Origin of the sequence: Paraburkholderia solitsugae (assembly GCF_013177695.1) — a bacterium.
Lineage (GTDB): Bacteria > Pseudomonadota > Gammaproteobacteria > Burkholderiales > Burkholderiaceae > Paraburkholderia > Paraburkholderia solitsugae.
This window is the reverse complement of sequence record NZ_WOEY01000108.1, coordinates 1-50838: the sequence shown is the minus strand read 5'-3', so window position 1 is coordinate 50838 and position 50838 is coordinate 1. Positions and strand designations below refer to the sequence as shown.

The window sequence follows — 50838 nt, the reverse complement described above, 5'->3', positions numbered from 1 at the left end:
GAGGTACTCAATGCACTGAACGTGAAAAAACCGGTCGCCCCGCAGCAGCTCGCGCTGTTGTAGTGGCAATTTTTAAAATCGACATCAATAAAATCAGGTGCTTGCGCGATTAACTGTCGAACTCAGGAGCAAACGGACCGTCGCCTGTCTCAGGTCGAACAGCTGCTGTCCACGCGATGCGCTGCGCCGGTCGGCGACGCTGCTCATTCAGTTTGCCGAGCCTTCTGATCTGGCACGAAGGGAATCAAACGTTTCGAAAAAGCTATCTGCTGCAATTCCATAGGGGCCCGTCGAATGTCAATTATTAGACCATTGACCTGCAGCAGCCACACCGCAGGATTTTCAGCAAGTCGGCTAGGTAATGTCCATTCGTGCGACATTGGCCCAATTTTCAATATATCCCGGATTTCCTTGGATTTGCGCTGTCCGGTGCTCTCTGCAATTCCGAAGAATTCATAGATGATCTTCGGCTTACAGTGCGGCGTTTGCGAAGGGTCATCAAGAAAATTGACTCGTCCAACAGCATGGACGGCAGCAGCGGCCCAAACATTCTCCTCGCCCCGTAGCAAAGGCGACGGTCGCTTTCTAGCAAGCGTGCCGATGACACGGTGGATCACTACACGATATTCGTCATTGAGGTGCTTTTCGCAAAACGCGTCAGTGTGAGCGGTAATGGCGGAAAACTTCTCCGCCATGGACTTAGGAATTTTCTCAGTGGTGGACATGGTGGTTACCAAAAGACAACACCACGATTTTACAGATCGGCGGACTGAAGCCAAACGTTCCTTGGAAGTATTGGGCGCAACACGAGCGTCCGCTTGTGGCCGCACCCGGGCGAATCGGCTCGACCGGTTATCTGGATCTGACGGATGGACACAATATGTCTGTAAGGCCGATTAAACCCAGTTTCCCGCGCGTGATTGCTGAACTTGCGCGAACTTGCAGGAAAATTAAGCCCTAATCGCTGCAATGTACCGGCAGACGGGTTTAATTGGCCATAAGTCAAGACGTGATGGCCGCCGGCCGCGGCGACTTCCAGGGCGCGGCGCGCGCCGCGCTGGCCGATCACATCGGTCATGTCGGGGACGGCGGCGGGTGCGGTCTCGCTGAGGTCAGGTGCCGCGACAGGGTGGAGCCGGGCGTTGGGCGCTCCGGCCAGATGGGCGCACAACGATGGCAGATCGGTGGCGCCGTACACATCGACACCGGGGACGAGCGCCGCCTCGGCCGCGCTTGCAGCGGGCAGGTAGAGCTGTGGGGTGGATTGAGCGGACGTTTCGGGCGTCGCCGGTTCACCTGAAGTCATGCGAGCAGACGCCGAAGCAGGCACGCCGCCGAGTTCGCCGTGACAAGTACCGCTGCGGGCCGTGCCACAGGCCATCGCGAAAGCCCCGCGCATCGGCCGCAGCGCGCCGGTCAGTGACAGCTCACCGGCGAATTCACGGTGCAGGAGGGACTCGGCCGGAATCTGCCCGCTCGCTGCCAGAATGCCTAAGGCGATCGGCAGATCGAAGCGGCCGGACTCCTTCGGCAAATCGGCTGGCGCGAGATCCATAATGCGCCGCACGGGGAAATCGAAGCTGCAGTTCTGTAGCGCCGCGCGCACGCGCTCGCGGCTTTCGCGCACTTCCAGATCGGGAAGGCCGACGATGGAAAAAGAGGGTAATCCGTTCGCGAGGTGAACCTCGACGGTTACTTCGGGCGCGCGGCCAGAGGCCGGCGCGCGACTGCGCACCACGGCAAGCGACATGTTTTCTCCCGTCGGACGGCGCGCCGAGGGCGCGCGCGAATCCCCTAAAACGCTGATGACGTCACGGCTCGCTTGCCAGTGATGTGCAGCACTGCGCAGCTAAAGCGCCGCGCGCAAAGTCTTAGGACGTTTGCGTTGTGACCGGCAGCTTCTGCTCCAGCTCGGCAACGCGGCGCTCCAGTTCTTCGAGGCGCGCACGGGTGCGCACCAGCACCTGGGTTTGCGTATCGAATTCCTCACGCGTGACCAGGTCGAGCTTGGAGAAGCCCTGCGACAGCATGGCTTTCACGTTGCGTTCGACATCTTTGGCCGGCGAGTTCTTGAACAGCTCGCTCATGCGGGCCTGAAAATCGTTAAAGACATCGTTCGGTTGTTTCATGGCGTTCCCTTTGGTGCACAAAAAATGTGCATGTTTCGTTGCGTCTGTGCTTTGTCACGTGTAATGAGCCGTCTTGGTGCATGACCGGTTGACTGCCGCTGTCGCATGAGCCCGTTTGGTGCGCGCTCAAATGTTAAAAGCCTTCGAACACTCTAGCAACGATCCATGCGCCGCGCCAGCATGCCCCGCCAACGTTGGCCATCCAGCCAGGGCCGCCTGCGCCCCTTTTGCAGCGTGCCTGGAGGCGAAGTCTGACACAACTGGCACGCGAGTTGCTGTTACTGCCCGGCGCGCACTGCCGGCACCTTTTTACCGGCAGCGGGACGAGACCACGCGAGCGGGTTACGGGTACGCAAACAGGTTACGCAACGGGTTACGCAACTAAGCGAGGGATGTCATGAAACTCATTACCGCAATCATCAAGCCGTTCAAGCTCGATGAGGCGCGCGAAGCCTTGTCGGCCATCGGCGTCTCCGGCATCACGGTGACGGAAGTCAAAGGCTTCGGTCGTCAGAAGGGCCACACGGAACTGTATCGGGGCGCGGAATACGTCGTCGATTTCCTGCCGAAGGTGAAGATCGAGGCGGCTGTCTCGGACGACATCGTCGATCAGGCGATCGAGGCGCTCGAACGCGCGGCACGCACCGGCAAGATCGGCGACGGCAAGATTTTTGTCACGCCGATCGAACAAGTGATTCGGATTCGCACCGGGGAGACCGGCGCGGACGCTCTGTAATACCAAAACTCTGTAATACCAAAAGATAGCGACACAGATAGCGACAAGAGGAAACGAAGATGCGCAAATTATTGATGTCCATGCTGATGGCCGGTTCGCTGCTCGCGGGCGGTATCGGCGCCGCCCTCGCGGACGACGCTTCCGCCCCTGCAGCCGCCTCGGCCGCTGCTTCCGATACGACGGCGAGCGCGCCGGCGCCTGACGCTTCGGCCGCCCCTGCAGCCGCCGCGGCTTCGGCACCGGCCGCGGACGCGTCCGCCGCACCGGCTGCCAGCGCCGCAGCCGCACCTGATGCATCGGCCGCAGCCGCTGCCGCCGCACCGGCAGCGCCGACCGCGCCGTTCTCGGTCGATTCGTCGAAGATCAATTCGGGCGACACCGCCTGGATGCTGACCTCCACCGCGCTCGTGCTGTTCATGACGATCCCGGGTCTGGCGCTGTTCTACGGCGGCATGGTCCGCAAGAAGAGCGTGCTCGCGATCCTGATGCAAAGCTTCGCGATCACCTGCCTGGTGTCGATCGTCTGGGTCATTGTGGGCTACAGCCTCGCCTTCACGCCGGGCAACTCGTTCATCGGCGGCTTCTCGCGCTTCTTCATGGCGGGCATGAACTACATCCACGGCGACAAGGCCACGACGCTGACGGTCAGCCACCTCGCCCCGACGATCCCGGAAACGGTCTACGTCGTCTATCAGATGACATTCGCGATCATTACCCCGGCACTGATTACGGGTGCGTTTGCCGATCGCATGAAGTTCTCGGCGATGCTGGTGTTCATGACGCTGTGGTCGATCATCGTCTATTCGCCGATCGCGCACATGGTCTGGGAACCGACCGGCTGGCTGGCTAGCGCGGGCATCCTCGACTTCGCGGGCGGCACGGTGGTGCACATCAACGCCGGTATCGCGGCGCTGGTCTGCGCGCTGGTGCTCGGCAAGCGTGTCGGCTACGGCAAGGAATCGATGGCGCCGCATAACCTGACGCTCACGCTGATCGGTGGCGCCATGCTGTGGGTAGGCTGGTTCGGCTTCAACGCGGGTTCGGCGGTGGCGGCAGACGGCCGTGCCGGTTTCGCCATGTTCGCAACGCAAGTGGCAACCGCAGCAGCAGCACTCGCATGGATGTTCGCCGAATGGGCAACCAAGGGTAAGCCGTCGGTGCTCGGTATCGTGTCGGGTGCCGTGGCAGGTCTGGTGGCGATTACGCCGGCTTCGGGCTTCGTCGGTATGACGGGTTCGCTCGTGATCGGTATCGCGGCAGGCGTGATCTGCTACTGGTCGGCAACGTGGCTCAAGCACAAGCTCGGTTACGACGACTCGCTCGACGCGTTCGGCGTGCACTGCATCGGCGGTATCGTGGGTGCGCTGCTGACCGGCGTGTTCGCGGTCAAGGACATCGGCGGCTCGGACGGCAGCGTGATCCTGCAAGCCAAGGGCGTGCTGACGACGCTGATCTACAGCGGCGTGGTGAGCTTCGTCCTGTTGAAGGTCATCGACATGGTGATGGGCCTGCGCGTGACGGAAGAAGAGGAGCGCGAAGGTCTGGACGTGAGCCTGCACGGCGAACACGTCGAATAAGGATTCCCCTGCAAGTTCCAAGGCTTGCGGATCAGAATCAAGCGCAGCGACTTTGGCCCGCCTTTATGGCGGGCTTTTTTCTAGCCGCGCATCTTGTGAGCAGTAGTTTTCCGCGCCTATCATTGCGATAGCGAGAATGCATCCGCATCGGCTTGCGAATGGAGAAAGCGTCCCCAAATGGACAAAGCATTTGCTCTACAATCTTTTTTCTCCAGTCTGCGAGTGATCAATGGTTCCGCACCTAGTTACGGCGTTAAACGGCCCGCTGCTCGACCTCGAGCGGAAGATCCTCGACGCTACCCCCGCCATCGAACGCTGGTTCCGGCTCGAATGGCAGGAGCACACGCCGCCGTTCTACTGTTCAGTCGACCTGCGTAACGCGGGGTTCAAGCTTGCGCCAGTCGACACCAATCTGTTCCCCGGCGCATTCAACAATTTGCCGCAGGAAGTGCTGCCGCTTGCCGTGCAGGCCGCGATGGCGTCGATCGAGAAGATCTGCCCGGACGCGAAAAATCTGCTGGTGATTCCGGAGCGCCATACGCGCAACGCGTTTTATCTCGAGAATGTCGCCCGTCTGGCCGCGATCATGCGCCAGGCCGGCTTGAACGTGCGTTTCGGCACGCTCGACGAAAGCATCGTCGGGCCTGTCACGATTGCACTGTCCGACGGCCAGAAGCTCGTGCTCGAACCGCTCGAACGCACGCCGCGGCGCCTCGGCCTGAAGAATTTCGACCCGTGCTCGATTCTGCTGAACAATGATCTGTCCGGCGGTATTCCGCCCATACTGGAAAATCTGCACGAGCAGTATCTGCTGCCGCCGCTGCACGCAGGCTGGGCCGTTCGCCGCAAATCGACGCACTTCTCCTGTTATGACGACGTCGCGAAGAAGTTCGCAAAGATGGTCGAAATCGATCCGTGGATGATCAATCCGTACTTCGCGCATGTCGAAGGGGTGGATTTCCAGGAACGCACGGGTGAAGAAGCGCTGGCGGATGCGATCGACGGCGTGCTCAAGAAGATCGCCAAGAAGTACCGCGAGTACGGCATCTCCGAGAAACCGTATGTCGTCATCAAGTCGGATGCGGGCACGTATGGCATGGGTGTGATGACCGTGCACGACGCGTCGGAAGTGGCCGCGCTTACCAAGCGCGAACGCGCCAAGATGGCGGCCACCAAAGACGGTCTCGAAGTGCACGACGTGATCGTGCAGGAAGGCGTGTACACCTTCGAGCGGATCGGCGAGGAAGTCGCCGAGCCGGTCGTGTACATGATCGACCGATACGTGGTGGGCGGCTTCTACCGCGTGCACGGCAGCCGTGAGCGCGACCAGAATCTGAACGCACCCGGCATGCACTTCGTGCCGCTCGGCTTCGAACATACGGCCCTGCCGGATGCGCACGCCAAGCCTGGCGCGGCGGTGCCGAACCGCTTCTATATGTACGGCGTGGTGGCGCGACTCGGGTTGCTGGCCGCATCGGTCGAGCTGGAAAAGACCGATCCGGAAGCCATTCAGGTTTAAGCCACGCGAGGTGGACGATGGCGGCATGCGTGCCGCCATCGTCATTCTCAGCGACTATATTGACGATCAATGCCAAGCCCTAAGGGCGCACCGGAATCCCCATGGACATTCTTTTCATTGCCGATCCGCTCACGCAGTTCAAGATCTACAAAGATTCGACCTACGCAATGATGGCCGAAGCCGCGCGCCGCGGTCACACGCTCTACACGTGCGAGCCGAAGCATCTGGCGTGGACGGGCGGCGACGTCGAGGCGAACGTGCAGCGCTTTGCGATCGTCGGCGACGTGACGGATCTGCATCGCGACACCTGGTACGCCGCTGAAGCGGCCGCGCCAAAATCGCTGAAGCGTTTCAGCGCGGTGGTGATGCGCAAAGACCCGCCGTTCGATATGGAATACGTGACGTCGACGTGGCTTCTGGAAATGGCCGAACGCAGCGGCGCGCGCATTTTCAACAAGCCGCAGGCGATTCGCGATCACTCGGAAAAGCTGGCGATCGGCGAGTTCGCGCAGTTCGTCGCGCCGACTTTGGTGACGCGCGACGCAACCCGTTTGCGCGCCTTCCATGAAGAACACGGCGACGTGATCCTAAAGCCGCTCGACGGCATGGGCGGCATGGGCGTGTTCCGCGTGAAGGCCGACGGCATGAATCTCGGCTCGATCATCGAGATGCTGAGCCACGACGGCGCGCGCTCGGTGATGGCGCAAAAGTTCATCCCCGAGATCAAGGACGGCGATAAGCGCATTCTCCTGATCGGCGGCGAAGCGGTGCCGTTTTCGCTCGCGCGGATTCCTCAGGGCAATGAAGTGCGCGGCAACCTCGCGGCGGGTGGACTGGGCGTGGCGCGACCGCTCACCGAACACGACCGCAAGATCGCCGACACGCTCGCGCCGGTGCTCGCCGCGCGCGGTCTGTTGCTGGTCGGGTTGGACGCGATCGGCGACTGGCTCACCGAGGTCAACGTGACGAGCCCGACGTGTTTTCGCGAGATCATGGATCAGACCGGTTTCGACGTCGCAGCGATGTTCATCGACGCACTGGAGCGCGCGGCGGCTTGAAGCGCAACCCTTGAATGGCTGCCATGCCCCCCAAACTGTGTAGTAAATCCGCATCAAGCGAAACACCGGCTTTGGCGCGAAAATGGGCCTGATACAATGCCCGCTCTCCCGCGCCAAGCCGAATCGATGGCGTCTGCCGGACGCTCGAGGCATGGATTGCGGACTGTAAGCGAGCTGTTTTTCCGCACGCGCCGTCGCGACATCAGGCGCCGCGGGCCGCTCGTTAGATGATGCGTTCCGGCCCTCACGACCTACGGCCGGTCGAGGGCGCTTACGAACCGGGCTTCGTCCCGGTCCACGGTTCGGGGCCGTTCTTTTGCAGTAAGGCTGATATGGCAGGCATTCTGATCATTGCGCACGCTCCGTTCGCCACCGCGTTGCGCGATTGTATTTCGCACATCTATGGTGGCTTGCCGGCTCGTATCGGTGTGATCGACGTATCGCCGGATTGCGATCCCGCACAGCAGGTCGCGTTCGCGTATTCGGAAATCGAGCGGCTCAAGGAAGAAAACGGCGCACTCGTGCTCACCGACATGTTCGGCGCCACACCGGCGAATATCGCCGGGCGGCTCGCTTCGGTGCCGAACGTCCGCGTGCTGTGTGGCGTCAATCTGCCGATGCTGGTGCGCGCGGTCTGTTATCGCGCGACACCGCTCGACACGCGGGTCGACAAAGCGCTCGCCGGGGCTACCAAGGGCGTGCACGCAATCGGGCCTGCCACGCCGGCGCCGATGGCGCCAGCCGCGGGGTGCAGCGACTGTTTGCCGGCCTTGCCGCCTGAGGCCGCTTCCAGCGACTGTTTGTCCGCCTTGCCACCCGGCGCCGACCTGACTCAGAAAGGCGGCTCGACCGGGGTGTAAGCGGATCGCACGGCTTTAAACGATTGCGATCGGGGTGTCACCCGTTTGCAACTGGTTTGCAGTTTCACCTTTCACCACAACACTTACCCGCGCTTCGGACCATCACATGCTGCAACAGGAAACGACTATTGTGAACAAACTGGGGCTGCACGCGCGCGCGTCGGCCAAGTTGACGCAACTCGCGGGCAACTACCAGGCGGAAATCTGGATGAGCCGCAATGGCCGCCGTATCAATGCAAAGAGCATCATGGGTGTGATGATGCTGGCCGCGGGTATAGGCAGCACGGTGCTGATCGAAACGGAAGGCACCGACGAAAAAGAAGCCATGGACGCATTGTTGAAACTGATTGCCGATAAATTCGGCGAGGGTCAGTGAATTCGCGCATTCCCCTTGCCTGACGCAAAATGCCGCGGTTGTCCGCGGCATTTTTTTTAGCGCGTGACAATCGACACATGCATGAGCGGGGTGAGGGCGTACGAGCCGGTCGTGCTGGCGGCGCGTGGAGGGCGTTGCCGGAACGCAAGGCGGATGAAGGCACGTTGTCGTGGCCGGTTACGGTTTTTCGTGCTGCACTGCACACAGCCCTAACGTACTTGCAAAGGGCGCGGAATTTATAATGACAAAGAGAGTCTGAGAGCATTGCAGCGGTTTGCCGCGGCATCACACAACTAGAGGAGGTGCGCGTGTCCTTCACGCTGCATGGAATTCCCGTGTCACGCGGTATCGCCATCGGGCGGGCTTATCTGATCGCCCCGGCTGCACTTGACGTAGACCACTATCTGATCGAACCCGCCCAGATCGAGGGCGAGATCGAGCGCTTTCGCACGGCTCAGCAACATGTGCATTACGAGCTCGACACGTTGCGCGCCGATCTCGCGGCAGACGCGCCGAGCGAAATGGGCGCGTTCATCAACGTTCATTCAATGATCCTGAACGATGCCATGCTCGTGCAGGAAACCATCGACCTGATCCGCACCCGCCGCTACAACGTCGAGTGGGCGCTGACCGAACAACTCGAGCGCCTGTCGCGCCATTTCGACGATATCGAAGACGAATACCTGCGCGAGCGCAAAGCCGACATCCAACAGGTGGTCGAGCGCGTACTGAAGGCGCTCGCCGGCGCATCGGTGGCGCTGGTGGACGGTGTGCACGGTACCTGCGACGAGATGATCGTGGTCGCGCACGACATCGCGCCGGCCGACATGATGCAATTCAAAACGCAAACGTTTCAGGGTTTCGTCACCGATCTCGGCGGACGTACTTCACATACGGCGATCGTCGCGCGCAGCCTCGGCATTCCGGCCGCGGTTGGCGTGCAGCATGCGAGCCAACTGATCCGCCAGGACGACCTGATCATTGTCGACGGTGACCATGGCATTGTGATTGTCGATCCCGCACCGATCGTGCTGGAGGAGTATTCATACCGCCAAAGCGAAAAGGCGTTGGAGCAGCGCAAGCTGCAGCGGCTGAAGTTTTCGCCAACGCAAACACTCTGCGGCACACGCATCGAACTCTGCGCAAACATCGAACTGCCGGAAGATGCGCGCGCCGCGGTCGATTCGGGCGCGACCGGTGTGGGCCTGTTCCGCACCGAGTTCCTGTTCATGAATCACAAGCATCATTTGCCGGAAGAGGAAGAGCAATTTGCTGCCTATCGTCGTGCGGTTGAGTTGATGAACGGTTTGCCGGTGACGATCCGTACGATCGACGTTGGCGCCGACAAGCCGCTCGATTCGATGGCTGGCGGCGACGGCTACGAAACCGCACCGAACCCCGCCTTGGGGCTGAGAGCGATTCGCTGGAGCCTCTCTGAGCCGCAAATGTTCCTGACGCAACTGCGCGCGATTCTCCGCGCGTCGGCGTTCGGCAAGGTGAAGATTCTGATTCCGATGCTCGCGCACGCGCAGGAGATCGATCAGACGCTCGATCTGATTCGCGAAGCCAAGCGTCAGTTGGACGATGCCGGCATCACCTACGATCCGAACGTGCAGGTCGGCGCGATGATCGAGATTCCGGCCGCCGCGATTGCGTTGCCGCTGTTTCTCAAGCGGCTCGATTTCCTGTCGATCGGCACGAACGATCTGATCCAGTACACGTTGGCGATCGATCGCGCGGATAACTCGGTCGCGCATCTGTACGACCCGTTGCATCCGGCGGTGCTGCACCTGATCGCCTTCACGCTGCGCGAGGCGAAGCGGGCGGGTGTGCCGGTGTCGGTGTGCGGCGAGATGGCGGGCGATCCGGCGTTGACGCGTCTGTTGCTCGGCATGGGCCTCACCGAGTTTTCGATGCATCCGAGCCAGTTGCTGGTGGTCAAGCAGGAAGTCCTGCGCTCGCATCTGAAGACGCTCGAGAAGCCGGTGGCCGACGTGCTGGCTTCGTTCGAGCCGGAAGAAGTCCAGGCCGCGCTCAAGCGCGTCGTGCTGGCCTGAAACTGAAAACCGGTTGGGTTGAAATGGAAAACGCCGCACGTGTGCGGCGTTTTTCGTTCAATGTCTTGCCTGGGCTCAGGCCTGATGCGGTTGCCCGCATACTGGGCAATCCGACTGGCGCGCAATGCGCATCGTGTTCCATTCCATTCGCAGCGAATCGAGCATCGTGAGGCGGCCCACCAGCGGCGTGCCGATTTCGCCGATTACCTTTAGCGCTTCAGCCGCTTGCATCGAACCGATGATGCCAACCGTGGGCGCGAACACACCCATGGTCGAGCACGCGACCTCCTCGAACGGCTGATCCTCCGGGAACACGCACGCGTAGCAGGGCGACGCGGCGTCGCGGAAATCGAAGGTGCTGATCTGGCCGTCGAAGCGCAGTGCCGCGCCCGACACCAGTGGCACGCCATGTTTCACGCACGCCCGATTGATCGCGTGGCGCGTGGCGAAGTTATCGGTGCAATCGAGCACGACGGTGGCGTGCGGCACTTCGCGATCGAGCCACGCATCGTCGACGCGTTCGGCGACCGCGTTGACCACGACCTCAGGATTGATCTGGGCGATTGCCTCGCGTCCGGACTCCACCTTCTTGCGCCCGACCGACGCGGTCACATGCAGAATCTGCCGCTGCAGATTGGTCAGGTCGACCGTATCGGCATCGACCAGCGTCAAGCGGCCGACACCTGCCGCCGCCAGATACATTGCTGCAGGCGACCCCAAGCCACCCGCGCCAACGATGATCGCGTGCGCGTCGATAAAGCGCTGCTGCGCCTCGATGCCGATTTCGTCGACGAGGATGTGGCGGGAATAGCGGAGGAGTTGATCGTCATTCATGGCGGGGCGCGTGGAGTGTCGCGCAATGAAATGCAGGACCGGTGGCCTGCCGTGCGCGGTTTGGTTATTTTAATCGCGCGGGGAGCGAGTGCTCGTGCTGGTGCCGGGTATTGCAATGGGGACTGCCGCGTGTACCACTCCGTGCCTTCGCAGCATGTTCGACTGCGAAGGCACGTTGGGTTTGCTGCTTAGTTGCTTTGCGTGGCGGACGCCGGGGCCGGAATCGCTGCACCCGGCACCGGTTGCGTCGGCTTCACCGCGACCGGCGCGGACGCCGATGCTGCCGGCTTGTTCTGCGCCAGACGCCGCTCGGTCAGCGACTTCGATTCCAGCACCGGCTTGCCTTCCAGCTTGTTCAGCGCCTGTTGCAGCATGAAGTCGTCGGTCGAACCGAACTCGACCGGCTTGCGCTCACGATCCTTCTGACGCTGTTCCGGCGTCTTCTTGTCGTTCTGCTCTTCAAGCTGGCGCAGTTGGTCCATGCGCTCCTGTTCGCGCTGATCCGCTTCTTTCTTCTCGTTCGGATCCTGCGTGTTCGCAAGGTGGTTCGAGTAGTCGACTTCGCGGGTCACCAATGCGTCGTCCGGATCGCCTTCCGCGTACTGATCGACCGCGATGTCAGGACGGATGCCCTTGTTCTGGATCGAACGGCCGCTCGGCGTGTAGTAGTACGCCGTGGTCAGGCGCAGTGCCGTGTCGGCCGTCATCGGCCGGACGGTTTGCACCGAGCCCTTGCCGAAGGTGGTCTTGCCGACGATCAGCGCACGATGCTGATCCTGCAGCGCGCCCGCGACGATTTCCGAAGCCGACGCCGAGTAGGCGTTGGTCAGCACGATCATCGGCACAGTCTTGAAGATCGGCGCTTCGTCTTTCAGCGGATCGCTGTCGAACGATTGCAGCCGGTAGTTATCGTACGTGTCGCGATAGACCTGCTTCGAATCCGGAATCTGGCCATTGGTGGACACCACCACCGAATCCGACGGCAGGAACGCGCCGGCCACGCCGACCGCGCTTTGCAGCAGGCCGCCGCCGTTATTGCGCAGGTCGAGCACGAGACCCTTCAGGTTCGGCTGTTGACGGGCGATGTCTTGCAGCTTGGCAGCCAGATCAGGCGTGGTGCGCTCCTGGAAGCTGGTGACGCGGATATACGCGTAGCCCGGTGCCAGGATCTTCATCTTGACCGACTGGACCTTGATGATCGCGCGCGTCACCGTGAGCGGGAACGTACGGTCGTCCGTCTTGCGGAAGATGGTCAGCGTGACCTTGGTGCCCGGATCGCCGCGCATCTGCTTGACGGCCTGGTCGAGCGTCATGCCGCGCACGGGTTTGTCGTTGATGCGGGTGATCAGGTCGCCCGGACGGATGCCGGCGCGGAATGCTGGCGTGTCTTCAATCGGCGAGATCACCTTGATCAGGCCGTCTTCGGACGAAATTTCGATGCCGAGACCCGCGAAGCGACCCTTGGTCTGCTCCTGCAGTTCTTCGTAATCGGTCTTGTCGAGATACGACGAGTGCGGGTCGAGGCTCGACACCATGCCCTTGATCGCGGCGGTGAGGAGCTTCTTATCGTCGACCGGTTCGACGTACTCATGCTTGATTTGCCCGAAGACTTCGGCAAAGAGCCTGAGTTGGTCCAGCGGCAACGGCGCAACGGCGCTCGAGGCGGCGCTGGCGGGTTGCTGGGCCGAGGCGGAGAGTTGCAGGGTGGCGAATACGCCAGTAGCAAGGCCCGCGGCAATCAGGCCGATATTTTTCAGGTTCTTTCGCATAGAGTCTGTTGCGGTCGGAAGCGCGTGGCAGCGTCGATAGAGGTGGGGACGGACAAGTATAACTGCACACCCGCCCAGTCAGGGCGCAGCACAGGCAATCGTAATTCGACAGCATGGGCCGGACCTGGTTCGGGGGATCGGCGCTGCGGTGGTGAAGTAATGTGCGGTAACAGTCGAAGGCCTGCCGCCAGGGCGCGCTCGGGAGAGGCGGGCCACGCCGGCCCGACCGTCTTGCCGGCTGGCGCGGCCCGTTTGCCGCAACCCTGGTGCATTTTTCATCATAGGGCTGCGGCTAACGGACGGGTTTAGCCCGCCTTGCCTTGCTGGGCAACAGCGGCTTGCGCCTTCGCAATCGCGTCCTGGTCGCCCAGATAATAGCTTTTGATCGGCTTCAGGTTTTCGTCGAGTTCATAGACCAGCGGCACGCCGTTCGGGATATTCAGGCCGACGATGTCGTCGTCCGAAATATTGTCGAGGTACTTCACCATGGCGCGGATCGAGTTGCCGTGCGCCGCAATCACGACCTTGCGACCCGATTTGATGGCCGGCGCAATCGACTCGTTCCACAACGGCAGAACGCGCTCGACGGTGTCTTTCAGGCACTCGGTGAGCGGCAATTGTTCGCGCGGCACCTTGGCGTAGCGCGGATCGGTGTAGGGTGCACGGTCGTCCGACGGATCGAGCGCCGGCGGCGGCGTGTCGTAGCTGCGGCGCCAGACCAGCACCTGTTCGTCGCCGAATTTCGCGGCGGTTTCCGCCTTGTTCAGGCCCGACAGCGCGCCGTAGTGGCGTTCGTTCAGACGCCACGAATGCACGACCGGCAGATACATCAGATCCATCTGGTCCTGCACGTGCCACAAGGTGCGGATCGCACGCTTGAGCACCGACGTGTAGGCGATATCGAAGGTGTAGCCCGATTCCTTCAGCAGCACGCCCGCTTGTTGCGCTTCACGATTGCCCTTCTCGGTCAGGTCGACGTCGACCCAGCCTGTGAAGCGGTTTTCCTTGTTCCACGTCGATTCGCCGTGGCGGATAAGAACGAGTTTGTACATGAGATTGCCGGTCGGTAGTAAGGAAGCGGTAAAGCGTTGCGAGGGTCCTCTAAAGGAGCGTCGCCATCGCGTCAGACGGTTATTTTATAATGGGTGGATTGCCCTTTTCGATTTCTCTCTTTTTCGGCGGATTTTCCGTGAAGTTTTTCACTGATTACACAAACCTTGTACTGATCGCAATCGTCCTCATCTCCGGTGGGTTGCTGCTGTGGCCGACGATCAGCCGGCGTGGCCGCGGGGGCCTGTCGGCCGCTGAGGCGACCCAACTGATCAACCGGCGCAATGCAACGGTCATCGATCTGCGTCCGTCCGCTGATTTTGCCAAGGGCCATCTGCCCGCGGCGCGGCAGCTTGAATTTGCCGATTTGCAGGCGAAAGTCGCGCAACTCGTGAAGAACAAGAGCAACCCGGTGCTGCTGGTGTGCCAGACCGGCCAGCAGTCGAACAAGGCAGCGCGTATCGTGCAAGATGCCGGATACGCCGAAGTCCATGTTCTCGAAGGCGGTGTCGACGCCTGGCAGAGGGCCGGCATGCCGGTTGTGAAACAAGGAGCAGCCAAGTGAACAAAGTGATCATGTACAGCACGCAGGTGTGCCCGTATTGCCAGATGGCCGAACGTCTTTTAAAGTCGCGCGGCGTCGACCACGTTGAAAAGGTACTGATCGACAAGGACCCGGCCCGGCGTGAAGAAATGATGACCCGGACCGGTCGCCGTACGGTGCCGCAGGTGTTCATCGGCGAGACGCATGTCGGCGGGTACGATGACCTGTCCGCGCTCGATCGCGCGGGCGGTTTGACGCCTCTGCTCGAAGCTGCCTGAACAAAGCTGCCTGAACAAAGCTGCCTGAATTCATGCGCCAGCCGGCGCGTGAATGGGGCGGATGAAATACAAGCCGGTGCGCTCCCGCTTTTTCAGGGCGGGCAGTGCGCCGCAACGATCTGGCGGTCCGTGAAATCATGGGCCGCCGCCATGTATACCTATCAGGGAATCACTCAATCATGTCCGACGAGAATAACCAGCCGTTCTTCAATATCCAGCGCATCTACCTGAAGGACATGTCGCTCGAGCAGCCGAATTCGCCGGGCATCTTCCTTGAGCAGGAAATGCCGTCGGTCGAAGTCGAAGTCGACGTGAAGGCCGAGCGCCTCGCCGACACCGTGTTCGAAATCCTCGTGACGGGCACCGTCACGGCCAAGGTGTCGGACAAGGTTGCGTTCCTGATCGAAGCCAAGCAAGCCGGTATTTTCGACATCCGCAATATTCCGGCTGAGCAGATCGATCCGCTGGTCGGCATTGCCTGCCCGACGATCCTGTTCCCGTACCTGCGCTCGAACATCGCTGACGCGATCACCCGTGCAGGCTTCCCGCCGATCCACCTCGCCGAGATCAACTTCCAGGCGCTGTACGAGCAACGTCTCGCGCAAATGGGCGGCCAGGACGGCGCGGCGCAAAACGGCGTCACGCATTAACGCGTCCGTTCGGTGCCGGCTATGAAGGTCTCTGTCCTCGGCGCCGGTGCATGGGGCACAGCCCTCGCCGGCCACCTGGCCGCGCGGCACGACACGGTGCTGTGGGCGCGTGAACCCGCGCTCATTGCCGAACTCTCCGCTTCGCACGAAAACGCCCGCTATCTGGCGGGCGTGGCGTTGCCGCCGTCCCTTCGCTATGAAGCCGATCTGAACGCAGCGCTCGACCATGCGCTCGCCGACGACGCGTTATGCGTCGTGGCGACGCCCGTCGCCGGTCTGCGGGGTCTGTTCCGGGCGATGCACGACGCAGGCAAAGTGCCGGCGCATGTGGTGTGGTTGTGCAAAGGTTTCGAAGCCGACTCGCAGTTGCTGCCGCATCAGGTGGTCGCGGCTGAGCTGCCGGGGCATGGCAGTAACGGTGTGCTGTCGGGCCCGAGCTTCGCGCGCGAAGTCGGGCAGGGCCTGCCGGTCGCGTTGACGATCGCGAGTACGTCTTTGGCGTGTCGCGAGCGCACGGTTGCCGCGTTTCATCATGGCGCCATGCGCATCTATACCGGCGACGATATCGTCGGCGTGGAAGTGGGCGGCGCGGTGAAGAACGTGCTGGCGATTGCCACCGGTATTGCCGATGGCCTCGGCCTCGGTCTCAATGCGCGCGCGGCGCTGATCACGCGTGGTCTGGCGGAAATGTCGCGCCTCGGCGTAACGCTCGGCGGCCGGGCGGAGACGTTCACCGGTTTGACCGGCCTCGGCGATCTGATCCTGACCGCCACGGGCGATCTGTCGCGCAATCGCACGGTCGGCCTGCAACTCGCCGCGGGCCGTACGCTCGACGATATTCTCGGCGGCCTCGGTCACGTGGCCGAAGGCGTGCGTTGTGCGCAAGCCGTACTGGCGATCGCTCGCGCTCATGCGATCGAGATGCCGATCACGCAGGCAGTCTGCGCCGTGCTGTTCGACGGTGTGGCGCCCCGCGACGCCGTCAGCGCCCTGCTGCGGCGCGATTCGAAAGCAGAATAAGTCTCGTCTTTCAGCCGTTTGGCGCGGAAACGCGCTGAACGGCTGCCTGCCATCGCTGTCCCACGTCTTATCGACGCTTCGGACCAGCGAGGTTTCCCATGCTCAGTTTCGACAATTGCACGTTAGAAGCGCACGCGGTCGACATCACGACGCTCGCGGTGGACGCGATCGTCAACGCCGCGAATACTTCGTTGTTAGGCGGGGGCGGCGTGGATGGCGCGATTCACCGCGCGGCCGGCAGGGAATTGGTGCATGAGTGCGAGGCGCTCGGCGGCTGCGCGACCGGCGACGCGAAGATCACCGGTGGCTACCGCTTGCCGGCCAAACATGTGATTCACGCGGTTGGCCCGGTATGGCGGGGCGGTGCGCATGGCGAAGCCGATCTTCTCGCCTCCTGCTATCAGCGCTCGCTCGAGGTGGCGCATCAGGCGCATTGCACGAGCATTGCGTTTCCCGCGATTAGTTGCGGCATCTACCATTTTCCCGCCGACGAGGCCGTGCGGATTGCCGTCGGCACCGTACTCGAAACCTTGCCGCGTACGCCGAAGATCGCGCGTGTGGTGTTCGCGTGTTTCGACAATGCCATGCTCGCGCTTTACGAAGCCGAATTGAAACGCCGTCAGGCGCCGCCGTCGAAGCCGGTCTGACGCCACGCTTCGAACACCACCACGGCGACCGTATTCGACAGATTCAGGCTGCGGTTGCCCGGCCGCATCGGCAGACGCACGCGTTGTTCATTGGCGAATTGATCGAGCACCGTGTCAGGCAGGCCGCGCGTTTCGGCGCCGAACACGAACCAGTCGCCGGATTGAAACGCATGCTCGTGAAACCGGCCTGAGCCACGGGTGGTGAAGGCGAACATCCGCGCTGGATCGGGCGCTTCCTTCGCGACGAACGCTGCCCAATCGGCGTGCACGTTCATCTGCGCGTACTCGTGATAGTCGAGTCCGGCGCGGCGCAACTTGGCGTCGTCGAGTGGAAAGCCGAGCGGCTCGATCAGATGCAGTCGCGCGCCGGTGTTGGCGCACAGGCGGATGACGTTGCCGGTGTTCGGCGGGATTTCTGGTTCGACGAGAACGACATTGAACATGATGAGACCAGGTAGAGACTAGTTTTTCGGCGTGCGCAGGGCGACGAAGTTGGTGACGCGCCGCGCGCCGGCGGCTTTGAGCGTACGTGCCAGCGCTTCGAGCGTCGCACCGGTCGTCATGACGTCGTCGACAATGCCGATGTGCAGACCGTGCACCGGTTTGGCGACTTTGAATGCGCGGCCCACGTTTAACCGGCGCGCGTCCAGGTCGAGCCGTGATTGTGGCGCGGTGTGGATCACACGACGCAGCAAGGTGGCGTCGCTGCGCACATTCAGCGCGCGGGCCAATGGCCTGGCAATCTGCCAGGCCTGGTTGTAGCCGCGCTCGATAAGACGTTGGTTGGCCAGCGGCACGGGCGCGAGCACATCGGGTTTTTCGGATGCGTCTTTCCATGAGTCCCCCGCGAGACGAGCAAGGTGTCGCGCAAACTCGCGCGCCAGCATCAGCCTGGCGCGGAATTTCAGGCCGAGCGCCAGGGCGTCGAGCGGCTGGCGGTAGTCGGCGAGCGCAAAAGTCGCCTCGAACGGCGGCGGCTCGCCAATGCAATCCGCGCAGCGATATTGCGCGTGACCCGTTGGGCGCGTTCCGGACAAAGGGACCGCGCACACCGTGCATCGCAACCTGCCTTCGTTCCAATACGTCTCTTCACAACCGCCATACAACGTTTTGTGCGACAAATTGCCGCATAGCGCGCACAGGTTCGGCAGCGCCGCGTGCATCACATATGGCCACGCCGAATAGACGCCGCGCGCGAAACGCGCAAAACTCGCGGCCGGGCCGCCGGAAGACGAAGAATTTTTTCGGAATGGCACGATTGGACCGCCCGCGAAGGCCTTTCACGCTGAAGGGGAGGAAGCGAGCGAGTATACTTCGTGCTCTACGCCAGAACGACACCCATGCCCCCAACTTCGTCTCAATCTGGCCGTCCGGCCTATGATTCCCGGCGCCTCAGGCAGATTTTCGACCGCCGTGCAGCGACCTTCGACGACGTCGCGTTCCTGCCGCGCGAAATCGCGCAGCGCATGCGCGAGCGCCTCGACTACATCAAGGTCACGCCGGCGAGCGTGCTCGACGCCGGTTGCGGCGCGGGCGAAGACATCCCCGCATTGCGTGAACGCTTTCCCGAGGCGCCGGTGTTCGGCACCGACCTGTCGCATGGCATGCTCGCGCGCGCGCTGCGTCACGATTCCGGCGACACGAGCTGGCGGCGCTTTCTGCCGGCAACACTCGGCAAGGCGCTCGGCGCCCGCGGTCCGCGCTTCGCGCAGGCCGACTTCTCGGCACTCCCGTTCGCGGCCGGCGCCTTCGAATTCATCTGGTCCAATCTCGCTTTGCACTGGCACTCGCGGCCGGATCTCGTGTTTCCTGAGTGGCAACGGGTGCTGAAAGTGAGCGGCCTGCTGATGTTCAGCACGCTCGGTCCCGATTCGCTAAAGGAATTGCGCGGCGCCTACGCCGAGGTCGAGGCGGCCCACGGCGTTGCTTCGCGTAAGCATGTGATCGACTTTGTCGACATGCATGACCTCGGCGATATGCTGGTCGAGAGCGGTTTCGAGATTCCGGTGATGGACCAGGAAACGCTCACTATTACGTACAAGTCACCCGAGTCGCTGCTCGCGGACGTGCGCCGCTGGGGTGCCTATCCGTTTGAGCGCGAGGCCACCTCGAATGCCGTCGCGCGCAGGCTGCACAAGGCTTTGCTGGCGGCGCTCGAAGCCCGCCGGCGCGCCGACGGCACAATCGCGCTGACCTTCGAAGTGATCTATGGCCACGCCTGGAAAGCTGTGCCGCGCACCACGGCTGAAGGTCATGGGATCGTGCGGATCGAGGATATCGGGCGAGGTTCGTCGAGGAATCGGTGAGGAATCAATGAAGCGGTAAAGAGGACATCTGTTATGTCTGAAATTACCGCTTCAAAAGACGCGCGAAAGCGGTGTCAAAACAGCGCGGAGGCTTGTCGCACCTGGCTTGTGAGCCGATTGAGGCTTGCTTGTGGATGCTATGGATCGCGCCTATAATGCGTCAGTTTGTCGCCCGGAGTTCCCACATTTGGGGCGGCAGGCCCGAGGCACAGGGCTGCAACATGAAGTGGCGTGGCGGTGATTGAGTGGCCGCTAAGCGGTCGCGAGCAATGGCCGCAGGCGGCGATTGGTGACAGTCGGCAGGAGGCAGCGATGGAAGCATCAGATCTGCTGGCGGATTCGGAACCCGTTCTCAAAGACTGGACGATGAAGCGCAACTGTTCTTTATCGCCGCGGCAGTTTGTAGGTTTCTACGTATCGCTTGCGTTGTTCTCGTTGGCAATTGCTTTCATGCTGGTTCTGGTCGGCGCCTGGCTGGTGTTGCCGTTCACCGGTATCGAATTGCTGGCGGTGGGCATCGCGTTTGCCATATATGCGCGTCATGCTGTCGATTACGAGCGCGTCCGGTTGTTTCCGAACCGGCTTGTGATCGAGCAGGTCAGCGCCGAGCGGCTCACGCAGTTCGAATTCAATCCGCGCTGGGTGCGGATCGAACCGGGTGCAACGCCGCGTGACCAGATCAAACTGGTCTCGCGCGGCCAGACGATCATGATCGGGCAACATCTCGCGCAGTATCGGCGCGCGCAGTTCGCAGGCGAACTGCGTATGTGGCTCACACGGTGTTAGGCGTGTTGAGACGCGCGGCGTTCACGGGGAGCGCGAGACAGCCTGCCAGCGGGGTCGAGGGTTTGAATGGAAATTTTGGGTAAGGAAGCTATGAAAACAATCAAGCGAGCCCTCATGGGCGTGCTGGCGATGAGCGGACTGCTTTTCGCCGGTGCGGCCCTGGCAGTGGGCGATGTTCCGGGCGGCCCTGCCGTCAACGAGATCAATCTCCAGCCGCCTGCGACAAAAATCGCTGAGGAGCTCTTCAGCCTCCACATGTTCATGCTGGTTCTTTGCACGGTGATCTTCGTCGGCGTGTTCGGTGTGATGTTCTATTCGATGTTTGCGCACCGCAAATCGAAAGGCCATAAGGCTTCCCATTTCCACGAAAGCACCACCGTCGAAATCATCTGGACGATCGTGCCGTTCATCATCGTCGTGCTGATGGCGCTCCCCGCCACCAAGACCGTCGTGGCGATGAAGGACACCACCAACGCCGACCTCACCATCAAGGTCACGGGCTACCAGTGGAAATGGGGTTACGACTACGTGAAGGGTCCGGGCGAGGGCATCAGCTTCCTGTCCACGCTGGCCACGCCGCGTGCGGAAACCGATGGCCGCGAACCGATTTCCACCACGTATCTGCAGGAAGTCGACAATCCGCTCGTCGTCCCGGTCGACAAGAAAATCCGCATCATCACCACCGCGAACGACGTGGTCCACTCCTGGTACGTGCCGGCTTTCGGCGTGAAGCAGGATGCGATCCCGGGTTTCGTGCGCGACACGTGGTTCAAGGCTGACAAGACCGGCACGTTCCGCGGCTTCTGTACCGAACTGTGCGGCAAGGAACACGCGTTCATGCCGGTAGTGGTCGAAGTGCTGTCGGCAGACGACTACGCGAAGTGGGTCGATACGCAGAAGCAGAAAATGGCCGCTGGCCAGGACGACCCGAACAAGACCTACACGATGGCCGAGTTGATGGAGCGCGGCGGCAAGGTGTACGCATCGAACTGCGCGGTCTGCCACCAGCCGACCGGCAAGGGTGCAGGCGTATTCCCGGCGCTGGACGGCAGCAAGATCGCCAACGGCCCGATCGCCGAGCACGTGAGCATCGTGCTGAAGGGCAAGAACGCGATGCCTTCTTGGGCGCCGACGTTGAACGACGTCGAAATCGCTTCGGTCATCACGTTCGAACGTAATTCGTGGGGCAACCACACCGGCGACATTCTCCAGCCGAAGCAAGTGCTGGATGCGCGCAACGGCAAGCTGCCGGAAGGCGGCAATCATCTGGCCGACGCAGGCGCGGCAGCGAGAGGCGCGGGTGCTGAAGCTTCGGGCGCAGCGGCTGCCTCGGGTGCCGACGCGGCTGCGGCCGGTTCGGACAGCGCGGCAGCATCGCAAGCAGCGGCGTTGCCGGCAAACGTCTACTTCGAGACCGGCAAGAGCACGCTGCCGGCCGACGCGAAAGCGGCGGTCGACGCGGCCGCGGCCTACGCGAAAGCGCACCCGGACGCAAAGTTCACGCTGTCGGGCTACACCGACGCCACCGGCTCAGCCGAAGTCAACGCGAAGCTCGCGAAGACGCGTGCCGAAGCCGTGCGCGACGCGCTGAAAGCAGCCGGCATTGCCGAAGACCATATTATTTTGAAAAAGCCGGAAACGATCACGGGCGGCGGCGACGCGAAAGAAGCCCGGCGTGTCCAGATCAGCCCGGCTGCCTGACGTGTTCATGGTCAGCACCGCAGCATTCGTATTAGGAGATTGTCATGTCTAGCATCGGACACGATGTAACCGCGGGCCACGAGCACGTGCACGGCGACCATGCCCACGAAACGCCGCATGGCTGGCGTCGTTGGCTGTTCGCAACCAATCACAAGGACATCGGTACGCTGTACCTGATCTTCTCGTTCACCATGTTCCTCTCCGGGGGCGTGATGGCGCTGATGATCCGTGCCGAACTGTTCGAGCCGGGTCTGCAGATCATGCGCCCCGAGTTCTTCAACCAGTTGACCACCATGCATGGCCTGATCATGGTGTTCGGCGCGATCATGCCGGCCTTCGTCGGCTTCGCGAACTGGATGGTGCCGCTGCAGATCGGCGCATCGGACATGGCTTTTGCGCGGATGAACAACTTCAGCTTCTGGCTGCTGCCGGTGGCTGCGGTGTTGCTGGTCGGTTCGTTCTTCGCACCGGGCGGCGCGACCGCCGCGGGCTGGACGCTGTACGCGCCGTTGTCGACGCAGATGGGCCCGGGCATGGACTTCGCGATTTTCGCGATCCACTTGATGGGTGCTTCGTCGATCATGGGCGGGATCAACATCGTTGTGACGATCCTGAACATGCGCGCACCTGGCCTCACGCTGATGAAGATGCCGATGTTCGTCTGGACGTGGCTGATCACCGCGTACCTGCTGATCGCCGTGATGCCGGTTCTGGCGGGCGCGATCACCATGGTGCTGTTCGATCGCCACTTCGGTACGTCGTTCTTCAACGCGGCAGGTGGCGGCGACCCGGTGATGTACCAGCATATCTTCTGGTTCTTCGGGCACCCCGAGGTGTACATCATGATCTTGCCGGCGTTCGGGATCGTGTCGCAGGTGATCCCGGCGTTCTCGCGCAAGCCGCTGTTCGGCTATAGCTCGATGGTGTACGCAACCTCGTCGATCGCGATTCTGTCGTTCATGGTCTGGGCGCACCACATGTTCGCGACCGGCATGCCGGTGACGGGCCAGCTGTTCTTCATGTACGCGACGATGCTGATCGCCGTGCCGACGGGTGTGAAGGTGTTCAACTGGGTCGCGACGATGTGGCGCGGTTCGCTGTCCTTCGAAACGCCTATGCTGTTCGCGGTCGGCTTCCTGCTGGTGTTCACGTTCGGCGGTCTGTCGGGTCTGATGCTCGCCATGGCGCCGCTGGATATCCAATACCACGGTACTTACTTCGTGGTGGCGCACTTCCACTACGTTCTAGTGGCGGGTTCTCTCTTCGCGTTGTTCTCCGGGTGGTACTACTGGTCGCCGAAGTGGACCGGCTGGATGTACAACGAAACGCGCGGCAAGATCCACTTCTGGGCGTCGATGTTCTTCTTCAACCTCGCGTTCCTGCCGATGCACTTTGTAGGTCTCGCAGGTATGCCGCGTCGTTACGCTGACTACCCGGCTCAGTTCACCGACTGGAACCAGGTGATCTCGATCGGCGCATTCGGCTTCGGTCTGGCACAGGTCTACTTCCTGTTCGCGGTTGCACTGCCGGCTTACCGCGGCGGTGGCGAGCACGAAAAAGCGGGCGACAAGCCGTGGGACGGCGCAACGGGCCTCGAATGGACCGTGCCGAGCCCGGCTCCGTTCCACACGTTCGAACACCCGCCGACCGTCGAGTAATCGGCGTTCAGTGAGGTTGCCGGTTCCGGCGGTGGCGTGTCAATCGCCGCCAGAACCAGGCAGCCACGCGAGCAGTGGAGTGGCGACACCCCGTAGTCACGAAAGTATTCAGAAAGTCGAGCATGACGCGCAATCCTCAAGAAAGACGTACACCAGAGCAGATTCGCGCGGGCAACCGGCGGATAGGTCTCGTGATGTTTGTCATCGCCGCGGCGTTTTTTGCGAGCGTCATCATTCATCAGAAGTGGTTCCCCTGAAGCAGTGGTTCAAGCCTGCGCACAGGTTTGTTGAGGATTGAGATGTCGACGCAACCGCCGGCTCAGGCCGATCGCTCTTTTAACCGTTCGATGCTGATCAAGCTGTTCGTCGTCGCGTTGATGATGTTTGGCTTCGGCTTCGCACTGGTGCCGATGTACCGCGCAATCTGCGAGGTCACCGGCATTAACAACCTCGTGCAGCGTGATGCCACGGTGCGCGAGGCGAAGAATACGCAGGTCGACATGAGCCGCACGATTTCGATCGAATTCGATGCGAACGCGCGCGGCCCGCTGGGTTTCAAACCGGAGCAACGCAGTCTCGACGTGCATCCCGGCGAGGTGACCACCGTGATGTACGAGGTCAGCAACGAACAGGCGCGCACGATTCAGGCGCAAGCCATTCCAAGCTACGCGCCGAAGCAGGCGACCGAGTACTTCAAAAAGATCGAGTGTTTTTGCTTTACGCAACAGACGTTGACTGCGAATCAGACCAAGCGGTTGCCGGTGGTGTTTGTGGTCGACCCGAAGTTGCCGAAGGATGTGAAAACGATCACCTTGTCGTACACGTTCTTTGAGTTGAATACGCCGGCAGCAGCGACGGCCGGAGGCACGGCGCCCACGGCCAATACGGCGGCAACCACCGCCAATCCCGCCTGACGGCGTAAGTCGCCGGCGAAGGAAGAAGACGTAATGAGCGATAGCAACGGCGGCCCACGCAAGAGCAGTTTTGGCCAGTCGATGAAAGCCGTGTTCTGGTCGTTTTTCGGGGTGCGCAAGCGTCGTGATCTGGAAGCGGACGCAACCCAGTTGAACCCGCTGCATGTGCTTGCAGCCGCGCTGATCAGCGTAGCCATCCTGATCGGGGTGCTGATTCTGATCGTGCACGCCGTAGTGGGTTGAGCCGGCAGATGGACGTGTAGGACAGGGCGAAGCAGAGCCCACGAATTAGAGTGAAGCGGTGCGGTATCGACGCGCCGCCGAAGATACAGCCGGAGATTCCGGAACAACTGGACTGAAGTGGAGAATCAAGAATGAGCGGTCAAAACGAGAGCCCGTACTATTTTGTGCCGCATCCGTCGCGGCATCCGATCAGCGCCGCTGCCGGGTTGCTGGTCATGCTCGGATCGCTTGCGGCATGGATCAACGAGCATGACTGGGCGCCGCTCGGCGTCGCCGTGGGTCTGCTGTGGTTGCTTTATACGTTGTGGCACTGGTTCGGCGACGCGATCTCCGAGTCGGAAGGCGGCATGTATGGCAAGAATGTCGACAAGTCGTACCGCTGGAGCATGAGCTGGTTCATCTTCTCCGAAGTCATGTTCTTCGGCGCTTTCTTCGGCGCGCTGTTCTATGCCCGTGAAATCGCGCTGCACCAACTCGGCAGCCTCGACTACAAGTTGATCTGGCCGGATTTCTCGGCGGTGTGGCCGAACAACGGACCGGCCGCGCTGGTCTCGACTTTCAAGTCGATGCAGCCGTGGCCGGTGCCGACTATCAACACGGCACTGCTGCTGTCATCGGGCGCTACGTTGACGGTTTCGCACCATGCACTGCGTGAAGATCATCGCAAGAAGGCGATCGTCTGGCTGGCCGCTACCATTGTGCTCGGCGTCTGCTTCCTGTTCCTGCAAGGCTTCGAGTATTACCACGCGTACAACGAACTCAACCTGACACTGTCTTCGGGCGTGTACGGTTCGACGTTCTTCCTGTTGACGGGCTTCCACGGTTTCCACGTGTTCCTCGGCGGTACGATGCTGACGGTGGTGCTGGTGCGGTTGATCCGCGGCCACTTCACGGCAGAGCATCACTTTGCATTCGAAGGCGCCGCCTGGTACTGGCACTTTGTGGACGTGGTGTGGCTTGGGCTGTACGTCGTCGTGTACTGGCTGTAACGCAGTCTGGCCTGCCTACGTACTGGAAACCGGCCGGTTTCCGGAATGTGCGCAGGCCGTTCGCGCATCGCCTGTCAAGGGCGCGGCGCACGAGCAGTACGCGAGTTATGCAGCGCCGCCCTCGACCCTGTCAGGGCGGCGTTTTGTTTGGTGAGTTTGGTGAAGTGAAGTCTTTTCCGCCGAGCTCAACGCCCGTAAGGAATACCGGTCGACTGAATCCAACCCATCCAGTGAGCGAACAGGATGAACAGGAACAGCGAGATCGACAGGCCCACCCGCGTGGCGAGCGACCAGACCATCCGCTTGGTTTTGCCCTTGTCATGCATCATGAAATACAGCGCCGACACCATGCTGGCGATGATCAGGACGAAGGCGATGGGAACGAGAATGTGCATGGAACCAACTGAAACCAGAAAGCGCAGAGGCAAGACGTTTATTATCGCACCGCGCGCTGGCGTCTGCCGTACGTTCCAGGCGCGGCCGCAAGCGGTGGTGGAGTGCGTCCGATGAAGTTCCGCCTGGTTCCCGCACTGTTGATTCTGTTTGTCATCGTGGTGACGGCGCGGCTTGGTTTCTGGCAGCGCGATCGCGCGCATCAGAAGGAAGCGCTTGAAGCGCACATCACGCAGTTCGAAGACGCGCCCGCGCAGCCTGTCAGCGCTACGCCGGTCGACCTGAAGGACATCGAATTCCATCGCGTGAAGGCGCGCGGCAGTTTTGTCGCGGATAAAGTCGTCTATCTGGATAATCGCCCGTATAACGACCAGCCGGGCTTTTACGTCGTGATGCCTTTTAAACTGGCCGACGGCGGTTATGTGCTGGTCAATCGCGGCTGGTTGCCGCGCAACATGAGCAATCGCGAGACCATCGCGCCGTACGCGACGCCGCTAGGCGAGATCGAAATCGAAGGCATTGCGCGTGCCGATGCCTCGCGTGCTTTCGAGTTGGGGCAGGGCGGATCGGACGCGCATCAGAAGATCCGCCAGAATCTGGATACGGCGTCCTACGCGGTGGAAACCGGGCTGCCGTTGCAATCGTTCGTGATCCAGCAATTGAGCGACGACGGCGACAAACTGGTGCGCGACTGGCCGGCACCGACGAGCGGCGTCGAGCGCAACTATGGCTACATGTTCCAGTGGTGGGGCATGGCGGCCGCGGCCCTCGTCTTCGGCCTGTACGCCGCGCGCCGCGCCGCGAAGAAAGAGCACGCGCCGGGCGCATAACGCATCACCCGCGGTTTCCCGTACCCCGAACAAGGGCCTCGAAGCCGCGCAATCATTGAAAGAGGTCCTGTAGTGTCGACGCAATCTCCCCGTTCGCCGAAAGCCGGCAAACCCGCAGCTCCGAAAGTGATGCCTGGTCAACCCAATGGCGAGGGATCGTGGAGGCGTGGCCGCTGGATGCTGCTGTTGCTGGCGGTCATCTGTGCTGCGCCGATCGCCGTGTCGTATTTCGTTTATTACGTGGTCAAGCCGGCCGGCGGCAGCACGAGCTATGGCACGCTGGTCGAACCACAACGGCCGATTCCTGACTCGCTCGTCGTCACTGGTGAAGACGGCAAGCCGCTCAAGCTCGCGTCGCTGCACGGCCGCTGGCTGATGATCTCCGTCGACAACAGCGCATGCGACAAAGCCTGCGTCACCAAGCTGTACTTCATGCGACAAATCCGCGCAGCTCAGGGCCCGGAACGCGAGCGCGTCGTGGAAGTTTGGCTGCGCACCGATGCAGGCAAGGTGTCCGACGTGATACAAAAGGCCTACCCCGACACCAACATGCTGATCGCCAATCCGGCGCAGGTGTCCGCATGGCTGCCGACCGACGCCGGCACCCAACTCACCGATCACATTTACATGGTCGATCCGAACGGCAATCTGATGATGCGTTTCCCGAAAGATCCGAACCCCAGCAAGATCAAGGGCGACGTGACCAAGTTGCTCAAATGGTCGAGCATCGGCTGATGCCGCAACAAGGGTAAGAAGAAAGATGTATGTACTGCAACTGGCCCTGATCGGCTTGTGTATCGCGGCGTTGCCGCTGTCCTACGTTTGGGTCAAGGCCGACGATGGCAAATTCCGCAAGCTGGTCTGGCTCACCACCTTCCTGACACTGGATCTGGTGATGTTCGGCGGCTTCACGCGGCTCACCGACTCCGGTCTTGGCTGCCCCGACTGGCCCGGTTGTTATGGCACGTCGTCGCCATTCATTGCGCACGCCGCGATTACCGCCGCGCATCAATTGATGCCCACCGGGCCCGTCAGCATGCCGAAGGCCTGGATCGAGATGATTCACCGTTACTTCGCGATGGCGATCGGTGTGTTGATCATTGCCCAGACCTTGATTGCGTGGACGGCACGTATCAAGCGCCGTCCGCTGCATGTGTCGCCGTGGTGGCCGACTTCGCTGCTGCTGCTGATTCTCGTGCAGGGCGCGTTCGGCGCGTGGACCGTGACCATGAAGCTGCAGCCGATCATCGTAACGACCCATTTGCTGCTCGGTCTCGCGTTGCTCGGCACGCTCGGCTGGCTGGCCGCGCGCCAAACGCCGCTGCCGGCGTATGAGCCCGAAGCGGCGCGTTGGCGCGCGGCGGCGATCGCCGGTCTCGTGCTGCTGGTCGTGCAGATCGCTTTGGGCGGCTGGGTCAGCACCAACTACGCGGTGCTCGCCTGCACGGACTTCCCGACCTGCAATGGCCAATGGATCCCGCCGATGGACTTCGCGCACGGCTTTCACCTGTGGCGCGCGCTCGGCATGACCGGCGACGGCGACATGATTACGCAAGATGCGCTGGTCGCCATCCACTGGACTCACCGCACGTTCGCGATCGTCGTGGTCGCCTATCTGGCGTGGTTCGCGCTGAAAATGCGCCGTTTCGAGTCGCTGCGGCGGCCGGCAAACGGCGTGTTGCTGGTGGTGCTGATCCAGTTCATCACCGGCCTGTCGAACATAGTCCTGCAATGGCCGTTGCCCATCGCGGTCGCGCATAACGGGGGCGCCGCAATCCTGCTGCTTCTGCTCGTTATGTTAAACTTTCGGATCGCTTATAGCCGTCCCGGCCGCGCTGTGTTGCCTGCGCGCGATGCCGCGCCAGCGTGACCCCACATGGACAGCACAACTCTCTCCCAAACGCCCGGTAGCCGGGTCTCCCAGTACATCGCCCTGACGAAGCCGCGCGTCACGCAGCTCGCTGTGTTTTGCGCCGTCATCGGTATGTTTCTGTCGACGCCCGGCATGGTGCCGTGGACCGTCCTGATCGGTGGCACCGTCGGCATCTGGCTGTTGGCCGGTGCGGCGTTCGCCATCAATTGCCTGATGGAACAGAAGATCGACGCGAAGATGCGTCGCACTTCGTGGCGGCCGTCCGCGCGCGGCGAAATTACGACCCCGCAAATCCTGCTGTTTTCGGCCGTGCTCGGCGGTCTAGGCATGTGGACGCTCTACACGTTCGCCAATCCGCTGACCATGTGGCTCACGCTTGGCACCTTCGTCGGTTATGCGGTCATCTATACGCTGCTGTTGAAGCCCGCCACGCCGCAGAACATCGTGATCGGCGGCGCCTCGGGCGCGATGCCGCCGGCGCTTGGTTGGGCCGCCGTCACTGGTCACGTGCCGGGCGACGCATGGATTCTCGTGCTGATCATTTTCGTGTGGACGCCGCCGCATTTCTGGGCGCTCGCGCTGTATCGCCGCAAAGACTACGAAAACGCCGGTCTGCCGATGTTGCCGAACACGCACGGCGAAAAGTACACGCGTCTGCATATTCTGCTGTACACCGTGATCCTGTTCGCGGTCACGATGATGCCGTTCATCTCCGGCATGAGTGGCGTGGTGTACCTCGCGGCGGCGGTGTTGCTCGGTGCCGTGTTCCTCGCGTATGCGTGGAAGATCTATCGGGACTATTCCGACGACCTGGCGCGTAAGACCTTCCGTTACTCGATCGTTTATCTGTCGCTGCTATTCGCCGCGCTGTTGATCGACCACTATGCGCGCGTCGTGATCGGCGCGTAACACCCATGCTTATACAACGCTTTGTGCGCACGGCGTGTACCGCCGCGCGTGTCACCGTGATCGCTTGCGCACTCGGCGGCGCGGTGCTGGTGGCGGGCTGCGGCAAGCAGCCGCCGGCGTTCCAGAATCTTGACATCACCGGCAATACCCAATTCGGGAGCGACTTTTCGCTGCCAGACACGTCCGGCAAAATTCGTACGTTGGCGGATTACAAGGGCAAGGTGGTGGTGCTGTTCTTCGGCTACACGCATTGCCCGGATGTCTGCCCGACCACGATGGCCGAGCTCTCGCAAGCGCTCCAGCAACTCGGCGCGGAAGACGCGAAGCGTGTGCAGGTGCTGTTCGTCACCGTCGATCCTGAACGCGACACGCCCGCTTTGCTCGCGCAATACGTGCCGGCGTTCAACCCGACCTTTGTCGGCTTGCGTCCGGCGGACCAAGCGCAACTCACCAAGATCACGAAAGACTTCCGCGTGTACTACGCGAAAGTGCCGGGCAAGACGCCCGATAGCTACACGATGGACCACACGGCGGCGAGCTATGTGTTCGATACGGACGGCAAGCTGCGTCTGTTCGCGCGCGACGGCCAGGGCGCCACGCCGTGGGTGCACGATATCAAGCTGCTGCTCGATTGACGTATTGATGCAGACGGGCGCGTGAATCTGCCGCGCGCCCGTATTCAAATCCCTTCGCTGTAATCCTCAAGCCGGCATCGGCAAATTCATCCCCGGCGCCAGACGCGTCGCCTTGAATTCCGTCACCTCGTAACGCGCGAGCTTCTGCTCGGCGAACGGGTCGCTGGCGAGAATCTCATCCAGCTTATCGCGCTCGATGCGCACCGCCAGAATGATGCCGCCGTCGCGCGGCACCTTCGGCCCGGCGGCCACGAAGACCCCTGCTTCGAACTGTCTTGTCAGAAACGCGCGGTGCGCTTCGAGTGCGTCGTCGACGCGCTCGAGCGATGCGGTGTAGATGAGATTGATGACGTACATGAGCGTTCTCGTAAGCGATCGAATGGGCCCGCCTGGTTTCGCGGGCATGGGTCTTCGATTATCTGTCAGCGGACGATTCATTGCGCACGGTCAACGTCGGCCCATCCATCTCTCCCTTGTCGTCGCTTCCTTACAGATTGCCTCAAGTTGAACGGCTGCCATGCCGATATACCTGAGGCAATCGTTTGCGCGTCAGACATGCAAGCACGTTCGCGAGGCGCGACCGGATTGCAATTCAGACCGCAAACCGCATACGAATCACACGAGAGAGACCACAACAATGAGCAGGATGAGTTTGAATCGCAAACTATGGTTGTCGCTCGCGCTCGTCTGGATGGGGCTGGTTGGCGTCGGGCTGTGGAGCGCGGTCGAAACGCGCAGCACGATGCTGGCCGAGCGCAAGGCGGGCATGAAGAACCTCGTCGACGCCGCGCAGGGCGTCGTGAACGGCTACTACGCGCTCTCGCAGAGCGGCAAGATGAGTGAGGCCGACGCACAGCGTGAAGCACTCGCACGCCTGGCGACGATGCGCTACGGCGAATCCGGTTATCTGTTCGTGATGGACTCGAAGCCGGTCGTGCTGATGCACCCGACGCTGCCGCAAATGACCGGCAAGCCCGTCGGCGATTTCAAGGACCCGGACGGCAAGCTGCTGTATGTGACGATCGTTGACGCCGCCAAGGCGACCGGCCGCGGCTTCGCGCAATATCGCGGACGCTTGCCGCACAGCGAAACCGCGGTGCCGAAGATCAGCTACGTGGTGCGTTTTGCGCCGTGGGACTGGAACATTACGAGCGGCGTATTCATCAAGGATATCGACACGGTTTACTACGAAACGCTGCTTGGCCACCTGCTCGTCGTGCTCGTGATCGGCGCGGTCATTTCGTTCGCGATGGTGCTGATCATTCGCAATGTGCGCGCGAGTCTCGGCGGCGAACCGGACCAGGCGGCGCGGTTGGCGGCGAGCATCGCCAAAGGCGATCTCACCCAGATCGTCGACGTTCGTCCGCAAGACAAGACCAGCATGATGGCGGCCATGCATGACATGCAGAACCGTTTGCAACGGACCATCGGCGAGATCCGCCACGCGGCGGAATCGATTGCCTCGGCGACCCAGCAGATCGCCGCGGGCAACGGCGATCTGTCGCAACGCACCGAGCAACAGGCGGCCTCGTTGCAGGAGACGGCGGCGAGCATGGAAGAGCTCACCGCGACGGTCAAGCAGAACGCGGACAATGCGCGTCAGGCGAGCGGTCTGGCGCACAACGCGTCGGAAATCGCGATGCGCGGCAACGACGTGGTCAGCCGCGTGATCGGTACGATGGGCGAGATCAATGACAGCTCGCGGCAGATCGCCGACATCATCGGTGTGATCGAAGGCATTGCGTTCCAGACGAATATTCTGGCGCTGAACGCGGCAGTCGAAGCCGCGCGCGCCGGCGAGCAGGGCCGCGGCTTTGCGGTCGTCGCCGGGGAAGTGCGCAACCTTGCGCAGCGCTCGGGAACGGCGGCCAAGGAGATCAAACAGTTGATCGGCGCCTCGGTAGAGCGCGTGCACAACGGTTCGACGCTGGTCCAGCAGGCCGGCACGACGATGGGCGAGATTCTGCAAGCGGTGCAGCGCGTCACCGACATCATGGGCGAGATCGCGGCGGCGTCCGAGGAGCAGAGCAGCGGCATTTCGCAAGTGGGCCGCGCGGTCACGCAGATGGACGAAGTGACGCAGCAGAACGCGGCGCTGGTGGAGCAGGCTGCCGCTGCAGCGGCTTCATTGCAGGATCAGGCCGGGCGTTTGCGCGACACGGTGAGCGCGTTTCGCGTGAACGGGGTCGCGCAAGGGGCATAACGATATGCGATCGTGATATTTCCCATCTCGCTGGGCATATGAGACCATTTGCGGTCCAGTTGGCGGCGCACAGCCACAAGCACGCAACCGCCGCAAGGCTGCCGCCGGCTTCCACCCGAATCTGACACCGATCAGAAAAAGCGAGAATCACATGCAGCGCAGAAATATCCTTAAAGCCCTCTCGGCCGTGGTCGCCGGTGCGGCGATCGTCACCAGCTTCGGCGCACACGCCGACGACAAGGTCATCAAGGTCGGCACCATCGGCGGCCCGGATGCGCAAATCTGGGAAGTCGTCACGAAAGTGGCGAAGCGCGAAGGCCTGAATGTGAAGGTCGTCGAATTCAACGACTACGTGCAGCCGAACGCCGCGCTCGACGCCGGCGATCTCGACGCCAACAGCTTCCAGCACCAACCGTACCTCGACAGCCAGGTCAAGCAACGTGGCTACAAGATCGTCAACGCAGGCCTGACGTATATTTCGCCGCTCGGCATCTATTCGAAGAAGCTGAAGTCGCTGAAGGATCTGGCGCAAGGCGCGAAGATCGCGGTGCCGAACGATCCTTCGAACGAGAACCGTGCGCTGCTGCTGTTGCAGGCGCAAGGCGTGATCAAGCTGAAAGCCGGCGCGGGCACGAACGGCAATAACGCCACGCCGCTCGACGTCGCCGAGAATCCGAAGAAGATCAAGCTGGTCGAGCTCGACGCCGCGCAACTGCCGCGCTCGCTGTCGGATGTCGATGCTGCCGCGATCAACACGAACTTCGCACTGGCATCCGGTCTGCAACCGACCAAAGACGCAATCGCGCTCGAAGACATCCACAGCCCGTACGCGAACCTGATCGCCGTGCGCGCGCAGGACAAGGACAAGCCGTGGGTCAAGAAGCTGGTCGCGGCTTACCAGTCGGAAGACGTGCGCCAGTTCATCAAGACGCAGTTCAAGGGATCGGTGGTGCCGTCGTTCTAAGCGACACCCTTCAACCTGCTTCGCAAAACGAAAACGCCACAGTGACAAACCGTGGCGTTTTTTTTGCGTCGCGCATTCGTTGGCGAACCTACAACTCCAGCTCCAATCGCTCGATCGTCAGATCTTGGCCGAAGCGGCTCTCTGCCGACGTGCCCGCGAGCTGGAAGCCGGCGCGTTCGCAGAGCCGCCGCGGCTCCTGGAGCGTGCTGGCCGTGGTCAGCGTGAGCTTGGTGTACCCCGCGCGCCGGGCGAACCGCACGCATTCGCTCATCAATTGCGTGCCGATGCCAAGGCGCTGCACATCCGGCTCGACCCACAACAGCCGCACGCCCGCCACCGTCGTCGAGACCCCGACGATGCACACCGAGCCGACCACCATGCCTTCCTGATCGGCAACCCAGCACATCTCGCGCACCCGATCGTTGCGTTGCGCGTAATCGGCGACGACGCGCGCGAGCAAGCCTTCGAACGATTGATCCCAGCCATATTGCGCGGCGAACCACTGCGCCTGCCGATGCACGAGCCAGCCGCAGTCGCCAGGGCGCGGTTGCCGAAGGGTCACGAGTTCGTGCTGCGGCTGGCTGTCGAGCAGACGCTCGATCACCTTCATCGCGGCGATCAGCTGGTCCTGTGAGAGTGCCGTGAGGTCGTTCAGCACCGCCGATACTTCGTCGATCGCCGCCGCATCGAGCGGCGCGTAGGCCGCATGGCCGTTGTCGGTGAGGGCGATCAGCGACTGGCGTGCGTCCGAGTCGGACGGGCGTCGCGTAATCAGATTGCGTCGTTCGAAGCTGGTCAGAAGGCGGCTGAGGTAGCCGCTGTCGAGGCCAAGATTGCGCCCGAGCACCGAGGCTGTCTGCGCGCTTCCGCGGGACAGTTCATGCAGAACGCGCACTTCCGTCAGCGAAAAGGCGCTCTTTGCCAAATGCTCATGCAGTACGCCAATGTGCTGCGTATAGAAGCGGTTGAAATGGCGGACGGCCTGAGCGCGCCGAAGCGCCTCGGAATCTGTCAAATGCGGCTCCCCGGGGAATTTTTATGGCTTGCTACACAGCACTATATTGGAACGGAACCCATTAAAAAAGGCTGTGTGGCTAAGCAGGCGCATCAAAGTGGTATCAGAAAGGTATCGATTTCCGGGCGTCCCGTCGGCCACGAAGAGAACCAATATGGACCACGCAGATGCTGTCCGGCATCTCGAATACGGGTAAATCCCGATCCCTGTAAACCATCCTTCCGAGCCCCCAAATCGCCTTCTAAGGCTTATCCAGCAAGGCTCTTCGCCGATCCATACCAGCATGGGACCAGTCCGTTGACTGGTATTATGTTGGTTATATAATGGGCTCTCATTTTCGTAGGCCGCACTCTTCAAGACGACCGCCGGAGCCCCATGGAAACTCGCTGGTCCGCACTGATGCCTGACGCCCGCAACGTCACGCCGCTCTATTTGCAGCTCGCGCGCAATCTGGCGACGGCGATCCACTGCGGCGTGTGGTCGGCGGGTGAAGCGCTGCCTTCGGAGCGCACGCTCTCGGATGCGATCGGCGTGTCGCGCATCACCGCGCGTAAGGCGATCGAGCTGCTGGTCGAGCAAGGCTTGATCCGACGGGCACGGGGCGCGGGTAGCTTCATTACGCCGCGCGTCGAAGACCCGCTGTCGCGGCTCACCGGTTTCACGAAGAAAATGCAGCAACGCGGTTTCCGGCCGGATTCGGTGTGGCTCGAGCGCGATATCCGCGCCGCCAACCGTGATGAGCTGGTGCACCTTGGCCTGTCGCCTGGTGCGGCGGTGGCGAGTCTGCGGCGCCTGCGCCGCGCGGACGGCATCGTGATGGCGGTCGAGCATTCGGCGCTGCCCGCGGCGATCGTGCCCGACCCGCTGGCCATCGGCGTGTCGCTTTACAGCTATCTCGAACAACGTGGCGCGGCTGTCGTGCGCGCCTTGCAGCACTTTCGCGCGGTCAACGCTTCGAGCGAGATCGCCTCGTTGATGGATATCGAACCGCGCTCGGCGCTGCTGGTCATTACCCGTATCGGGTATAGCGCGGACCAGCGTGCGATCGAATTGACCGACACCTATTGCCGCGACGATTACTACGACTTTGTCGCTGAATTGCGCACCTGATTCGCGTGCCTGATTTGCGTATCTGAGCAGGCCACGCGGGCCGCCGTCACGTGCGGCGCCATCGGGCGAAATTCAGTCACACCCCGCATTACGCCTCACCAGAGAGACTCATGCTGACCGGAAACATACTCACCACCGATGGGTGGATTCACGGCACGCTCGAATACGAAAACGGCCGTATCACGGCGCTGACAGGCGAACGCGTCGATCCGTCGAAGAACGACGCGCCGTACATCCTGCCCGGCTTCATCGATCTGCACGTGCACGGCGGCGGCGGCTCCGACGTGATGGAAGGCGGCGACGCGATCGAAACCATAACCCGCACGCATGCGGGTTATGGCACGACCAGCCTGCTCGCCACCACGATGACCGCGCCGCGCGACGAGCTGATGAATGTCGTCGCGGGTCTGGGCAACAACGCGCGCATTCGCACACCAGGCGGCGCGCGCGTGCTCGGCGTCCATCTGGAAGGTCCGTACATCAACCCCGGCAAGCTCGGCGCGCAGCCCGACGCTGCCGTGTCCGCGGTGATGGACGAAGTGCTGAAGTATCTGTCGATCGCGCCGATTCGCGTGGTCACGCTGGCACCGGAAATCGCCGGCCACATGGAGATCATCTCCGAGATGGCGGCGCGTGGCGTGCGTGTGCAGCTCGGTCATTCGCTCGGCACCTACGACGACGCCGTCGCCGCACTCAAGCACGGCGCGTGTGGCTTCACGCATCTGTTCAACGCGATGTCACCGCTGCATCACCGCAATCCCGGCCTCGTCGGCGCTGCGCTCGCGCACGCCGAATTCGCCGAAATCATTCCCGACTTGCTGCACGTCCATCCGGGCGCGATCCGCGCCGCGTTGCGCGCGATTCCGCGTCTCTACGTCGTGACGGACAGCACCTCGGCCACCGGCATGCCCGACGGCGAATACCGCCTCGGCAGCCAGCATGTGACGAAGTGCCTCGGCGGCGTGCGTCTCGCCGACGGCACGCTCGCCGGCAGCACCCTGACGATGGATCAGGCGCTGCGCAATCTCGTCTCGATCGGCTTGCCGATCGCCGATGTTTCAAACCGTTTGTCGCGCTACGCCGCCGACTACCTCGGCATCGAAGACCGCGGCCGCATCGCGCGCGGTGCGTGGGCCGATGTGGTCGTGTTCGATCGTGAACTGGCGTTGACCGCGACTTACGTCGAAGGGGAATCAATTGTCGAATATGCTTAAAGAGGCGCTGGCGTCCGCTGAAACGGTCGCCGCGCAACTCAGGGATACCTCGCGCGTCGAAAAGTTGGCGGCGAAGCTCGCCCAGCAGCCGCGCCACGTCGCGCTGACGGTCGCGCGCGGTAGCTCGGACCATGCGGCGAGTTACTTCGCAAGCCTGACGATGAGCCGCCTCGGTGTGCCGGTCGCCTCGCTGCCGATGTCGGTCGCGACGCTCCAGCAGGCGCCGCTTCAGGTGCGCGATCAGCTCGCGCTGGCGTTCTCGCAATCGGGCAAGAGCCCGGACCTGGTCGGCACGATGGAAGCGTTGCGCAAGGCGGGCGCGTTGACGGTGGCTGCCGTGAATGCGCCGAGTTCGCCGCTTGCGGACGCTTGCGAATTTCACCTGCCGCTCATAGCCGGTCCGGAACTGAGCGTCGCGGCGACCAAGAGCTACATCGCCATGCTATCGATCTCCGCGCAACTGGTCGCGCACTGGCAGAAAGACGATGCGCTGCTCAGCGCGTTGAACACGCTGCCCGACGCGCTACAAGCCGCCGGCAAGCTGGACTGGTCGAAAGCGGTGGACGAATTGCAGGGCGTCGAGCGCATGATCGTGATCGGCCGCGGTCTGGGGCTCGCGATCGCGCAGGAAGCCGCACTCAAATTGAAGGAAACCTCCGGCATCCAGGCCGAAGCGTTTTCGAGCGCGGAAGTGCGGCACGGTCCGATGGAACTGATCGACCGCGACTATCCGCTGCTGGTCTTCGCACCGCGTGGCCCCGAACAGGCCGGCTTGCTGCAACTCGCGCGCGACATGCAGGCGCGCGGCGCCCGCGTGCTGCTCGCCGCACCGGCCGATGTGCCGGAAGCGACGCTGCCGCTTGCCACCACCGCTCATGCGGCGCTCGATCCGATCGCCGCGATCCTGTCCTTTTACGTGATGGCTGCCGGCCTTGCCGCCGCACGCGGGCGCAATCCTGACGCGCCACGCCATCTCAACAAAGTCACCGAAACTCACTGACGAGAAATCAGATGCGACGTGTCGAGGAGTCCCGCTTGATGAGCCATTCTGAAGGCCATATTGTTTTGCTCGCGCCGATGACCGGTCCGGTCGTGCCGCTGGCGAATGTGCCCGACCCTGTGTTTTCGGGCGGCATGTTCGGCGACGGCATCGGCATCGATCCGCTCGAGGGGCGACTCGTCGCGCCGTGCGACGGCACCATCACCCATCTCGCGCGCACCGGTCACGCGGTCACGCTGGCGACGGCCGAAGGCGTGGAGATTCTGCTGCACATCGGCATCGACACTGTCGAGCTGAATGGCAAGGGCTTTGCGCCGATGGTCGCGCAAGGCGCACAGGTGCGAACCGGCGACGTGCTGATCGAATTCGATCAGGACCAGGTTGCGTTGAACGCGCCAAGTCTCGTCTCGGTCATCGCGATCGCCAATTCGGATGCGTTCGAGATTGTCGAGCGTGCGCACGACGGCATGCTGAAGGCGGGCGAAACGCCGTTGCTGGTGCTGCGCGCTCGCAGCGGCGAAGCGGCAGACGCATCGCGTCAGGCGAGTGCCACCAACGTGACTGAAGAGGCCCGTCAGCAAGTCACGCTGGTCCACGCTGGCGGTTTGCATGCGCGGCCGGCCGCGCGCGCTCGTGAGGCGGCGCGTGGTTTCGATGCGCGCGTCGAAGTGCGTTACGAAGGGCGTAAGGCTGCGATCGAGAGCGTGGTTGGTTTGCTCGGTCTCGGTGCGGGCGTTGGTGCGACTGTCGAGTTGCTCGGCGTCGGCCCGCAAGCCAAAGCCGCGATCGAAGCAATTGCCCACGAATTGACACGCGAAGCGCACGGCGAAGTCGAAGAAAAGCCGGCACGTCAAAGCTCGCTGGCGCCGCAAGCAGTCGCCCACGCTGCAGGTGAAGCGCTCGCGCCGAATACGCTCGCGGGGGTGTGCGCGTCGCCGGGCGTCGCGGTCGGCAAGCTGGTGCGTTGGGACGATGCGGATATCGATCCGCCGGAAAAGGCGAACGGCACGTCGGCGGCTGAAAGCCGTCTGCTCGACAAGGCGATTGCCACCGTCGACGTCGACCTCGGTACCACCGTGCGCGATGCGTCGCAACGCGGTGCGGTGGGTGAGGCGGGTATTTTCGCGGTGCATCGCGTCCTGCTCGAAGATCCCACGCTGGTCGACGCCGCGCGCGATCTGATCAGCCTCGGCAAGAGCGCCGGCTTTGCGTGGCGCGAAGCGATCCGTGCGCAGATCGCCATCCTGACGAAGATCGAAGACGCATTGCTCGCGGAACGTGCAGCCGATCTGCGTGATATCGAAAAGCGCGTGTTGCGCGCGCTCGGTTATACGAATGCTGCGGCACGCACGCTGCCGGAAGAAGCGGTGCTGGCGGCTGAAGAGTTCACCCCGTCGGATCTGTCGTCGCTGGATCGCACGCGCGTCACCGCGCTGGTGATGGCGCGTGGCGGTGCCACTTCGCATGCGGCGATTCTCGCGCGCCAGGCGGGTATTCCTGCACTGGTGGCAGTCGGCGATGCCTTGCACGCGATCCCCGAAGGCAGCCAAGTGGTGGTGAACGCCACCACCGGCCGCCTCGAATTCGCGCCGACCGAGCTCGATGTCGAACGTGCACGTCTTGAGCGTAGCCGCCTTGCCGACGTGCGCGAAGCAAACCGCCGTACCTCGCAACAGGCGGCAGTGACTGCCGATGGCCGCGCGATCGAAGTCGCCGCGAACATCGCCACGCTCGAGGACGCGAAAACCGCTGTCGACAACGGCGCCGATTCTGTCGGCCTGCTGCGTACCGAGCTGCTGTTCATCCACCGCGCCGCAGCGCCGACCATCGACGAACATCGCCAGAGCTACCAGGCCATCGTCGACGCATTGAGCGGCCGCACCGCGATCATTCGCACGCTGGACGTCGGCGCGGACAAGGAAGTGGATTACCTGACGCTGCCGCCCGAACCGAATCCGGCGCTCGGTCTGCGCGGCATCCGCCTCGCACAAGTGCGCCCGGACCTGCTCGACGATCAGTTGCGCGGTCTGCTAGCGGTGCAACCGCTCGGCGCCGTACGCATCCTGCTGCCGATGGTGACGGATGTCGGCGAATTGATCCGCATCCGCAAACGCATCGACGAATTCGCCCGCGAATCGGGCCGGACCGAACCGATCGAAGTCGGCGTGATGATCGAAGTGCCATCGGCTGCCTTGCTTGCCGATCAACTGTCGCAACACGCGGATTTCCTGTCGATCGGCACCAACGATCTGACGCAATACACGCTCGCCATGGACCGCTGCCAGGCCGACCTCGCGGCCCAGGCCGACGGCCTGCATCCGGCGGTGCTGCGGCTGATCGCAGCGACCGTACAGGGTGCGAACAAGCATGGCAAATGGGTCGGCGTGTGCGGCGCACTGGCGGGTGATCCGCTGGCCATGCCGCTGCTCGTTGGCCTCGGCGTGACCGAGCTCTCGGTGGATCCGGTGTCGGTGCCGGGCATCAAGGCGCGCGTGCGCAACCTCGATTATCAGCTGTGCCGTCAACGCGCCCAGGATGCCCTGGCGCTCGAATCGGCCCAGGCGGTAAGAGCAGTGAGCCGCGAAACCTGGCCTTTGGACTGAACCTCACGCAGTCCGCAACCAGCTTCGCATAGTCAGGACGTATCGCTACAAAACTCAACGACGACAGTCGACAACGAGACAAGGATTGGAGGTGTCAATGGATGGGAATCCGTTTCTGAAGATTCAGCGCCTGGGCCGGGCGCTGATGCTGCCGATTGCAGTGCTGCCGGTTGCCGGTTTGCTGCTGCGATTGGGCCAACCCGATGTGTTCAACATCAAGATGATCGCCGACGCCGGCGGCGCGATCTTCGATAACCTGCCGTTGCTGTTCGCAATCGGCGTGGCGGTCGGCTTCGCGAAGGACAACAACGGCGTGGCGGGTCTCGCGGGTGCGATCGGTTATCTGATCGAAATCGCGGTGATGAAGGACATCAACGACAAGCTCAACATGGGCGTGTTGTCCGGGATCGTGGCGGGTATCGTCGCGGGCTTGCTGTACAACAAGTACAAAGACATCAAGCTGCCTGACTACCTCGCATTCTTCGGAGGGAAACGCTTCGTGCCGATTGTCACCGGCGTGGTCTGTCTGGGCATAGGCATTGTGTTCGGCTACGTATGGCAGCCGGTGCAAGGCGTCATCGACACGGCCGGCCATTGGCTGACAACCGCGGGTGCGCTCGGCGCGTTTGTGTTCGGCGTGCTGAACCGTTTGCTGCTCGTCACGGGTCTGCATCACATTCTCAATTCGCTGACGTGGTTCGTGTTCGGCACCTTCACGCCGCCGGGCGGCGTCCCGGTGACGGGCGACCTGCATCGCTTCTTCGCGGGTGACCCGACCGCGGGCACGTTCATGACGGGCTTCTTCCCGATCATGATGTTCGGCCTGCCGGCTGCGTGTCTCGCGATGTATCACGAAGCACCGAAAGAGCGCCGCGCGATGGTGTTCGGCCTGCTGGCGTCGATGGCGCTCACCTCGTTCCTGACGGGTGTGACCGAGCCGATCGAATTCAGCTTCATGTTCCTCGCGCCAGTGCTGTATGCGATTCACGCGCTGCTGACGGGCTTGTCGCTGGCAATCTGCTCGGCGCTCGGGATTCATCTCGGCTTCACCTTCTCGGCTGGCTTCATTGACTACGTGCTGAACTACGGCCTGTCGACCAAGGGCTGGTGGGCGATTCCGCTCGGTCTCGTGTACTCGGTGGTGTATTACGGCCTGTTCCGCTTCTTCATTCGCAAGTTCAACATGGCGACACCGGGCCGCGAACCCGCCGCCGAGGAAGAACAGATCGAGTCGTTCACGGCCGGTGGTTTCGTTTCGCCGGTAGCGGGTGCCGCCGTGCCGCGCGCACAGCGTTATATCGCTGCGCTGGGTGGGGCGTCGAACCTGTCGGTGGTGGACGCCTGCACGACGCGCCTGCGTCTGTCGGTGGTCGATTCCAACAAGGTCTCGGAAAGCGAACTGAAGACGATCGGTGCGCGCGGTGTGCTCAAACGCGGCTCGACCAACGTGCAGGTGATTATTGGACCGGAAGCGGACATCATCGCTGATGAAATTCGCACGGTGATCGCGCAAGGCGGTGGCGATGCTGTGAAGCCGGTGGCGGCAACTGCGCCTGCTGTTGTTGCTGCGCCTGTGGCTGCTGCAAGTAGTGCTCAAGACGGTGCGCTCGACCCGGATCCGCTGCGTTGGCTTGCCGTGTTCGGCGGCGCGGGCAACGTCGTGTCGTTGGATGCTGTGGCGGCAACGCGTCTGCGTATCGTGGTTCGCGATCCGTCGGCGGTTGATCGTCAACGCCTGGCTACGCTCGATACGGCGTGGGTGTCGGCCGACACGTTCCACATCGTGGTTGGCGACGCAGCGCAGCGCTACGCCGCACAACTGGCAGTGCGTCTGTCGCCCGATACGGGTGCCGGTACGGCGCCGCAGCCCGCGTAATCTCATCGAGGCCTCGAGCTGAGCTGACTTCGGTCTTCTGCGCAGCTTGGGAGCCACGATAGATAAACGGGAGCAGGCAGGCGCTGTACTCTGTCGAGCCTCGTACAAATAAAATACGGCACCTTGAATCAAGGTGCCGTATTTTCGTTTACCGGCCCGCGTCTAACGGCGCTCAGCCGGCAACGGATGCATCAACGCGTCTTGTGCTTACTCGCTTCCAAAGGCCGGCGCGATTCCAGCCACATCACGTTGATGATGCCGAACGCCAACGCCACGCCAATGCCGAGAAGCCAACTGAAATACCACATCACAAACTCCTGTTAATCGTATGCCTGATCAATACATCGAATGGTGATTTTCTTCGAGCGCCGCGGCGGTCACCTTGCCTCGCATCACGCGATACACCCAGCTCGTGTAGATCAGTACGATCGGCATGAAGATGATCACGGCGACCAGCATGATCTGCAGCGTTAGGCGACTCGAGGTGGAATCCCACACGGTGAGGCTGCTGCGGCCGTCGAGCGAGGAGGGCATGATGAACGGGAACATCGAGAAGCCCGCCGTCAGAATGATGCCGATGATCATCAGTGAGGTTGACAGAAAGGCGCTCTTTTCAAAGCGCGAGCGCGCCAGCAACAAGGCGAGTACGCCGCCAACCAGGCCGGCCACGGGTGCGATCACCATCCACGGATAGTTTGCGTAGTTGGTGAGCCACAGGCCGGGTGCGCCGATCACGTTCTTCAGCAACGGATTAGCCACCGTATCGAGCGGCGCGGCGTCGACGATCTGATAGCCGCCGATCATTGTCGCGATCAGTGCGCCGGCAAGCAGGAACAGCACCACGGCGGCGAGCGAAGCGATCCGCAGCGCGAGCGATGCACGCTGGGCGACGACATCGTCCGCCTTCATCTTCACGAAGGCGGCGCCGTGCGCGGCCAGCATCGACACGCTAACGAGCCCGCACAACACGGCGAACGGATTGAGCAGCGCGAAAAAGCTGCCGTGATACGTGACGCGCAGATCGGTGTCGAACGAGAATGGCACGCCTTGCAGCAGGTTGCCGAACGCCACGCCGAACACCAGCGCGGGGACGAAGCCGCCGACAAACAACGCCCAATCCCACGCGCTGCGCCAGCGCGGGTCTTCACGTTTGCTGCGGTAGTCGAAGCCGACCGGCCGGAAGAACAGTGAGAACAGCACCAGCAACATCGCGAAGTAGAAGCCGGAGAACGATGCGGCGTACACCAGCGGCCACGCGGCGAACATCGCGCCGCCCGCTGTGATGAGCCACACCTGATTGCCTTCCCACGTCGCGCCGACTGTGTTCACGACGATGCGCCGCTCCGCATCGGTTCTGGCGATGAACGGCAGCAGAATCGCCGCGCCCATGTCGAAGCCGTCGGTGAGCGCGAAACCGATCAGCAGTACGCCGATCAATACCCACCAGATCAGTTTGAGGGTTGCGTAATCCATGATGATCTTTCCCTTGGAACAGAGTGGCGGCGAATCATGCGGCCGTGTTGGTCGGTAGCGGCTGATTCAGCGGCTGTTGTTGTTCGTGGTGATAGCGCCCTGTGTGCAGCGACGAAGGCCCGAGGCGCGCGTACTTGAACATCAGCATGATTTCGATGATGAACAGCACCGTATAGAACACGACGAAGCCGGCGATGCTCAGGTACAGATCACCCGGCGTCAGGCTCGAGGCGGACAATGCGGTCGGCAGAATGCCGGCGATGGTCCACGGTTGACGGCCCACTTCAGCGACAATCCAGCCGAATTCAGCAGCAAGCCACGGCAACGGAATCGCCCACACGGCCCAGCGCAGGAACCAGCGGCGCTTCTCCAGCAACAGGGAGCGTTGCGCGCAGAACCAGAACGCCAGCACGAAAGTCGCAAGGAACAGGATGCCGAGGCCGACCATCAGGCGGAACGAGAAGAACACGGGCGCCACCGGCGGAATCGTCTTCTTGGCGGCCTGCACGATCTGATCCGGCGTGGCATCCGTGACGTTCGGGGTGAACTGCTTGAGCATCAAGCCGTAGCCGAGGTCCTCCTTGTGTGCGTCGAAAGCGGCTTTGACGTCGTCCGTGGCGTCGCCCTGTTTAAGCCTTTGCAGCGCGGCGTAGGCGAGCATGCCGTTCTTGATGCGCACTTCGTTCTGCGCCATCAGTTCTTTCAGGCCGACCACCGGTTCGTCGATCGAACGCGTGGCAATGAGGCCGAGCGCATACGGAATGCGGATCGCATAGTCGGTGCGTTCTTCTTTCTGGTTCGGAATGCCGATGATCGTGAAGGGTGCAGGCGCGGGCGCCGTTTCCCATTCGGATTCGATGGCGGCCAGCTTGACCTGCTGCACTTCACCGGTGCGGTAGCCGGATTCGTCGCCCAGCACGATCACACACAACGTCGATGCGAGACCGAAGCCGGCGGCGATGGCGAACGAGCGTAAGGCGAATTCGGTGTCGCGGCGCTTCAATAGATACCACGACGACACACCGAGCACGAACATTGAAGCGGTCACGTAGCCGGCCGATACGGTGTGCACGAACTTCACCTGCGCGACCGGATTGAACAGCACCGAGAAGATGCTGTCGAGTTCCATGCGCATGGTCTGATAGTTGAAGGTGGCGCCGACCGGATTGTTCATCCAGCCGTTGGCCACCAGAATCCACAATGCCGACAGGTTCGAGCCCAGCGCGACGAGGAACGTGACGCTCACGTGCTGCACTTTCGAGAGCCGCTTCCAGCCGAAGAAGAACAGGCCGACGAAGGTCGATTCCAGGAAGAACGCCATCAAACCTTCAACGGCCAGCGGCACGCCGAAAATGTCGCCGACATAGTGCGAGTAGTACGACCAGTTGGTGCCGAACTGGAATTCCAGCGTGAGACCGGTGGTGACGCCCATCGCAAAGTTGATGCCGAACAGCTTGCCCCAGAACTGGGTCATGTCTTTGTAGATCTGCTTGCCGGTCATCACATAGACGGACTCCATGATGACGAGCAACCAGGACAGACCGAGCGTGAGTGGCACGAACAGAAAGTGATAAAGCGCCGTGATGGCGAACTGGAGGCGCGACAGTTCTACGACTTCGCTAACGGGCATGTTGATCACCTTGGGACGGATGCGAGGCAGGCACGGACAGCAGCGCCTGCGCGACTTGTTCAGGCGGCAGCGACATATGCTCCGCCTGCGGATGATTGAAGAATGCGTACTTGAGCACCATCAGCAGTGCGAATTTGATGGTGAGGACGATGGCGATATCCCGCGCCAGCGTCGGACCGCGCACCCAGGCGGCGAGCCGTTTGCGCAGGCTCGGGCGAGGGGTGGTATTGCGATTCAGGGCTATGGTCATGATCGGTCGAAGGCGACTTCATGCCGGTGAATCCGGCTAAATCCAGGCCACCTGAGCGGTCTGGCGAGTGCATCCCGATTCTAGGAGCGAAGACCATGTGCGCATGAGTTCGGCACTGCGGCATTGGGTCGCGAACGTCGCTCCGTGCGGACAGTATTGCTATGGGGTTTGTGATACGTCAAGAAACACGTGTTTGGCGGACATGTTCTTGAGTGAGTGCGCATGCGTCTACGATTGAGCGCATGCAGTGTCGAGTGGGCACAAAAAAGCCCTGCCTTCTTGCGAGGGCAGGGCTCTGCAGCTAAACAGCGCGCGCCGGACCAGCCGGCGCGAATCAAGCTTTCAAGTGTTACGCATACTCGGCCAACGCGCCGCGCATTTTCTTCATTGCGCTCGCTTCGATCTGGCGAATACGTTCGGCCGACACGCCGAATTCGTCAGCCAGTTCGTGCAGTGTCGAGCCACCCGAACCGTCGTCTTCCACCTTCAGCCAGCGTGCCTCGATGATGCGGCGGCTGCGGGCGTCCAGTGCGTCCAGTGCGCTCGCAATGCCGTCGCTTTGCAGTTTGTCGCGCTGACGCGAAGCCAGCACGGCAGTCGGCTCGCTATGCGAGTCGGCGAGGTAGGCGATCGGCGCGTACGACTCTTCACCGTCTTCGACCTGGCCCTCCAGCGCGATATCGCCGCCGGACAAGCGCGTTTCCATCTCGGCCACTTCTTCACGCTTCACGTTCAGCTCTTTGGCGAGACCTTCGATCTCGTCCGGCGTGAATGCGCCCAGGCCCTGCTTGTGACTGCGCAGGTTGAAGAACAGCTTGCGCTGCGCTTTGGTGGTGGCGACCTTCACCATCCGCCAGTTGCGCAGAATGTATTCGTGGATCTCAGCCTTGATCCAGTGCATGGCGTACGATACGAGGCGCACGTTCTGCTCCGGGTCGAAGCGCTTCACGGCCTTCATCAGGCCGATATTGCCTTCCTGGATCAGGTCGGCATGCGGCAGTCCATAACCAAGGTAATTGCGCGCGATCGATACGACCAGCCGCAGGTGCGACAGGACGAGACGGCGCGCGGACTCGAGGTTGTCCTGCTCGCGAAATTCGGTGGCGAACTGGCGTTCTTCCCCCGGCGTCAGCATCGGGATCCGATTTACGGCCTGGATGTAGGCGTCGATATTGCCCAGTTGACCGGGCAGCAACGAGGAATGCGAGAGCGCCAGCGCACCTGCCGAAGCGGCCTTAGCCGACGACGGGCTCAAAGTACTCGGAAGGGTCATTGCATGGCTCACGTAGGAAGCTCCTTTGGAATCAGACAAAAGCGTATTCAGGTAACGACTCCAGCGTTGGATGTTAGCACTCTGATTTGTCGAGTGCTAATACTTAGAGGCTGTAGGGGCATCCAAGTTCCGCATTTTCCTATTGAAAATTGGCTTCTGATAGCCATCTTTCGCTGATGTTGCCGGCAGTATGCTGATCGTAGGATTTGCCTAACAAAACACTTTCATTTTTATAAATGACCGGCGTTTTCTGATTTTGAAGCGACTAATTGCGAGAAATCAGGTTTCTTCATACGATCCATCGAATCCGGATTGTCTTTAGAATAAGCGGGACAGTGTCCGGTGATCAACGTTCGCCTAGCTCGGGTGCCCCATGAAGAACAAAAAAAATGCTTTGCGTGGTCTGGCTCTTAAAGGCGCTTCGGCGGCTGTTCTGTTCAGCGCTGCGGGATTGGCCGCAGCTGACCAGTTCGGTGTGCAGGTTGCCGCCGGCGTGGCGGGGCACCATCTGAAAAGACTCGATCTTGGCTTGGTCTGGGATCCGAATCTGACGTGGTGGCAAATCGGCGATTGGCATTTCTCGCTGATCGGCGAAGCGCACGTGGCCTGGTGGCACACCAACGAAGGGGACGTGCACGAGAACATCGGCGAAATCGGTGTGACGCCGATCATCCGCTTCATCAAAGGCTCCGGGTCGATTCGCCCTTTTATTGAAGCGGGCGCGGGCGTCCGGCTGCTGTCGAGTCCCAGAATCTCTTCTGACTTCACGCTCGCTACAGCGTTCCAGTTCGCCCCCATGGCGGGCATCGGCGTGCAGTTCGGCAGCCGGCAGCAGTATCAGGCGGGTTACCGCTTCGAGCATATTTCCAATGGCGGTATCAAAGAGCCCAATCCTGGTATAAATTTCAGCCAGCTATATTTGCAATATAACTTCTGACGACCGTGGCCACGTTCGGCTCACCGGTGCAAGGGGCTGAGCAATGGCGGCAAAGATAATCGAAGCGATTCGCGGGCTCGAGAGAGAGCGCTTTCGTGCGATGGTCGATGGCGACGGGCAGTCGCTCGATATGCTGCTCGCGGACAACGTGAGCTATGTCCATACGAACGGCAAGCGAGAAACGAAGCGGCAGTTCATCGACGGCATTACCGCGGGGCGCCGCCGCTATCGGCAGATCGAGGTGCAGTCGCAAGAGGTGCTGCCGGTGGGGCGTGAGACCTGCGTCGTCACCGGCCGCGCGCTGATCGAAATGGAAGCAAACAACGGAGCGTTGCTGTTTCCGATCGCGTACACGGCGATTCACACCCAGGAAGACGGGCAATGGCGCCTGATCGCCTGGCAGGCGACGCGTTGTGCGATCGAGTGAGCCTTTTGAGCTCACGCCGTTTCGCGGGTCGCGCCAGGTGAGCGCCTTGTGAGCGCCCGGGCGGCACGAGCAGGCGGGGTGCGCCGCCCGTGCTGACTTTGCCGCCTGCCGTGTTCCGGCTGGGCGGGGTTTAACGGAGGTCGCGCTGTCACGGGCGCGGCTCCAGACTGCGGGGTTGAGCCCCCGCCCCGCTTCAAGTCGCTCAAGCCGCCACGCGCTGCAGATCCTCATCGCTCCACACCCGCCGCTCCACCGCATCACCCGCATACGGATGCCGCGGATGCACCGGAATCTGGTTGCAGCGCTCGACCACGCGCCGCACTGCGTCAATATCGGAGAAATCGAGGCCCGGGTCGACGCCCTGCGCGTAAAGGTTCATCGCGACCGTCACGAGGTCCACATTGCCGGTGCGCTCGCCGTTGCCGAACAGACATCCTTCGACCCGATCCGCGCCGGCCAGCAGCGCCAGTTCCGTCGCGGCCACCGCTGTGCCGCGATCGTTATGCGGATGCACCGACAGCACGATGCTGTCGCGATAGCCGAGATTGCGGTCCATCCATTCGATCTGGTCGGCGAACACATTGGGCGTCGCGGCCTCGACGCTCGCGGGCAGGTTGACGATCATCTTGTGATCGCGCGTGGGCCGCCACGTCTGCGCAACGGCATCGCATACTTCGCGCGCGTACGGAAGCTCGGTCGTGTTGAAGGTTTCAGGCGAATACTGGAACGTCCAGTGTGTATCGGGCCGCGCCTGCGCGTGTTCCTTGATAAGGCGCGTGCCTTCCACCGCCAGCGCCTTGATTTCGTCCTTTGACTGCTTGAAGACGATCTTGCGAAACGACGGGCAGATCGCGTTGTACAGGTGGACGATGGCGCGCGGCGCGCCCTCCAGCGACTCGAACGTGCGCGCAATCAGTTCGGGGCGTGACGGCACGAACACTTCGATCGTCACGTCCTCGGGAATGCGATTTTCTTCGATCAGTTTCCGAACGAAATCGAAGTCGGTTTGCGAGGCGGACGGGAAACCGACTTCGATTTCCTTGAAGCCGATCGCCACGAGCATCTCGAAGAATTCGAGCTTTTGCGCGGGATTCATCGGCTCGATCAGCGCCTGATTGCCGTCGCGCAGATCTGTGCTCATCCAGATCGGTGCCTGGTTGATGGTGCGGCTCGGCCATTTGCGTCCGGTGAGGCGCACAGTGGGGAAGGGGCGGTATTTTTCAGCGGGATTACGCAACATGAAATTGACCCTCGCGCTTCGTCCGAAGGGTAAACGGACGAACGCAAACGACTACAGGTTGTGAAGAACTACGGTCGGGGCGAAACGGAAACGGCGGAACTGCGGAACTACGTTGAGGACCGCGCTTTGGGCAACTAATCGGGGTGATTCAAGCTGCCAATGCGCGGCGCTACATCTGACTTACGCTAGACGTAGCGATAGGGGCCGCGCTAGGCGGCCGGAGGTAACTCGGAAGGTGTTCGGAAGGGAACGCATAGGTCTAATGTATGACGGCTCGCAGCGGCGTGTCAACCCGCGTCCGTCATATTTGGCGCGTGAGTGCGGCGCCGCAAGCGCTGCGTCGTACTCACGCTGCGCACGTTACACGGCCGTTTTCGCCACATCGACGATCAACTCCACTTGCCGTTCGATCGCGCTCGGTACGGGCGCTTCGCCGCGCAGCACAGCGCCGATCCACGCGGCCGTGGTTGGGGCGTCGCGCGCTTCAGGCAAGTCGACTTCAGGCGCGTCGGGCGATGAGCGCTCGTGCGGTACGCGCGTTTCGCAGACGCCGTCGTGCAGCCAATCCACTTGCACCTGGCGCCGCGTGTCGGCCACCGCTTCGCCTTCGGTGCCCCGCGCGAGGAGGGCGCCACCCTCTGCAGCGGCCGGGTGCGTGTTGAACAGTTGCGTGAGACTGTCACGGTACGGCGGATGCGTGTAGTTCACGAGCCGCAGCCCCGCGGGTGCGAACGGCTGCAGGATTTTCACGAGCGTATGCGTGGAATTGCGCACGCCCATCCGTCGACGCAACGAGAGAAGGCGCGCGAGCTTCGGCGCGAGGACGTCGATCGGCGCGAACGCAAGACGCCGCTCGGCGAGGCCGTCTTCGATATCGGCGTGCGATTGCGCGTGCGGGATCTGCAGGTGCGTGAAGATTTCAGCGCTCGTCACGCGGCCCGGATCTTCGGTGACACCATGCACCAGCACCGGCACCCCCTCGCGTGCCAGCAATAGCGCGAGCAGCGGCACCAGGTTGGGCTGTTTGCGCGCGCCGTTGTACGTGGGTATCGACACGGGCCGGAACGCCGCGTGCGGCAAGTGAACCGGTTCGAACGACGCATGCGCGCCGGCCAGCATGGCGGCGAGTTCGTCGGCGGTTTCGCCTTTCACACGATACGCGAGCAGCACCGCGCCGAGTTCGAGATCGGATACGCGGCCGTCGAGCATGGCGGTATAGAGCGCGCGCGTATCTTCGGCGGTCAGCGCGCGGGCGCCATTCGGGCCGCGGCCGATTTCCTTG

The 50838-nt window shown here is 62.1% G+C and carries 50 protein-coding genes and 2 pseudogenes; 34 read left to right on the top strand and 18 right to left on the bottom strand.

All coding sequences use genetic code 11. The features are described 5' to 3' along the window. Positions 1–203: 203 nt before the first annotated feature. The 3 genes and pseudogenes from GNZ12_RS27415 to GNZ12_RS27405 all read right to left on the bottom strand — a co-directional run bounded on the left by GNZ12_RS27415 (position 204) and on the right by GNZ12_RS27405 (position 2129). On the bottom strand, positions 204–725 hold the full coding sequence (locus GNZ12_RS27415; protein WP_172315317.1) for a DUF6398 domain-containing protein: 522 nt from the start codon (positions 723–725) through the stop codon (positions 204–206). 248 nt (positions 726–973) lie between these two features. Further along, positions 974–1750: pseudogene (locus GNZ12_RS27410) on the bottom strand (magnesium chelatase domain-containing protein); the annotation flags it as partial. 121 nt (positions 1751–1871) lie between these two features. Continuing rightward, positions 1872–2129: an accessory factor UbiK family protein gene (locus GNZ12_RS27405; protein ID WP_074285568.1), complete on the bottom strand. Its 258-nt coding sequence runs from the start codon at positions 2127–2129 to the stop codon at positions 1872–1874. A gap of 397 nt (positions 2130–2526) precedes the next feature. Here GNZ12_RS27405 and GNZ12_RS27400 point away from each other — a divergent pair, with 397 nt between their 5' ends. The 7 genes from GNZ12_RS27400 (at position 2527) to ptsP (GNZ12_RS27370) (ending at position 10312) form a co-directional block, all read left to right on the top strand. After that, positions 2527–2865, top strand: coding sequence for a P-II family nitrogen regulator (locus tag GNZ12_RS27400; protein WP_006048089.1), 339 nt, complete (start codon positions 2527–2529; stop codon positions 2863–2865). 59 nt (positions 2866–2924) lie between these two features. Next, on the top strand, positions 2925–4442 hold the full coding sequence (locus tag GNZ12_RS27395) for an ammonium transporter (RefSeq protein ID WP_172315316.1): 1518 nt from the start codon (positions 2925–2927) through the stop codon (positions 4440–4442). 229 nt (positions 4443–4671) lie between these two features. Then, positions 4672–5961 carry a glutamate--cysteine ligase gene (gene gshA / locus GNZ12_RS27390; protein WP_172315315.1) on the top strand — a complete coding sequence of 430 codons (1290 nt, stop codon included), beginning with the start codon at positions 4672–4674 and terminating at the stop codon, positions 5959–5961. Positions 5962–6062: 101 nt separating this feature from the next. Continuing rightward, positions 6063–7019, top strand: coding sequence for a glutathione synthase (gshB, locus tag GNZ12_RS27385; protein ID WP_172315314.1), 957 nt, complete (start codon positions 6063–6065; stop codon positions 7017–7019). A 332-nt stretch (positions 7020–7351) separates the two neighbouring features. Next, positions 7352–7879, top strand: a complete 528-nt coding sequence (locus GNZ12_RS27380) for a PTS sugar transporter subunit IIA (RefSeq protein WP_172315313.1) — start codon at positions 7352–7354, stop codon at positions 7877–7879. A gap of 106 nt (positions 7880–7985) precedes the next feature. Further along, positions 7986–8255 carry an HPr family phosphocarrier protein gene (locus tag GNZ12_RS27375; RefSeq protein ID WP_054035732.1) on the top strand — a complete coding sequence of 90 codons (270 nt, stop codon included), beginning with the start codon at positions 7986–7988 and terminating at the stop codon, positions 8253–8255. 308 nt (positions 8256–8563) lie between these two features. Next, complete coding sequence (gene ptsP / locus GNZ12_RS27370; protein ID WP_172315312.1) at positions 8564–10312, top strand: phosphoenolpyruvate--protein phosphotransferase; 1749 nt, start codon at positions 8564–8566, stop codon at positions 10310–10312. Positions 10313–10387: 75 nt separating this feature from the next. On the opposite strand, the gene GNZ12_RS27365 is transcribed toward ptsP (GNZ12_RS27370), so the two are convergent. The 3 genes from GNZ12_RS27365 to gpmA form a co-directional block, all read right to left on the bottom strand. Continuing rightward, entirely contained in the window at positions 10388–11146 is a 759-nt protein-coding gene (locus tag GNZ12_RS27365; protein ID WP_172315311.1) for a HesA/MoeB/ThiF family protein, read from the bottom strand. A gap of 188 nt (positions 11147–11334) precedes the next feature. Further along, a complete protein-coding gene (locus GNZ12_RS27360; protein WP_172315310.1) occupies positions 11335–12915 on the bottom strand; it encodes a S41 family peptidase in 1581 nt (526 codons plus the stop codon). Between the two features lie 305 nt (positions 12916–13220). Then, positions 13221–13967, bottom strand: a complete 747-nt coding sequence (gene gpmA, locus GNZ12_RS27355; protein ID WP_172315309.1) for a 2,3-diphosphoglycerate-dependent phosphoglycerate mutase — start codon at positions 13965–13967, stop codon at positions 13221–13223. Positions 13968–14104: 137 nt separating this feature from the next. On the opposite strand from gpmA, the gene GNZ12_RS27350 reads away from it, so the two are divergent. From GNZ12_RS27350 to GNZ12_RS27330, 5 genes are all read left to right on the top strand, one after another. Further along, positions 14105–14530 carry a rhodanese-like domain-containing protein gene (locus tag GNZ12_RS27350; RefSeq protein ID WP_172315308.1) on the top strand — a complete coding sequence of 142 codons (426 nt, stop codon included), beginning with the start codon at positions 14105–14107 and terminating at the stop codon, positions 14528–14530. Further along, positions 14527–14787, top strand: coding sequence for a glutaredoxin 3 (gene grxC, locus GNZ12_RS27345; RefSeq protein ID WP_172315307.1), 261 nt, complete (start codon positions 14527–14529; stop codon positions 14785–14787). Before GNZ12_RS27350 ends, grxC begins: the two co-directional genes overlap by 4 nt. A gap of 179 nt (positions 14788–14966) precedes the next feature. Further along, positions 14967–15437, top strand: a complete 471-nt coding sequence (secB, locus tag GNZ12_RS27340) for a protein-export chaperone SecB (protein WP_007179465.1) — start codon at positions 14967–14969, stop codon at positions 15435–15437. Positions 15438–15458: 21 nt separating this feature from the next. After that, positions 15459–16457 (top strand): NAD(P)H-dependent glycerol-3-phosphate dehydrogenase, encoded by a 999-nt coding sequence (locus tag GNZ12_RS27335; protein ID WP_172315306.1) that lies wholly within the window; start codon positions 15459–15461, stop codon positions 16455–16457. Between the two features lie 98 nt (positions 16458–16555). Continuing rightward, complete coding sequence (locus tag GNZ12_RS27330) at positions 16556–17104, top strand: O-acetyl-ADP-ribose deacetylase (protein ID WP_172315305.1); 549 nt, start codon at positions 16556–16558, stop codon at positions 17102–17104. Here GNZ12_RS27330 and trmL read toward each other — a convergent pair. Further along, positions 17077–17547 (bottom strand): tRNA (uridine(34)/cytosine(34)/5-carboxymethylaminomethyluridine(34)-2'-O)-methyltransferase TrmL, encoded by a 471-nt coding sequence (gene trmL / locus GNZ12_RS27325; RefSeq protein WP_154564601.1) that lies wholly within the window; start codon positions 17545–17547, stop codon positions 17077–17079. The two genes, GNZ12_RS27330 and trmL, sit on opposite strands and share 28 nt — an antisense overlap. A gap of 18 nt (positions 17548–17565) precedes the next feature. Further along, positions 17566–18267, bottom strand: a complete 702-nt coding sequence (locus GNZ12_RS27320; protein WP_172315319.1) for a ComF family protein — start codon at positions 18265–18267, stop codon at positions 17566–17568. Between the two features lie 177 nt (positions 18268–18444). Here GNZ12_RS27320 and GNZ12_RS27315 point away from each other — a divergent pair, with 177 nt between their 5' ends. The 8 genes from GNZ12_RS27315 (at position 18445) to GNZ12_RS27285 (ending at position 25701) form a co-directional block, all read left to right on the top strand. Continuing rightward, positions 18445–19410 (top strand): methyltransferase domain-containing protein, encoded by a 966-nt coding sequence (locus GNZ12_RS27315; protein WP_172315304.1) that lies wholly within the window; start codon positions 18445–18447, stop codon positions 19408–19410. A 312-nt stretch (positions 19411–19722) separates the two neighbouring features. Next, positions 19723–20196 (top strand): DUF2244 domain-containing protein, encoded by a 474-nt coding sequence (locus GNZ12_RS27310; protein ID WP_172315303.1) that lies wholly within the window; start codon positions 19723–19725, stop codon positions 20194–20196. 66 nt (positions 20197–20262) lie between these two features. Then, on the top strand, positions 20263–21897 hold the full coding sequence (coxB, locus tag GNZ12_RS27305) for a cytochrome c oxidase subunit II (RefSeq protein ID WP_172315302.1): 1635 nt from the start codon (positions 20263–20265) through the stop codon (positions 21895–21897). Positions 21898–21941: 44 nt separating this feature from the next. Beyond that, positions 21942–23555: a cytochrome c oxidase subunit I gene (ctaD, locus tag GNZ12_RS27300; protein ID WP_074285552.1), complete on the top strand. Its 1614-nt coding sequence runs from the start codon at positions 21942–21944 to the stop codon at positions 23553–23555. Between the two features lie 122 nt (positions 23556–23677). Beyond that, the gene (locus GNZ12_RS43960; protein WP_216356503.1) at positions 23678–23812 is read left to right on the top strand and encodes a cytochrome oxidase small assembly protein; all 135 of its coding nucleotides are present in this window, start codon (positions 23678–23680) and stop codon (positions 23810–23812) included. 42 nt (positions 23813–23854) lie between these two features. After that, complete coding sequence (locus tag GNZ12_RS27295; protein WP_172315301.1) at positions 23855–24469, top strand: cytochrome c oxidase assembly protein; 615 nt, start codon at positions 23855–23857, stop codon at positions 24467–24469. 33 nt (positions 24470–24502) lie between these two features. Beyond that, on the top strand, positions 24503–24712 hold the full coding sequence (locus tag GNZ12_RS27290; RefSeq protein ID WP_074285550.1) for a DUF2970 domain-containing protein: 210 nt from the start codon (positions 24503–24505) through the stop codon (positions 24710–24712). 131 nt (positions 24713–24843) lie between these two features. Continuing rightward, the gene (locus GNZ12_RS27285) at positions 24844–25701 is read left to right on the top strand and encodes a cytochrome c oxidase subunit 3 (RefSeq protein WP_172315300.1); all 858 of its coding nucleotides are present in this window, start codon (positions 24844–24846) and stop codon (positions 25699–25701) included. A 185-nt stretch (positions 25702–25886) separates the two neighbouring features. Here GNZ12_RS27285 and GNZ12_RS27280 read toward each other — a convergent pair whose 3' ends face one another. Further along, positions 25887–26096 (bottom strand): twin transmembrane helix small protein, encoded by a 210-nt coding sequence (locus GNZ12_RS27280; protein ID WP_007179452.1) that lies wholly within the window; start codon positions 26094–26096, stop codon positions 25887–25889. A gap of 111 nt (positions 26097–26207) precedes the next feature. Between GNZ12_RS27280 and GNZ12_RS27275 the strand changes: the two genes are divergently transcribed. From GNZ12_RS27275 to GNZ12_RS27255, 5 genes are all read left to right on the top strand, one after another. Further along, positions 26208–26924: an SURF1 family protein gene (locus GNZ12_RS27275; RefSeq protein WP_172315299.1), complete on the top strand. Its 717-nt coding sequence runs from the start codon at positions 26208–26210 to the stop codon at positions 26922–26924. A 72-nt stretch (positions 26925–26996) separates the two neighbouring features. Next, entirely contained in the window at positions 26997–27659 is a 663-nt protein-coding gene (locus tag GNZ12_RS27270) for an SCO family protein (RefSeq protein ID WP_172315298.1), read from the top strand. 25 nt (positions 27660–27684) lie between these two features. Next, on the top strand, positions 27685–28794 hold the full coding sequence (locus GNZ12_RS27265; protein WP_172315297.1) for a COX15/CtaA family protein: 1110 nt from the start codon (positions 27685–27687) through the stop codon (positions 28792–28794). A gap of 6 nt (positions 28795–28800) precedes the next feature. Next, complete coding sequence (gene cyoE / locus GNZ12_RS27260; RefSeq protein WP_172315296.1) at positions 28801–29706, top strand: heme o synthase; 906 nt, start codon at positions 28801–28803, stop codon at positions 29704–29706. Between the two features lie 5 nt (positions 29707–29711). Beyond that, on the top strand, positions 29712–30341 hold the full coding sequence (locus GNZ12_RS27255) for an SCO family protein (RefSeq protein WP_172315295.1): 630 nt from the start codon (positions 29712–29714) through the stop codon (positions 30339–30341). A gap of 66 nt (positions 30342–30407) precedes the next feature. Here the strand turns inward: GNZ12_RS27255 and GNZ12_RS27250 are convergent, their stop codons facing one another. Beyond that, positions 30408–30698, bottom strand: a complete 291-nt coding sequence (locus GNZ12_RS27250; RefSeq protein ID WP_172315294.1) for a YciI family protein — start codon at positions 30696–30698, stop codon at positions 30408–30410. A gap of 280 nt (positions 30699–30978) precedes the next feature. On the opposite strand from GNZ12_RS27250, the gene GNZ12_RS27245 reads away from it, so the two are divergent. Then, positions 30979–32544 (top strand): methyl-accepting chemotaxis protein, encoded by a 1566-nt coding sequence (locus GNZ12_RS27245; RefSeq protein ID WP_172315293.1) that lies wholly within the window; start codon positions 30979–30981, stop codon positions 32542–32544. A 151-nt stretch (positions 32545–32695) separates the two neighbouring features. Then, positions 32696–33508 carry a MetQ/NlpA family ABC transporter substrate-binding protein gene (locus tag GNZ12_RS27240; RefSeq protein ID WP_172315292.1) on the top strand — a complete coding sequence of 271 codons (813 nt, stop codon included), beginning with the start codon at positions 32696–32698 and terminating at the stop codon, positions 33506–33508. Positions 33509–33596: 88 nt separating this feature from the next. Here GNZ12_RS27240 and GNZ12_RS27235 read toward each other — a convergent pair whose 3' ends face one another. Continuing rightward, on the bottom strand, positions 33597–34523 hold the full coding sequence (locus tag GNZ12_RS27235) for a bifunctional helix-turn-helix transcriptional regulator/GNAT family N-acetyltransferase (RefSeq protein ID WP_172315291.1): 927 nt from the start codon (positions 34521–34523) through the stop codon (positions 33597–33599). Positions 34524–34898: 375 nt separating this feature from the next. Here GNZ12_RS27235 and GNZ12_RS27230 point away from each other — a divergent pair, with 375 nt between their 5' ends. From GNZ12_RS27230 to nagE, 5 genes are all read left to right on the top strand, one after another. Continuing rightward, positions 34899–35633: a GntR family transcriptional regulator gene (locus tag GNZ12_RS27230; RefSeq protein ID WP_074285541.1), complete on the top strand. Its 735-nt coding sequence runs from the start codon at positions 34899–34901 to the stop codon at positions 35631–35633. Positions 35634–35743: 110 nt separating this feature from the next. Continuing rightward, entirely contained in the window at positions 35744–36847 is a 1104-nt protein-coding gene (gene nagA, locus GNZ12_RS27225) for an N-acetylglucosamine-6-phosphate deacetylase (protein ID WP_172315290.1), read from the top strand. Beyond that, complete coding sequence (locus tag GNZ12_RS27220) at positions 36840–37847, top strand: SIS domain-containing protein (protein WP_172315318.1); 1008 nt, start codon at positions 36840–36842, stop codon at positions 37845–37847. The genes nagA and GNZ12_RS27220 overlap by 8 nt, the downstream gene beginning before the upstream one ends. Before the next feature lie 38 nt (positions 37848–37885). Beyond that, positions 37886–40450, top strand: coding sequence for a phosphoenolpyruvate--protein phosphotransferase (ptsP, locus tag GNZ12_RS27215; RefSeq protein WP_172315289.1), 2565 nt, complete (start codon positions 37886–37888; stop codon positions 40448–40450). A gap of 97 nt (positions 40451–40547) precedes the next feature. Beyond that, positions 40548–42326: an N-acetylglucosamine-specific PTS transporter subunit IIBC gene (nagE, locus tag GNZ12_RS27210; protein WP_172315288.1), complete on the top strand. Its 1779-nt coding sequence runs from the start codon at positions 40548–40550 to the stop codon at positions 42324–42326. A 191-nt stretch (positions 42327–42517) separates the two neighbouring features. On the opposite strand, the gene cydX is transcribed toward nagE, so the two are convergent. From cydX to rpoH, 5 genes are all read right to left on the bottom strand, one after another. Beyond that, positions 42518–42634 carry a cytochrome bd-I oxidase subunit CydX gene (gene cydX / locus GNZ12_RS27205; protein WP_172315287.1) on the bottom strand — a complete coding sequence of 39 codons (117 nt, stop codon included), beginning with the start codon at positions 42632–42634 and terminating at the stop codon, positions 42518–42520. Between the two features lie 28 nt (positions 42635–42662). Continuing rightward, on the bottom strand, positions 42663–43799 hold the full coding sequence (gene cydB, locus GNZ12_RS27200) for a cytochrome d ubiquinol oxidase subunit II (RefSeq protein WP_172315286.1): 1137 nt from the start codon (positions 43797–43799) through the stop codon (positions 42663–42665). A 34-nt stretch (positions 43800–43833) separates the two neighbouring features. Beyond that, the gene (locus tag GNZ12_RS27195) at positions 43834–45429 is read right to left on the bottom strand and encodes a cytochrome ubiquinol oxidase subunit I (protein ID WP_172315285.1); all 1596 of its coding nucleotides are present in this window, start codon (positions 45427–45429) and stop codon (positions 43834–43836) included. Next, positions 45419–45679 carry a cytochrome oxidase putative small subunit CydP gene (cydP, locus tag GNZ12_RS27190; protein ID WP_172315284.1) on the bottom strand — a complete coding sequence of 87 codons (261 nt, stop codon included), beginning with the start codon at positions 45677–45679 and terminating at the stop codon, positions 45419–45421. Before cydP ends, GNZ12_RS27195 begins: the two co-directional genes overlap by 11 nt. A gap of 349 nt (positions 45680–46028) precedes the next feature. After that, positions 46029–46964: an RNA polymerase sigma factor RpoH gene (gene rpoH / locus GNZ12_RS27185; RefSeq protein WP_172315283.1), complete on the bottom strand. Its 936-nt coding sequence runs from the start codon at positions 46962–46964 to the stop codon at positions 46029–46031. 361 nt (positions 46965–47325) lie between these two features. Between rpoH and GNZ12_RS27180 the strand changes: the two genes are divergently transcribed. Both GNZ12_RS27180 and GNZ12_RS27175 read left to right on the top strand, forming a co-directional pair. Then, entirely contained in the window at positions 47326–47889 is a 564-nt protein-coding gene (locus GNZ12_RS27180) for an acyloxyacyl hydrolase (RefSeq protein WP_172315282.1), read from the top strand. 43 nt (positions 47890–47932) lie between these two features. Then, positions 47933–48316, top strand: a complete 384-nt coding sequence (locus GNZ12_RS27175) for a nuclear transport factor 2 family protein (RefSeq protein ID WP_172315281.1) — start codon at positions 47933–47935, stop codon at positions 48314–48316. Between the two features lie 310 nt (positions 48317–48626). Here GNZ12_RS27175 and GNZ12_RS27170 read toward each other — a convergent pair. After that, positions 48627–49556, bottom strand: a pseudogene (locus GNZ12_RS27170) (2-isopropylmalate synthase); the annotation flags it as partial. Positions 49557–49916: 360 nt separating this feature from the next. Then, a partial coding sequence (gene ybiB, locus GNZ12_RS27165; RefSeq protein ID WP_172315279.1) for a DNA-binding protein YbiB occupies positions 49917–50838 on the bottom strand: 922 nt, incomplete at its 5' end.

Coding starts and splice junctions, on each gene's coding strand:
- GNZ12_RS27415 (WP_172315317.1), bottom strand. CDS start 725: ATGTCCACCACTGAGAAAATTCCTAAGTCCATGGCGGAGAAGTTTTCC.
- GNZ12_RS27405 (WP_074285568.1), bottom strand. CDS start 2,129: ATGAAACAACCGAACGATGTCTTTAACGATTTTCAGGCCCGCATGAGC.
- GNZ12_RS27400 (WP_006048089.1), top strand. CDS start 2,527: ATGAAACTCATTACCGCAATCATCAAGCCGTTCAAGCTCGATGAGGCG.
- GNZ12_RS27395 (WP_172315316.1), top strand. CDS start 2,925: ATGCGCAAATTATTGATGTCCATGCTGATGGCCGGTTCGCTGCTCGCG.
- gshA (WP_172315315.1), top strand. CDS start 4,672: ATGGTTCCGCACCTAGTTACGGCGTTAAACGGCCCGCTGCTCGACCTC.
- gshB (WP_172315314.1), top strand. CDS start 6,063: ATGGACATTCTTTTCATTGCCGATCCGCTCACGCAGTTCAAGATCTAC.
- GNZ12_RS27380 (WP_172315313.1), top strand. CDS start 7,352: ATGGCAGGCATTCTGATCATTGCGCACGCTCCGTTCGCCACCGCGTTG.
- GNZ12_RS27375 (WP_054035732.1), top strand. CDS start 7,986: ATGCTGCAACAGGAAACGACTATTGTGAACAAACTGGGGCTGCACGCG.
- GNZ12_RS27365 (WP_172315311.1), bottom strand. CDS start 11,146: ATGAATGACGATCAACTCCTCCGCTATTCCCGCCACATCCTCGTCGAC.
- GNZ12_RS27360 (WP_172315310.1), bottom strand. CDS start 12,915: ATGCGAAAGAACCTGAAAAATATCGGCCTGATTGCCGCGGGCCTTGCT.
- gpmA (WP_172315309.1), bottom strand. CDS start 13,967: ATGTACAAACTCGTTCTTATCCGCCACGGCGAATCGACGTGGAACAAG.
- secB (WP_007179465.1), top strand. CDS start 14,967: ATGTCCGACGAGAATAACCAGCCGTTCTTCAATATCCAGCGCATCTAC.
- GNZ12_RS27335 (WP_172315306.1), top strand. CDS start 15,459: ATGAAGGTCTCTGTCCTCGGCGCCGGTGCATGGGGCACAGCCCTCGCC.
- GNZ12_RS27330 (WP_172315305.1), top strand. CDS start 16,556: ATGCTCAGTTTCGACAATTGCACGTTAGAAGCGCACGCGGTCGACATC.
- trmL (WP_154564601.1), bottom strand. CDS start 17,547: ATGTTCAATGTCGTTCTCGTCGAACCAGAAATCCCGCCGAACACCGGC.
- GNZ12_RS27320 (WP_172315319.1), bottom strand. CDS start 18,267: ATGCACGCGGCGCTGCCGAACCTGTGCGCGCTATGCGGCAATTTGTCG.
- GNZ12_RS27315 (WP_172315304.1), top strand. CDS start 18,445: ATGCCCCCAACTTCGTCTCAATCTGGCCGTCCGGCCTATGATTCCCGG.
- GNZ12_RS27310 (WP_172315303.1), top strand. CDS start 19,723: ATGGAAGCATCAGATCTGCTGGCGGATTCGGAACCCGTTCTCAAAGAC.
- coxB (WP_172315302.1), top strand. CDS start 20,263: ATGGAAATTTTGGGTAAGGAAGCTATGAAAACAATCAAGCGAGCCCTC.
- ctaD (WP_074285552.1), top strand. CDS start 21,942: ATGTCTAGCATCGGACACGATGTAACCGCGGGCCACGAGCACGTGCAC.
- GNZ12_RS43960 (WP_216356503.1), top strand. CDS start 23,678: ATGACGCGCAATCCTCAAGAAAGACGTACACCAGAGCAGATTCGCGCG.
- GNZ12_RS27295 (WP_172315301.1), top strand. CDS start 23,855: ATGTCGACGCAACCGCCGGCTCAGGCCGATCGCTCTTTTAACCGTTCG.
- GNZ12_RS27290 (WP_074285550.1), top strand. CDS start 24,503: ATGAGCGATAGCAACGGCGGCCCACGCAAGAGCAGTTTTGGCCAGTCG.
- GNZ12_RS27285 (WP_172315300.1), top strand. CDS start 24,844: ATGAGCGGTCAAAACGAGAGCCCGTACTATTTTGTGCCGCATCCGTCG.
- GNZ12_RS27280 (WP_007179452.1), bottom strand. CDS start 26,096: ATGCACATTCTCGTTCCCATCGCCTTCGTCCTGATCATCGCCAGCATG.
- GNZ12_RS27275 (WP_172315299.1), top strand. CDS start 26,208: ATGAAGTTCCGCCTGGTTCCCGCACTGTTGATTCTGTTTGTCATCGTG.
- GNZ12_RS27265 (WP_172315297.1), top strand. CDS start 27,685: ATGTATGTACTGCAACTGGCCCTGATCGGCTTGTGTATCGCGGCGTTG.
- cyoE (WP_172315296.1), top strand. CDS start 28,801: ATGGACAGCACAACTCTCTCCCAAACGCCCGGTAGCCGGGTCTCCCAG.
- GNZ12_RS27255 (WP_172315295.1), top strand. CDS start 29,712: ATGCTTATACAACGCTTTGTGCGCACGGCGTGTACCGCCGCGCGTGTC.
- GNZ12_RS27250 (WP_172315294.1), bottom strand. CDS start 30,698: ATGTACGTCATCAATCTCATCTACACCGCATCGCTCGAGCGCGTCGAC.
- GNZ12_RS27245 (WP_172315293.1), top strand. CDS start 30,979: ATGAGCAGGATGAGTTTGAATCGCAAACTATGGTTGTCGCTCGCGCTC.
- GNZ12_RS27240 (WP_172315292.1), top strand. CDS start 32,696: ATGCAGCGCAGAAATATCCTTAAAGCCCTCTCGGCCGTGGTCGCCGGT.
- GNZ12_RS27230 (WP_074285541.1), top strand. CDS start 34,899: ATGGAAACTCGCTGGTCCGCACTGATGCCTGACGCCCGCAACGTCACG.
- nagA (WP_172315290.1), top strand. CDS start 35,744: ATGCTGACCGGAAACATACTCACCACCGATGGGTGGATTCACGGCACG.
- GNZ12_RS27220 (WP_172315318.1), top strand. CDS start 36,840: ATGCTTAAAGAGGCGCTGGCGTCCGCTGAAACGGTCGCCGCGCAACTC.
- ptsP (WP_172315289.1), top strand. CDS start 37,886: ATGAGCCATTCTGAAGGCCATATTGTTTTGCTCGCGCCGATGACCGGT.
- nagE (WP_172315288.1), top strand. CDS start 40,548: ATGGATGGGAATCCGTTTCTGAAGATTCAGCGCCTGGGCCGGGCGCTG.
- cydX (WP_172315287.1), bottom strand. CDS start 42,634: ATGTGGTATTTCAGTTGGCTTCTCGGCATTGGCGTGGCGTTGGCGTTC.
- cydB (WP_172315286.1), bottom strand. CDS start 43,799: ATGGATTACGCAACCCTCAAACTGATCTGGTGGGTATTGATCGGCGTA.
- GNZ12_RS27195 (WP_172315285.1), bottom strand. CDS start 45,429: ATGCCCGTTAGCGAAGTCGTAGAACTGTCGCGCCTCCAGTTCGCCATC.
- cydP (WP_172315284.1), bottom strand. CDS start 45,679: ATGACCATAGCCCTGAATCGCAATACCACCCCTCGCCCGAGCCTGCGC.
- GNZ12_RS27180 (WP_172315282.1), top strand. CDS start 47,326: ATGAAGAACAAAAAAAATGCTTTGCGTGGTCTGGCTCTTAAAGGCGCT.
- GNZ12_RS27175 (WP_172315281.1), top strand. CDS start 47,933: ATGGCGGCAAAGATAATCGAAGCGATTCGCGGGCTCGAGAGAGAGCGC.